The 56590-nt window shown below is 72.7% G+C and carries 47 protein-coding genes and 1 riboswitch; of the genes, 25 read left to right on the top strand and 22 right to left on the bottom strand.

Going from position 1 to position 56590, the window contains the following annotated elements; genetic code table 11:
- Positions 1 to 53: 53 nt before the first annotated feature.
- The 5 genes from ACIP4Y_RS22545 to ACIP4Y_RS22525 all read right to left on the bottom strand — a co-directional run bounded on the left by ACIP4Y_RS22545 (position 54) and on the right by ACIP4Y_RS22525 (position 2563).
- Complete coding sequence (locus ACIP4Y_RS22545) at positions 54 to 662, bottom strand: alkaline shock response membrane anchor protein AmaP (protein WP_401396298.1); 609 nt, start codon at positions 660 to 662, stop codon at positions 54 to 56.
- 31 nt (positions 663 to 693) lie between these two features.
- The gene (locus ACIP4Y_RS22540) at positions 694 to 1380 is read right to left on the bottom strand and encodes a DUF6286 domain-containing protein (RefSeq protein ID WP_401396295.1); all 687 of its coding nucleotides are present in this window, start codon (positions 1378 to 1380) and stop codon (positions 694 to 696) included.
- Positions 1381 to 1432: 52 nt separating this feature from the next.
- Complete coding sequence (locus ACIP4Y_RS22535; protein WP_401396292.1) at positions 1433 to 1840, bottom strand: Asp23/Gls24 family envelope stress response protein; 408 nt, start codon at positions 1838 to 1840, stop codon at positions 1433 to 1435.
- Complete coding sequence (locus ACIP4Y_RS22530; protein WP_401397070.1) at positions 1837 to 2007, bottom strand: hypothetical protein; 171 nt, start codon at positions 2005 to 2007, stop codon at positions 1837 to 1839. Before ACIP4Y_RS22530 ends, ACIP4Y_RS22535 begins: the two co-directional genes overlap by 4 nt.
- A 73-nt stretch (positions 2008 to 2080) precedes the next feature.
- Complete coding sequence (locus ACIP4Y_RS22525) at positions 2081 to 2563, bottom strand: Asp23/Gls24 family envelope stress response protein (protein WP_401397020.1); 483 nt, start codon at positions 2561 to 2563, stop codon at positions 2081 to 2083.
- Between the two features lie 155 nt (positions 2564 to 2718).
- Here ACIP4Y_RS22525 and ACIP4Y_RS22520 point away from each other — a divergent pair, with 155 nt between their 5' ends.
- From ACIP4Y_RS22520 to ACIP4Y_RS22510, 3 genes are read left to right on the top strand one after another with little or no spacing between them, the layout of a single operon-like run.
- A complete protein-coding gene (locus tag ACIP4Y_RS22520; protein ID WP_401396289.1) occupies positions 2719 to 3324 on the top strand; it encodes an RNA polymerase sigma factor in 606 nt (201 codons plus the stop codon).
- The gene (locus ACIP4Y_RS22515) at positions 3315 to 3956 is read left to right on the top strand and encodes a hypothetical protein (protein WP_401396286.1); all 642 of its coding nucleotides are present in this window, start codon (positions 3315 to 3317) and stop codon (positions 3954 to 3956) included. Before ACIP4Y_RS22520 ends, ACIP4Y_RS22515 begins: the two co-directional genes overlap by 10 nt.
- The gene (locus ACIP4Y_RS22510) at positions 3956 to 4333 is read left to right on the top strand and encodes a hypothetical protein (RefSeq protein ID WP_401396283.1); all 378 of its coding nucleotides are present in this window, start codon (positions 3956 to 3958) and stop codon (positions 4331 to 4333) included. Before ACIP4Y_RS22515 ends, ACIP4Y_RS22510 begins: the two co-directional genes overlap by 1 nt.
- A gap of 28 nt (positions 4334 to 4361) precedes the next feature.
- Here the strand turns inward: ACIP4Y_RS22510 and ACIP4Y_RS22505 are convergent, their stop codons facing one another.
- Positions 4362 to 4787: an SRPBCC family protein gene (locus tag ACIP4Y_RS22505; protein ID WP_358635954.1), complete on the bottom strand. Its 426-nt coding sequence runs from the start codon at positions 4785 to 4787 to the stop codon at positions 4362 to 4364.
- Positions 4788 to 4933: 146 nt separating this feature from the next.
- Between ACIP4Y_RS22505 and ACIP4Y_RS22500 the strand changes: the two genes are divergently transcribed.
- Entirely contained in the window at positions 4934 to 5998 is a 1065-nt protein-coding gene (locus ACIP4Y_RS22500; RefSeq protein ID WP_401396279.1) for an AI-2E family transporter, read from the top strand.
- Here ACIP4Y_RS22500 and ACIP4Y_RS22495 read toward each other — a convergent pair.
- Complete coding sequence (locus ACIP4Y_RS22495) at positions 5950 to 8100, bottom strand: SpoIIE family protein phosphatase (RefSeq protein WP_401396276.1); 2151 nt, start codon at positions 8098 to 8100, stop codon at positions 5950 to 5952. The genes ACIP4Y_RS22500 and ACIP4Y_RS22495 overlap by 49 nt on opposite strands.
- A 175-nt stretch (positions 8101 to 8275) precedes the next feature.
- Here ACIP4Y_RS22495 and aspS point away from each other — a divergent pair, with 175 nt between their 5' ends.
- Together aspS and ACIP4Y_RS22485 are read left to right on the top strand one after the other, a co-directional pair.
- Complete coding sequence (gene aspS, locus ACIP4Y_RS22490; RefSeq protein WP_401396273.1) at positions 8276 to 10039, top strand: aspartate--tRNA ligase; 1764 nt, start codon at positions 8276 to 8278, stop codon at positions 10037 to 10039.
- A 104-nt stretch (positions 10040 to 10143) separates the two neighbouring features.
- A complete protein-coding gene (locus ACIP4Y_RS22485; RefSeq protein WP_401396270.1) occupies positions 10144 to 11031 on the top strand; it encodes an intradiol ring-cleavage dioxygenase in 888 nt (295 codons plus the stop codon).
- A 6-nt stretch (positions 11032 to 11037) separates the two neighbouring features.
- On the opposite strand, the gene ACIP4Y_RS22480 is transcribed toward ACIP4Y_RS22485, so the two are convergent.
- Positions 11038 to 11730, bottom strand: a complete 693-nt coding sequence (locus ACIP4Y_RS22480) for a nucleotidyl transferase AbiEii/AbiGii toxin family protein (protein ID WP_401396267.1) — start codon at positions 11728 to 11730, stop codon at positions 11038 to 11040.
- Positions 11731 to 11878: 148 nt separating this feature from the next.
- On the opposite strand from ACIP4Y_RS22480, the gene ACIP4Y_RS22475 reads away from it, so the two are divergent.
- Positions 11879 to 13222 (top strand): polysaccharide lyase family 1 protein, encoded by a 1344-nt coding sequence (locus ACIP4Y_RS22475; protein WP_401396264.1) that lies wholly within the window; start codon positions 11879 to 11881, stop codon positions 13220 to 13222.
- A gap of 87 nt (positions 13223 to 13309) precedes the next feature.
- Here ACIP4Y_RS22475 and metG read toward each other — a convergent pair whose 3' ends face one another.
- The 5 genes from metG to ACIP4Y_RS22450 all read right to left on the bottom strand — a co-directional run bounded on the left by metG (position 13310) and on the right by ACIP4Y_RS22450 (position 20514).
- Entirely contained in the window at positions 13310 to 15025 is a 1716-nt protein-coding gene (metG, locus tag ACIP4Y_RS22470) for a methionine--tRNA ligase (protein ID WP_358635966.1), read from the bottom strand.
- Positions 15026 to 15131: 106 nt separating this feature from the next.
- Complete coding sequence (locus ACIP4Y_RS22465; protein ID WP_401396260.1) at positions 15132 to 16694, bottom strand: VWA domain-containing protein; 1563 nt, start codon at positions 16692 to 16694, stop codon at positions 15132 to 15134.
- An 88-nt stretch (positions 16695 to 16782) separates the two neighbouring features.
- Positions 16783 to 18726, bottom strand: coding sequence for an FUSC family protein (locus ACIP4Y_RS22460; RefSeq protein WP_401396257.1), 1944 nt, complete (start codon positions 18724 to 18726; stop codon positions 16783 to 16785).
- 32 nt (positions 18727 to 18758) lie between these two features.
- Positions 18759 to 19715, bottom strand: coding sequence for an endonuclease/exonuclease/phosphatase family protein (locus tag ACIP4Y_RS22455; RefSeq protein ID WP_401396254.1), 957 nt, complete (start codon positions 19713 to 19715; stop codon positions 18759 to 18761).
- Positions 19716 to 19731: 16 nt separating this feature from the next.
- The gene (locus tag ACIP4Y_RS22450) at positions 19732 to 20514 is read right to left on the bottom strand and encodes an alpha/beta fold hydrolase (protein ID WP_401396251.1); all 783 of its coding nucleotides are present in this window, start codon (positions 20512 to 20514) and stop codon (positions 19732 to 19734) included.
- 87 nt (positions 20515 to 20601) lie between these two features.
- Between ACIP4Y_RS22450 and ACIP4Y_RS22445 the strand changes: the two genes are divergently transcribed.
- The gene (locus ACIP4Y_RS22445; protein ID WP_401396248.1) at positions 20602 to 21948 is read left to right on the top strand and encodes a PLP-dependent aminotransferase family protein; all 1347 of its coding nucleotides are present in this window, start codon (positions 20602 to 20604) and stop codon (positions 21946 to 21948) included.
- A gap of 103 nt (positions 21949 to 22051) precedes the next feature.
- On the opposite strand, the gene ACIP4Y_RS22440 is transcribed toward ACIP4Y_RS22445, so the two are convergent.
- Positions 22052 to 22975, bottom strand: a complete 924-nt coding sequence (locus ACIP4Y_RS22440; RefSeq protein WP_401396245.1) for a hypothetical protein — start codon at positions 22973 to 22975, stop codon at positions 22052 to 22054.
- Positions 22976 to 23200: 225 nt separating this feature from the next.
- The gene (locus ACIP4Y_RS22435) at positions 23201 to 23722 is read right to left on the bottom strand and encodes a hypothetical protein (protein WP_401396242.1); all 522 of its coding nucleotides are present in this window, start codon (positions 23720 to 23722) and stop codon (positions 23201 to 23203) included.
- Between the two features lie 185 nt (positions 23723 to 23907).
- Here ACIP4Y_RS22435 and ACIP4Y_RS22430 point away from each other — a divergent pair, with 185 nt between their 5' ends.
- Both ACIP4Y_RS22430 and ACIP4Y_RS22425 read left to right on the top strand, forming a co-directional pair.
- A complete protein-coding gene (locus ACIP4Y_RS22430; RefSeq protein WP_401397017.1) occupies positions 23908 to 25089 on the top strand; it encodes a PP2C family protein-serine/threonine phosphatase in 1182 nt (393 codons plus the stop codon).
- Positions 25090 to 25428: 339 nt separating this feature from the next.
- Complete coding sequence (locus tag ACIP4Y_RS22425) at positions 25429 to 26691, top strand: hypothetical protein (protein WP_401396239.1); 1263 nt, start codon at positions 25429 to 25431, stop codon at positions 26689 to 26691.
- A 3-nt stretch (positions 26692 to 26694) separates the two neighbouring features.
- Here ACIP4Y_RS22425 and ACIP4Y_RS22420 read toward each other — a convergent pair whose 3' ends face one another.
- A complete protein-coding gene (locus tag ACIP4Y_RS22420) occupies positions 26695 to 28668 on the bottom strand; it encodes a YncE family protein (protein ID WP_401396236.1) in 1974 nt (657 codons plus the stop codon).
- Positions 28669 to 28893: 225 nt separating this feature from the next.
- Here ACIP4Y_RS22420 and ACIP4Y_RS22415 point away from each other — a divergent pair, with 225 nt between their 5' ends.
- A complete protein-coding gene (locus ACIP4Y_RS22415) occupies positions 28894 to 29742 on the top strand; it encodes a Scr1 family TA system antitoxin-like transcriptional regulator (RefSeq protein WP_401396233.1) in 849 nt (282 codons plus the stop codon).
- Positions 29702 to 29890 carry a DUF397 domain-containing protein gene (locus tag ACIP4Y_RS22410; protein ID WP_401396230.1) on the top strand — a complete coding sequence of 63 codons (189 nt, stop codon included), beginning with the start codon at positions 29702 to 29704 and terminating at the stop codon, positions 29888 to 29890. The genes ACIP4Y_RS22415 and ACIP4Y_RS22410 overlap by 41 nt, the downstream gene beginning before the upstream one ends.
- Here the strand turns inward: ACIP4Y_RS22410 and ACIP4Y_RS22405 are convergent.
- The gene (locus ACIP4Y_RS22405) at positions 29819 to 30049 is read right to left on the bottom strand and encodes a hypothetical protein (RefSeq protein ID WP_401396227.1); all 231 of its coding nucleotides are present in this window, start codon (positions 30047 to 30049) and stop codon (positions 29819 to 29821) included. The genes ACIP4Y_RS22410 and ACIP4Y_RS22405 overlap by 72 nt on opposite strands.
- A gap of 78 nt (positions 30050 to 30127) precedes the next feature.
- Here ACIP4Y_RS22405 and ACIP4Y_RS22400 point away from each other — a divergent pair, with 78 nt between their 5' ends.
- On the top strand, positions 30128 to 31471 hold the full coding sequence (locus tag ACIP4Y_RS22400) for a tetratricopeptide repeat protein (protein ID WP_401396224.1): 1344 nt from the start codon (positions 30128 to 30130) through the stop codon (positions 31469 to 31471).
- Between the two features lie 3 nt (positions 31472 to 31474).
- Here the strand turns inward: ACIP4Y_RS22400 and ACIP4Y_RS22395 are convergent, their stop codons facing one another.
- Complete coding sequence (locus ACIP4Y_RS22395; protein WP_401396222.1) at positions 31475 to 32275, bottom strand: hypothetical protein; 801 nt, start codon at positions 32273 to 32275, stop codon at positions 31475 to 31477.
- A 302-nt stretch (positions 32276 to 32577) separates the two neighbouring features.
- Between ACIP4Y_RS22395 and thrS the strand changes: the two genes are divergently transcribed.
- Together thrS and ACIP4Y_RS22385 are read left to right on the top strand one after the other, a co-directional pair.
- A complete protein-coding gene (gene thrS, locus ACIP4Y_RS22390; RefSeq protein WP_401396219.1) occupies positions 32578 to 33834 on the top strand; it encodes a threonine--tRNA ligase in 1257 nt (418 codons plus the stop codon).
- A gap of 556 nt (positions 33835 to 34390) precedes the next feature.
- The gene (locus ACIP4Y_RS22385) at positions 34391 to 35353 is read left to right on the top strand and encodes a nucleoside hydrolase (RefSeq protein ID WP_358636007.1); all 963 of its coding nucleotides are present in this window, start codon (positions 34391 to 34393) and stop codon (positions 35351 to 35353) included.
- Here the strand turns inward: ACIP4Y_RS22385 and ACIP4Y_RS22380 are convergent, their stop codons facing one another.
- Positions 35354 to 36433, bottom strand: a complete 1080-nt coding sequence (locus tag ACIP4Y_RS22380; protein ID WP_401396215.1) for a HoxN/HupN/NixA family nickel/cobalt transporter — start codon at positions 36431 to 36433, stop codon at positions 35354 to 35356.
- Positions 36434 to 36459: 26 nt separating this feature from the next.
- A riboswitch (cobalamin riboswitch) is annotated at positions 36460 to 36644 on the bottom strand.
- A gap of 169 nt (positions 36645 to 36813) precedes the next feature.
- Here ACIP4Y_RS22380 and ACIP4Y_RS22375 point away from each other — a divergent pair.
- Positions 36814 to 38472: a glycoside hydrolase family 13 protein gene (locus tag ACIP4Y_RS22375; RefSeq protein WP_401396212.1), complete on the top strand. Its 1659-nt coding sequence runs from the start codon at positions 36814 to 36816 to the stop codon at positions 38470 to 38472.
- A 20-nt stretch (positions 38473 to 38492) separates the two neighbouring features.
- On the opposite strand, the gene ACIP4Y_RS22370 is transcribed toward ACIP4Y_RS22375, so the two are convergent.
- Positions 38493 to 39245, bottom strand: coding sequence for a DUF4142 domain-containing protein (locus ACIP4Y_RS22370; RefSeq protein ID WP_358636065.1), 753 nt, complete (start codon positions 39243 to 39245; stop codon positions 38493 to 38495).
- A gap of 223 nt (positions 39246 to 39468) precedes the next feature.
- Between ACIP4Y_RS22370 and ACIP4Y_RS22365 the strand changes: the two genes are divergently transcribed.
- From ACIP4Y_RS22365 to ACIP4Y_RS22355, 3 genes are all read left to right on the top strand, one after another.
- On the top strand, positions 39469 to 40155 hold the full coding sequence (locus ACIP4Y_RS22365) for a DUF6445 family protein (RefSeq protein ID WP_401396209.1): 687 nt from the start codon (positions 39469 to 39471) through the stop codon (positions 40153 to 40155).
- A 63-nt stretch (positions 40156 to 40218) separates the two neighbouring features.
- Positions 40219 to 40884, top strand: coding sequence for an SDR family NAD(P)-dependent oxidoreductase (locus tag ACIP4Y_RS22360; protein ID WP_401396207.1), 666 nt, complete (start codon positions 40219 to 40221; stop codon positions 40882 to 40884).
- Positions 40885 to 40973: 89 nt separating this feature from the next.
- Complete coding sequence (locus ACIP4Y_RS22355; RefSeq protein WP_401396204.1) at positions 40974 to 41921, top strand: MIP/aquaporin family protein; 948 nt, start codon at positions 40974 to 40976, stop codon at positions 41919 to 41921.
- A gap of 2 nt (positions 41922 to 41923) precedes the next feature.
- Here ACIP4Y_RS22355 and ACIP4Y_RS22350 read toward each other — a convergent pair whose 3' ends face one another.
- Together ACIP4Y_RS22350 and ACIP4Y_RS22345 are read right to left on the bottom strand one after the other, a co-directional pair.
- The gene (locus ACIP4Y_RS22350) at positions 41924 to 43381 is read right to left on the bottom strand and encodes a VCBS repeat-containing protein (protein ID WP_401396201.1); all 1458 of its coding nucleotides are present in this window, start codon (positions 43379 to 43381) and stop codon (positions 41924 to 41926) included.
- A gap of 334 nt (positions 43382 to 43715) precedes the next feature.
- Positions 43716 to 43919, bottom strand: coding sequence for a hypothetical protein (locus ACIP4Y_RS22345; RefSeq protein ID WP_358636024.1), 204 nt, complete (start codon positions 43917 to 43919; stop codon positions 43716 to 43718).
- Between the two features lie 652 nt (positions 43920 to 44571).
- On the opposite strand from ACIP4Y_RS22345, the gene ACIP4Y_RS22340 reads away from it, so the two are divergent.
- The 6 genes from ACIP4Y_RS22340 to ACIP4Y_RS22315 all read left to right on the top strand — a co-directional run.
- Positions 44572 to 45150, top strand: coding sequence for a VTT domain-containing protein (locus ACIP4Y_RS22340; protein ID WP_358636028.1), 579 nt, complete (start codon positions 44572 to 44574; stop codon positions 45148 to 45150).
- Positions 45143 to 45601: an ArsR/SmtB family transcription factor gene (locus ACIP4Y_RS22335; RefSeq protein WP_401396197.1), complete on the top strand. Its 459-nt coding sequence runs from the start codon at positions 45143 to 45145 to the stop codon at positions 45599 to 45601. Before ACIP4Y_RS22340 ends, ACIP4Y_RS22335 begins: the two co-directional genes overlap by 8 nt.
- The gene (locus ACIP4Y_RS22330; RefSeq protein WP_030349011.1) at positions 45598 to 45867 is read left to right on the top strand and encodes a hypothetical protein; all 270 of its coding nucleotides are present in this window, start codon (positions 45598 to 45600) and stop codon (positions 45865 to 45867) included. Before ACIP4Y_RS22335 ends, ACIP4Y_RS22330 begins: the two co-directional genes overlap by 4 nt.
- 116 nt (positions 45868 to 45983) lie before the next feature.
- Entirely contained in the window at positions 45984 to 48257 is a 2274-nt protein-coding gene (locus ACIP4Y_RS22325) for an MMPL family transporter (RefSeq protein WP_401396193.1), read from the top strand.
- 207 nt (positions 48258 to 48464) lie between these two features.
- Positions 48465 to 48683, top strand: coding sequence for an MbtH family NRPS accessory protein (locus ACIP4Y_RS22320; RefSeq protein ID WP_030349009.1), 219 nt, complete (start codon positions 48465 to 48467; stop codon positions 48681 to 48683).
- Between the two features lie 94 nt (positions 48684 to 48777).
- On the top strand, positions 48778 to 56590 hold a 7813-nt coding region (locus ACIP4Y_RS22315; RefSeq protein ID WP_401396190.1), incomplete at its 3' end, for an amino acid adenylation domain-containing protein.

The following is a 56590-nucleotide window of genomic DNA, read 5'->3' as shown; positions in this document are numbered from 1 at the left end:
CGGAGCCTCGTGCACCACGAGGCTCCGGACCGGCCGTCTTCCTGGTCCGTTCCTCACTCCGCACGGTGGGGCTTGTGGCGGGTGACGTTCAGGCGGACCTCGGTGGGCGTTTCGGGGAGGCCGGTGGACCGACGGGCGGTGCGGAGCGGGCCTTCGCAGAGGGCACCGAGAGTGGCGCCGGGCGTGCCCTCGGGGGTGAGGGTGAGCCTGACGCGGGTGCGGTGGCGGGCCGGCCGGCCGGTGATGCGTACGGTCGCACGGTCGACCCCCGGCAGGGCACCGGCTTCGGTCGCGATCGCGTCGCTGAGTGCGCTGTCGCGCAGTTCGACGCCCTCCTGCGGGGGTGTGCCGCCGACGGGCAGTGAGCCGGGGCGGCGTCGGCCCAGCTGGGCGAGCAGCCACCACAGGGCGAGCGCGGCGGCGAGGACGAGGGCGGCGATGACCGCGGGCCACCACCACCAGCCCTGGCTGCTCCAGCGGGCCCGGTCGGCGGAGCCGAGCAGGACGTCGGCCGGGGTGATCAGGGGCCAGCCCGCGGGCGGCACCAGATCGTGGCGCCGGTAGAGGTCGAACCCGGCGAAGAGGATCAGCAGCCCGCCGCCGAGCAGGACCAGTCCGGCGAGGGCCAGCAGACTGCGGTTGGGTACGGATCGCGGCGTCATGGTGCGGGCTCCGGTGTTGCGTGTTCGCGGTTCAGCCGGCGCGTCGCCGTACGCGTACGGCGATGCGGGGAGGACGGGCGAGGGCCAGCCGGTCGCGTTCCTCGCCCAGGACGGCGGTGAGGTCGTCCTTCACCTGCCGGGGGTCACGGAAGCGGACTTCCGCGTGTGCCGTGATGCGGTGGCGGCGCACCCGGACGCGTGCCGCGCCGACTCCGGCGACCCGCATCGCGGCGTCGCGCAGCAGGCCGGCGGCCCCGTCGCGGTCCAGGGAGGCCCGCAGCCGGGGGCAGTCGGGGGGTGAGCGCAGGGGCAGCCAGCGGCGCAGACCCGGGGTGAGGGCAAGGACGATCAGCCAGAGGCCGACGGCGGCGGCCACGGCGGCCCCCGTGAGGATCCACACGTCGTCCACGGAGCGGGCGGCCAGTTCGTCGGCCAGGTGCCGTCGCCAGGCTGCGGCCGGGTGTCCCGCCCGCACGGCGATGACGTCGACCAGCGCTGCGAGCGCGGCCAGGAGGATCACCGAGGCGACCAGCACCGCCGGGAGGCGGCGCGTGGACCACGGCCGGTGGGTCCGGTGCCCGCTGCCGCGTTCCCTGGCCGTGGGGCCGGGGTCGGGCCCGTCGCGTTCGGGTGGATCGGGCTCCTTGGTCAGCGGCACCGGGGCCCGGTGCGTGGACGGCGCGGAGCCGCGGCCGGGAGGACCGGGGTCCGGTGTCATCGGGATCCCCCTTCCTGCGCGGCGTGCCCGGCGCACGGGACCGCGTGGCCGTTCACCGGACCCGCCCCCGCTTCGCTCCGGCGGCGGTCACCAGCCGCCGGACGGTGAGCGTGACCTCTCCCACCCGCAAGCCGGTCAGCTGTGCCACCCGTTCGGCGACGTCGTGCCGGATCCGCTCACAGACGTGGGGGATGTCGGTGGGGTAGGGCAGGTCCAGGGCCAGGTGCAGGCGCACCGATCCGGTACGGACGGCGGCGGACGCGCTCGGCGCCTCCGACGCGCTCCGGTCAGGAGGCACGGCGGCGCGCCGTGACTGGGCCGTGCGTGCGGCCTGCGTGGCGATACGGGCGACCACTCTGTCCGGGATGACGGTGGCGCCCCGTTCGGCCGGGGGCGGCAGGCCGGAGGCCGGGGCCGGTGGGCCCGACCCCTCCCCGGGGGAACCGGGCCGGGTCTTCATCGCTGCCTCCGTGCCCGGACGTCGAGGTCGCCCTGGACGACGAGGCCGACGATCAGCCCCGCCGCCCCCAGGAACAGAACCAGCAGAAACGCCCAGAAGCCGCCGAAATACCCGGCGAAGCCCAGGGCCATGCCCGCCGCGAGGCCCGTCGTTGCTGCGTTCATCATGCACTCACCCGTCTCGCGCCCGTACGTCACCGTGCGCGCGATTTCCCGCGCCCGTGCAGGGCCCGGTGGTGGATCACCTCACGCGGCTCTCGTCCGGTTCGGCCTCTTCCTCCTCGTCGGGCAGGTGGACGTCGTCGACGGCGATGTTCACCTCGACGACCTCCAGGCCCGTCATCCGCTCCACGGCGCTGATGACGTTTGTGCGGACGCCGCCGGCGACGTCGACGATGGAGACGCCGTACTCGACGACGACGTCCAGATCCACCGCGGCCTGACGCTCGCCGACCTCGACCTTCACTCCTCGCGTGACGGCTCCGCCTCCGCCGGGAACGCGTTCCCGCACGGCACCGAACGCGCGGGCCATCCCCGCTCCCAGGTTGTGGATGCCCGGGACCTCGCGGGCAGCCATGCCCGCGATCTTGGCCACCACGCCGTCGGCGATCGTGGTCTTCCCCCGCGTCTCGGCCGGAGCCCCGGCTCCGGTACGGCCCTTCAGTGCGCTCACGCCCGCAGTGGGCCCGCTGCCCCCGCCGACGCTGGTCATGTTGTCCGTCATGGCGGTCGCCTCGATCGGTCGGTCGGACACCGGTACGGCGCCCTTCGAAAGGTTGGACATATCGGGCGGTGCATTTCTCACGGCCATAACGTGTGACGTGAATCACATGTGGTCCCTTGGGTACACGGATGGTCCGAGCCTCGTGCGGGGGCGTCATGATCGAACGCACTGTTTCCCCATCGCCCGAACGCGACCTGCCCGAACGCAACCTGCCCGAACGCGACCTGCCGGACGGGCTGCTGGCCGTACGGGCAGCCGAGGGGGACGAGGACTCCTTCGCCGCTCTCGTCCAGCGGCACGGCTCGTCCCTCCTCGCCCTGGCGCGCTGCATGCTGGGCAATCCCCAGGACGCCGAAGAGGCCGTTCAGGACGCCTTCGTCAGCGCCTGGCGACGCCTGCCGGAATACCGCCACCGCGCGGAGTTCCGCACCTGGATGTACCGGATCACCGTCAACCGCTGCCTGACCATGCGCCGGCGCCGGCCGCCGCCCCTCTCCCTGGAGGTCGTCGTCGAGCCCGCGGCGGGAGACGCCCGGAGCCAGCCCGCCCTGTCCGCCGAGCAGGACGCGGCCACCGCCGCACTGTCCCGTGCGCTCGGCGACCTGGACGCCGGGCAGCGGCTCTGCTGGATCCTGCGGGAGGTGCAGGGCCTGTCCTACAAGGAGATCGCCCACGTGACGCGGACCAATGAGCCGACCGTGCGCGGCAGACTGTTCAGGGCACGCCGATCCCTTCAGGAGGCGATGGGCCCATGGCGCTAGACGACCCGCACGCGCGGCCTGCCGAACCGCCCGCCGCCGAGGGGCCCCCGTTCGAGGGCGATGAGGTACTCCCCTGCGGCCGCCTGCTCAGCCGGGTCTGGGAGCAGACGTGCGACGCGGCCCCGGCCGCGGACCCGCACACCGTCTCCTGTCCTCACTGCCGCGAGGCCGTCGAGGGACTCGCCACGGTGAACGCGGCCACCGGCGCGCTGCGTGCCGAGCACGCCCCCGGCCTGCACGCACTTGCCGACCGCGTCATGAACATCGTCAGGGCAGAGGTACGGCTCGGCCGGCTGCTGCCCCTGGCGGACCCGGACCGGGACCTGCGGATCGCCGAGAGTGCCGCGGCGAAGGTCCTCCGGCAGGCCGCGGACACGGTTCCCGGTGTCAGGGCGGCGGGCTGCCGGCTCATGCCCGCGGAGGGCACCGACGTACGGGTGACCATGACCCTGGCCGCAGCTCTCGACCGCCCGCTGACCGACCGGGTCCACCAGGTGCGCCGGTCGGTCCTCGACTCGGCCGGACAGATCCTGGGTCTCGCCGTGACGGCCGTCGACATCACCGTGGTCGACGTCCTGGAGCCGGAGCCGCCTCTCGGTCGTCCCGGCCTCCCGACCGGCGGCGGTGCGTGATGACCGTGATCCGACAGGCCACCCTCCTCGGCATCGCGGCCGAGGCGGCCCTCGCGGTTCCCGGCGTGGCGGGCCTGCATCCCCGCCTCTCCCATCGCCTCGCGGCAGTCGCCGCGCCCACCCGGACGGACGCCGCGCAGCTGCGCACGTCCCCCGAGGCGGGCATCCGGGCCGCCCGGGCGCCGGACGGGTCGGGCTGGCAGATCGAGGTGCGCTGCGTCCTGGCCGAGGGGCGGCGGGCGCTGGACGTCGCCCAGAACGTCCACGACCGGGTGGGGGCCGCCGTCGTCTCCCACCTCGCCGCCCTCGATGCAGTGCAGCCGGTCGCCGTCGAGGTCACCGTGACCCGTATCGCCAACCGGCACGACGTGGCGTAAGCAGCCGACGGCAACGCCACGGCCGTGGCTACCCCTCGGCCAGGCTCTTGAACTGCTGCAGGTCGCCGCGGACCGTGTTCTCGATGCGGTGGACCTGGGCCATGCCCTTCGGGCCGCCGAAGGCGTCGTGGACGGCGCCCGGTTCGTACTCCAGCCGGACCTGTACCTGACTGTGGTCCCGGTCCACCGACCGTACGGACAGGGTGCCCTTCAGTTCGGGGCTGCCCTCGGTCTGCCAGGTGATGACCTGGTCGCCCGCGCGGTCGTCGAGGACGGCCTCGAACTCCCGCTGGACACTGCCGGCCCGGACGTCGAGACGGGCGCGGTTGCCACCGCTCCCCTGGGCCCGCTGGACGCCGTCGATGAACGTCGGATAGGAGTCGACGTCGTGCAGCAGGTCCCAGACCTTCTGCGCGGGGGCGTCGATGTCTATGTGCTCTTCGAGCCTGCTCATCGCGAACCTCGCCTCCTGGCCCGGTGACGGACCCCTCGGGTCCTTCCAGCCTGCGCCGCGGCCCGGGGACCCCGCAAATCACGGCCCCTCACCCGGCCGGACCCGCGCGGCAGGACCGCCGTGGTGTGCCGTGGTCTGCTGGAGGCGTGCAGCTCCTGCCCGTTCCCGTCCGCCGGTTCGCCGCCTGGTGCGTCGTGGTGCTGCTCGGTGCCGGGGTGGGGTGGCTCGGGGTGCTGCTGTGCGGGGAGTTGCGTACGGCTGTCACGCCGGTGCTGCTCGCCCTGCTGGGCACCGCGCTGCTCGGGCCGTTGCACCGGCGGCTGGTGCGCGCCGGGGTGCAGGCGTCGGTGGCGGCGGGGCTCACCTGTGTCGCCGTCGTGGCCGTCGTCGGCGGTGCCGTGTACATCGTCGTCGCCGCGCTCATCGACACCGGCGACCAGATCGTCTCCTCGCTGCGGGCCGCCGCCAAGGGCCTCGCGCGGCACTTCGGGGCCGCCGGGACCGGTCTGGACGACCTCGCCGCCAACGCACGCGAACTGCTGCGCAAGTTCGGTGCGACGGCTGCTTCCAATGTCATCAGCGGTGTCAGCGTGGTCGCCGAGTCCCTCGCCATGGCCGTGCTCGCGCTGCTGCTCGTCTTCTTCTTCCTGCGCGACTCCCACCGGGCCGTGACCGCCCTGCGCTCGGTCGCGCCCGGCGACCGCGCCGGCACCCTGGAGGCCATCGCCCGGCGGGCGTTCGCCGCGGTGGAGGGGTTCATGCGCGGGACGACCTTCATCGCCCTCATCGACGCCCTGTGCATCACGGTGGGCCTGCTGGTGCTCCGGGTGCCCGGCGCGGTGGGGCTCGGCGCGCTCGTCTTCGTCGGCGCCTACATCCCCTATCTCGGCGCCTTCATCTCCGGCGCGGTGGCCGTGCTGGTCGCGCTCGCCGACCGGGGCTTCGTGATCGCGCTGTGGGTGTTCGGGGTGGTGCTCGCGGTGCAGGTGCTGGAGGGGCACGTCCTGCAACCGGTGATCCAGAGCCGGACCGTGCAGATGCACCCGGCCGTGGTGATGCTGGCGATCACGGCGGGCGCCTCCGTCGCGGGCATCCTCGGCATGCTCCTCGCGGTCCCGCTGACCGCGGCGGCCTTCGGGGTCGTCCAGGAGCTGAGGGAGCGTTACGCCACCCCCTCCGACGCCTCGGCCCCCGAGCAGCCCGGCTCGTAGAGCTCGAACCAGATGCTCTTGCCCTCGCCCCGCGGGTGCACCCCCCACGCGTCCGCGAGGAGTTCGATCAGCATCAGGCCGCGGCCGGAGGAGGCCAGTTCGCCGGGGCGGCGCTTGTGCGGCAGGTCGTCGCCGGTGTCGAAGACCTCCACCCGCAGTCGCCGCCCGGTCCCCTCGCCGGTGACCTCGGCGAGCAGCAGCGCGTCGGTGTCCGTGTGCACCAGCACGTTGGTGATCATCTCGGAGACCAGCAGCACCGCCGAGTCCAGCTGGTCGGCCGACGCCCAGTCGTGCAGCAGCTCGCGCAGCTGCTGGCGGGCCTCGGCGATCCGCTCCGGCTCGTCCTGCGCCACCGACAGCAGCGAGCGCCGCACCTGCGGCCGGAGCGTCACGGTGTCGCCGCAGCCGCAGCCCTCCCCCGGCCGGCACAGCAGCAGCAGCGCGATGTCGTCCTCGCGGCGGTCGGCCAGCGGGCCGGTGGTGTGGTGCGAGGACGGCCCGTGCACCCCCTGCACCAGGGCGTCGGCCATCGACTCCAGGTCGCCCGCGTGGTCCTCCAGGATCGCGCGCAGCCTGCGCCAGCCGCTCTCCAGGTCGTGCCCGCCGGTCTCGATCAGGCCGTCGGTGCACAGCATCAGCGTCTCGCCGGGTTCGAGGGTGAACCGGGTCGTCGGGTAGTCGGCGTCCGGGTCGACACCGAGCGGCGGTCCGCCCACCGTCGGCCGCATCATCACCGTGCCGTCCGCCATCCGGATCACCGGGTGCGGGTGCCCGGCGCGGGCGATCTCCAGCCGGCCGGTCGTCGGGTCGGCCTCCGCGTACAGGCAGGTCGCGAAGCGGAGGTCGGCCGCCGGGTCGTCGCCGGTGGCCTGGGTGATGCCGTGCAGGAAGCGCGAGGCGCGGGAGAGCACGGCGTCCGGGCGGTGCCCCTCGGCGGCGTAGGCGCGCAGCGCGATCCGCAGCTGGCCCATGAGGCCGGCCGCGCGCACGTCGTGACCCTGGACGTCCCCGATGACCAGCGCGACCCGTCCGGAGGGCAGCGGGATCATGTCGTACCAGTCGCCGCCGACCTGGAGGCCGCCGCCGGTCGGGATGTACCGGGCGGCCACCCGCAGCCCCGGGATCTCGGGGCCGAGCGAGGGCAGCATGCTGCGCTGCAGGCCCTCGGTCAGCTCGCGCTCGGACTCGGCGGCGCCGGCCCGGGACAGCGCCTGGGCGAGCATCCGGGCGACCGTGGTCAGGACCGCGCGCTCGTCCGGGGTGAACGCCACCGGATAGGTGAAGGCCGCCATCCAGGCGCCCATCGTGCGCCCGGCGACCGTCAGCGGCAGGAACGCCCACGAGCGGCGCCCGAAGACCTGGGCGAGCGGCCAGGTCACCGGGTACCGCTCCTTGTACTGCTCCGGGGAGGACAGGTAGACGGCCCGTCCGGTGCGGACGACCTCGGCGGCCGGGTAGTGGGTGTCCAGCGGCATGTCGGAGAAGGGGTTCATGGCGCCGGGCTGGTGCCCGTGCTGGCCGATGATCGTCAAACGGTCGCCCTCGACCCCGAACACCACCAGCCCGTCCGGGGAGAAGCCCGGCATCGACAGGCCGCCGGCCACCCGCAGCACCTCGGCCGTGGACCGGGCCTCCGCCAGCGCCCGGCCGGCGTCCAGCAGGAACGCCTCCCGGGAGCGCCGCCAGTCCCCGGTGACCGCGCTGCGGGCGGCGGCCGTGCCCGGGGTCGGCTCGGTCACCTCCTGGAGGGTGCCGATCAGCTCGTACGCCTGCCGCTCGGGGTCGAAGGACGGCTTGGAGCGGCTGCGGACGACCCGCAGGATCTCGCCGTCCCCGTCCATGATCCGGATGCGCACCTCGGCGAGGGTGCCCTCGGCGACGGCCAGCCGCACCACGCCGGTGATCTCGTTCCAGTCGACCGGGTGGAACCGGGCCCGGGTCTGGGCCTCGGTGAGGGTGGCCGGCTCCGGGGGCAGCCCGAGCAGCCGCGCCGCCTCCGCGTCCACGGTGACCAGGCCGGTGGCCGTGTCCCAGTGCCAGAGCCCGGTCGCGAGGGCGGCGAGAACGTCCTCGACGGACGGCAGGGGCTCGCCTGTACGCATTGCCCCACTTTAGGAAGAGGTGACCGAAGGCTGCCACCGTAGGCGGGTGAGCGGTAATGGTGGGGAGCCGAGCTGGGGGTGGCCGGTACCCTTGATGGGTCCGGGCCCCGTGCCCGTTCCCGCCGGTCCGCAGAGCCGGCAGGAGAAACCCCACCACGAAGGACGATGAACGACGATGCATCGGTACAGGTCCCACACCTGCGGCCAGCTCCGCGCCTCTGACGTCGGCACCGACGTCCGGCTGAGTGGCTGGCTGCACAATCGGCGCGACCTGGGCGGCATCCTCTTCATCGATCTGCGCGACCACTACGGCATCACGCAGCTGGTCGCCCGCCCCGGCACCCCCGCGTACGAGGCCCTGGACAAGATCTCCAAGGAGTCCACGGTCCGCGTCGACGGCCGCGTTGTTTCACGTGGAACCGAGAACGTGAACCCCGACCTGCCCACCGGTGAGATCGAGGTCGAGGTCGCCGAGGTCGAGCTGCTCGGTGCGGCCCAGCCCCTGCCCTTCACCATCAACACCGAGGACGGGGTCAACGAGGAGCGGCGCCTGGAGTACCGCTTCCTGGACCTGCGCCGCGAGCGCATGCACCGCAACATCATGCTGCGTACGGCGGTCATCTCGGCCATGCGCCAGAAGATGGCGGCGATGGGCTTCAACGAGATGGCCACGCCGATCCTGTCCGCCACCTCTCCCGAGGGCGCCCGCGACTACGTGGTCCCCTCCCGGGTGCACCCGGGCAAGTTCTACGCGCTGCCGCAGGCCCCGCAGCAGTTCAAGCAGCTGCTGATGATCTCCGGCTTCGACCGCTACTTCCAGATCGCGCCCTGCTTCCGCGACGAGGACGCCCGCGCCGACCGCTCGCCGGGCGAGTTCTACCAGCTCGACGTCGAGATGAGCTTCGTGGAGCAGGAGGACGTCTTCCAGCCGATCGAGAAGCTCATGACCGAGCTGTTCGAGGAGTTCGGCGGCGGCCGTCACGTCACCTCTCCCTTCCCGCGCATCCCGTTCCGCGAGGCGATGCTGAAGTACGGCTCGGACAAGCCGGACCTGCGCGCCAAGCTGGAGCTGGTGGACATCACCGACGTCTTCGAGGGCTCGGAGTTCAAGGCCTTCGCGGGCAAGCACGTGCGCGCGCTGCCGGTGCCGGACGTCTCCGGCCAGCCCCGCAAGTTCTTCGACCAGCTCGGTGAGTACGCCGTCGAGCAGGGCGCCAAGGGCCTGGCCTGGGTCCGCGTGGCCGAGGACGGCTCGCTGACCGGCCCGATCGCGAAGTTCCTCACCGAGGCGAACGTCGCGGAGCTGACCAAGCGCCTCTCCCTGGCCGCCGGCCACGCCGTGTTCTTCGGCGCGGGCGAGTACGACGAGGTCTCGAAGATCATGGGCGCGGTCCGCGTCGAGGCGGCCAAGCGCGCGGGCCACTTCGAGGAGGGCGTCTTCCGCTTCTGCTGGATCGTCGACTTCCCGATGTACGAGAAGGACGAGGAGACCGGCGCGATCGACTTCTCGCACAACCCCTTCTCGATGCCGCAGGGCGGCCTGGAGGCCCTGGAGACCCAGGACCCGCTGGACATCCTGGGCTGGCAGTACGACATCGTCTGCAACGGCGTGGAGCTGTCCTCCGGCGCGATCCGGAACCACGAGCCGGAGATCATGCTCAAGGCCTTCGAGATCGCGGGCTACGACCGCGAGACCGTCGAGGAGAAGTTCGCGGGCATGCTCCGCGCGTTCCGCTTCGGTGCCCCGCCGCACGGCGGCATCGCCCCGGGCGTGGACCGTATCGTCATGCTCCTCGCGGACGAGCCCAACATCCGCGAGACGATCGCCTTCCCGCTCAACGGCAACGCCCAGGACCTGATGATGGGCGCCCCGACCGAGCTGGACGAGTCCCGCCTGCGCGAGCTGCACCTGACCGTCAGGAAGCCGCAGCCGAAGTAGCGCAACCGCCGTGCGCGCCGATCCGTCCTGACTCGCTCTTGACGATCGGCGCGCACAGCCGTCTCCGGGCCCGGTGACAGGTTGCGTCCCTACGGTCCCGGCCCATGAACGAGAAACCTGAACCCGGTCGCAGAGACCGCGAGCTGTCCCGTCGTACGGTGATCATGGCGGGCGGTGCCACCGCCGTGGCCGTGGGCCTGGGCGGCGCCCTGGCCGTCGACGCGTCCGCCCACTACGACACCTCCGCGGACATCTGCTACACGCTGACCTCCGAGACCGTGGAGGGCCCCTACTACATCGACGCCGACAAGATCCGGCAGGACGTCACCGAGGACCAGGACGGCGTGCCGCTGACGCTCACCCTGAAGGTGATCGACGCGGAGACCTGCGAGCCGCTGAGGGACGCGGCCGTCGACATCTGGCACTGCAACGCGGTGGGCGTCTACTCCGGATACGAGGCGTCGGGCAGCGGCGGAGGCGGCGGCCCGGCCCCTACAGGTGCCCCTACCGGAACCCCGGCCGGTACGCCCACGGGCGCACCCCCCTCCGGCGGCCCAGGGGGCGGTGGCGGCGGCCACCAGGAGCCCACCGACGACAGCCGCTACCTGCGCGGCACCTGGCGCACCGACAAGCACGGGTACGTCACCTTCCGGACCGTCTTCCCCGGCTGGTACCAGGGCCGCTGCGTGCACATCCACGTCAAGGTGCACGTCGACGGCGCCTGGACGGACGCCGGGTACGAGGGCGGCCACACCTGCCACACCGGGCAGCTGTTCTTCGCCGAGAAGGCGGTGCTGTGCACGGCGGACGTCGAGCCGTACTCCGCCAACACCACCACCCGCACCACGCTCGACGAGGACACCATCTACCCGGGCAACGGGCACGCGGGCGGCCTGCTGTACCTGAAGTACGACCGCAAGCACATCGCGCGCGGGGTCCGGGCCCACCTCACCCTGGGCGTGGCCCCGGACGAGACGCACGACGGGGGCTGACCCGGCTCAGTCGCCCTGCTCGTCGGTCTCGGCGTCCGGGGACGCGCCCTCCTCCAGCAGCCGCTCGGCGATGTCGTCGGACCAGTGCTGAGCCCAGGCGCGCAGGGCGGCCACCCGGGCCTCGTCCAGTCCGTACCGGAAGAAGTCCCGGTCGGCGTAGAAGTCGGTGCCGGTCAGGCGGGACTGGAGGGTGGGCAGGTCGAACGGGTCGTGGGCGTGCCGGCGGCCGAGTTCCTCCAGGTCGGGCAGGGAGAACCGGGCCGCGCAGGCCTGCGCGTCGATCAGGTCGACGGCCGCGCCCCGGTCGTACAGGGCGCGGATCTTCGTGCCGACGGCGTCCGCCAGGGAGAGCGTCGGGCCGTACCCGGTGAGTTCCGGCGGCTGCCAGAACGCCTCCTTGTGCAGCGCGAGCGGGCACGTCTCGCCGGTCGGTGGGTCCGTGACCGTCAGCTGTGCGGTGAGCGCGGTGACGGCGCCGGTCCGCACCCGCCGCCCCCGCGCCTCCAGGGCCGCGCCGACGGCACCGGCGATGTGCCCGACGGCCTCGGCGCTCTCGGTGGCGAGGTCCAGGTCGGCGTGCGGGCGGCACAGCAGTCCGTGCGCCTGGAGGGCGTAGCCGCCGGCCAGGACCAGACCGTACGGGCCGCCCGCCGCGACGACGTCGGCGAGGAGCCGGCGATGGGGTTCGGGGAAGTCCACGGGAAGATTTTTCCGGCTTCCCGCCGCAACGCGCGCGACGCCTGACCGGGCCGAGCGGAGAATTTCCACGGCGGACGGCAACTTCCTTCCGCCGGGCGGCCACTGAGGGGGCGTAAGGCATGTTCGACAGACCCCTAAGGACTCCTCCGTGGCAGCTCCCTCCCACCGCCGGTCCCTCCGCAAGCGGCGCACCCTCGCCGTGTCCGCCGCCGTCGTGGCCGCGGGTGTCGGCGCCGGGGTGTTCGTGATGAACGCGAACGCCGACGCCGTCGACCTGTACCACCAGACCCTCGCCGCCAAGGACGGCTGGGCCGCCTCCGGCACGGGGACCACCGGCGGCGCGAAGGCCGACTCCGCGCACACCTTCACCGTCTCCACCCGTGCCCAGCTCGTGAAGGCGCTGGGCTCGGCCTCCGACACCACGCCCCGCATCGTCAGGATCAAGGGCACGATCGACGCCAACACCGACGACAGCGGCAAGAAGCTGACCTGCGCGGACTACGCCTCCGGCACCGGCTACTCGCTCTCCGCCTACCTCAAGGCCTACGACCCCGCCACCTACGGCCGCTCCAAGCTGCCCTCCGGCACCCAGGAGAAGGCCCGCGCCGCCGCCCAGGCCAAGCAGGCGAAGAACATCGTCTTCAAGGTGCCGGCCAACACCACGATCGTGGGCGTGCCGGGCAGCAACGCCGGGATCACCGGCGGCATGCTCCAGATCCAGAACGTGGACAACGTCATCGTCCGCAATCTGACCTTCTCCGCCACCGAGGACTGCTTCCCGCAGTGGGACCCGACCGACGGCGACGACGGCAACTGGAACTCGAACTACGACTCGGTCACCCTGCGCGGGGCGACCCACGTCTGGGCGGACCACAACACGTTCACCGACGCGCCCCACTTCGACAAGGCCAACCCGAAGTACTTCGGCCGCGAGTACCAGATCCACGACGGCGCCCTGGACATCACCAAGGGCTCCGACCTGGTGACCGTCGAGCGCAACCAGTTCACCGACCACGACAAGACGATGCTGATCGGCTCCAGCGACAAGGACAGCACCGGCAAGCTGCGGGTCTCCATCCACCACAACGTGTGGAAGGGCATCGTCCAGCGGGCCCCGCTGACCCGCATCGGCCAGGTCCACATCTACAACAACGTGTACGACACGACGACCGTCGACGGGTATGCGCCCCTGTACAGCATCAACTCCCGCGCCAAGGCCCAGGTCGTGGCGCAGGCCAACTACTGGACGGTGCCCTCCGGCGGCAAGGTCGCCAAGCTGCTGAGCGGTGACGGCACCGGCTCCGTCGCGGGCAGCGGCAACCTGGTCAACGGCACGGTCACCGACCTGGTCGCCGCGTACAACGCCGCGAACTCGAAGAAGATCAAGACCACGGTCAACTGGACGCCGGCCCTCACCGCGGGCCTGGAGACCTCGGCGAAGAACCTGCCGGCGGAACTGGCGAACACGACCGGTGCCGGCGTGCTGAAGTAACCGGTCCGGCCCCTCGGGCCCGTCGGGACAGCGAAAGGGCGCCGGGCCCCCGGCCCGGCGCCCTCCTCGGGCCTTGCTACGGCGCGGTCAGGCGTCCTCGCCGCCGAAGCGCTCCTTGTACGTCGCCAGGTCCTCGTCCGTCAGCTTGGCGAAGAGGACGGGCGGGACCGTGAACGGGGTGCCGGCCGGCACCGACGCCAGGGCCTTCGCCTCGTCCCGGCTCACCCAGGCGGCGGTGTCGTCCGTCAGGGAGAACGCCTCGCGCATCGTCTTCGCCGTCGTCGGGATGAACGGCTCGGAGACCACCGCGTACAGGTGGATCAGGTTCATCGCCGTGCGCAGGGTGAGGGCCGCGCCCTCCTTGTCGGTCTTGATCTCCAGCCAGGGGGCCTTCTCCTCCAGGTAGGAGTTGCCGGCCGACCACAGGGCGCGCAGGGCCGCGGCCGCCTTGCGGAACTGGAGGGCCTCCATCTGCGACTCGTACTCCGCGAGGAGTTCGGCGATCTGCTCGCCGAGCCGCGCCTCCGCCTCACCCGGCTCGCCGCCCGCGGGGACCTCCTCGCCGAAGCGCTTCTTGGAGAAGGACAGCACGCGGTTGACGAAGTTGCCGAGGGTGTCGGCCAGGTCCTTGTTCACCGTGGCGGTGAAGTGCTCCCAGGTGAAGGACGAGTCGTCCGACTCGGGGGCGTTGGCGATCAGGAAGTAGCGCCAGTAGTCGGCGGGCAGGATGTCCAGCGCCTGGTCGGTGAAGACGCCCCGCTTCTGCGAGGTGGAGAACTTGCCGCCGTAGTAGGTCAGCCAGTTGAACGCCTTGACGTAGTCGACCTTCTTCCACGGCTCGCGCACGCCCAGCTCGGTGGCCGGGAACATCACGGTGTGGAAGGGGACGTTGTCCTTGGCCATGAACTCGGTGTAGCGGACGGTGTCGTCCGCCTCGTACCACCAGGACTTCCAGTCGCGGTTCGCCGGGTCCTGGTCGGCCCATTCCTTCGTCGCGCCGATGTACTCGATCGGGGCGTCGAACCAGACGTAGAAGACCTTGCCCTCGGCCGCCAGCTCCGGCCAGGTGTCCGCCGGGACCGGGACGCCCCAGTCCAGGTCACGGGTGATCGCCCGGTCGTGCAGGCCCTCGTTCAGCCACTTGCGGGCGATGGAGGAGGCGAGCTGCGGCCAGTCCGCCTCGTGCCGGGCGACCCACTGCTCGACCTCGTGCTGCAGCTTGGACTGGAGCAGGAAGAGGTGCTTGGTCTCGCGGACCTCCAGGTCCGTGGAGCCGGAGATCGCCGAGCGCGGGTTGATCAGGTCGGTCGGGTCCAGCACGCGGGTGCAGTTCTCGCACTGGTCGCCGCGGGCCTTGTCGTAGCCGCAGTGCGGGCAGGTGCCCTCGACGTAGCGGTCCGGCAGGAAGCGGCCGTCGGCCGGGCTGTACACCTGGCGGATCGCCCGCTCCTCGATAAAGCCGTTCTCGTTCAGCTTGCGGGCGAAGTGCTGGGTGATCTCGCGGTTCTCCGGGCTGGAGCTGCGGCCGAAGTAGTCGAACGCGAGCGCGAAGCCGTCGTAGACCGCCTTCTGGGCGTCGTGCGCCTGCGCACAGAACTCGGCGACCGGGAGGCCCTGCTCCTTGGCGGCCAGCTCGGCGGGGGTGCCGTGCTCGTCCGTCGCGCAGATGTACAGGACGTCGTGGCCGCGCTGGCGGAGGTACCGGGAGTACACGTCCGCCGGGAGCATGGACCCCACCATGTTGCCCAGGTGCTTGATCCCGTTGATGTAGGGAAGGGCGCTGGTGATGAGGTGTCGAGCCATCGCGGGCTGCTCCCAGGTCGCTACGTGTACGAACCTTGAAATCGTAGCCGACGTGTGTATGCCGCCCGCTTCCCGTTTTACGGGGTGAGAAGCGGGCGGTTCAGTTCTACGGGCGCCAGTTCGCCAGTACGCCCTCGTACAGCTGGGTGTCCGTGAGCTCGCGGGGGGTGGGGCCCGCGTGGAAGAAGGACGTGTTCGCGGTCTTCAGCTTGCGGAGGTAGTCGAAGGCCTTGTTCCCGTGGTCACCGAAGGCGACGAAGGAGAAGAAGACGGAGGGATCGGACTCGGCGGCCTCCGTGAGGGCCTGGGTGGCCGGGGTCTTCGCGTCCGGGGCACCGTCGGTCTGGAAGACGACCAGGGCGGGGGTGGCGGGGGCGGTGTTCTTGCGGTGGTGGGTGAGTACGGCGTCCACGGCGGCGTGGTAGCTGGTGCGGCCCATGCGGCCGAGGCCGGCGTGTACGTCGTCGATCTTCGTCTCGTGGTCGGGGGTGAGGGTGAGGTCCGTGGTGCCGTCGACCTCCGTCGAGAAGAAGACGACGTGGACCGTGGCCTCGGGGTCCAGGTGGGCGGCGAGGGCGAGGGTCTGGTCGGCGAGGGCCTGGGCGGAGCCGTCCTTGTAGTACGGGCGCATGCTCGCGGAGCGGTCCAGCACGAGGTAGAGCTTCGCTCGGGTGCCGGTGAGGTTCGTCTTCTTCAGCGTGGCTGCGGCGGCCTTGTAGGCGGTGGCCAGGGCGGGGGTGCGGGCCTTGACCCTGGCGAGGGTGGTGGCGGGCTTGGCGGTGGTGGCCGCCTCCGGCTCCGCCTGCGGCGCCTGCGGCTCCGCCTCGGCTGCGCCTTCGGCCTCCTTGTTCCCACCCGCACCACCCGTGCGGGTTGCGTTGTCGGGTGCGGGTGGCCCCTGTGGGGTGTCCTCGCCGTCGGCGGCCTGCGGGACCGTCGTCGCCTCGGCAGGCTCAGCTTCCGCCTCCGCGTCAGCCTGCGGCTTGGCTTCCTCCGCGGTGACCGGCTCCGGCTCCGCCTGCGGCTCTGCTGCTTCCACAGTGACCGGCTCCGGCGCCACCGGTGCTTCCGCCTCCGTTGTCACCGGCTCGGGAGCCGTCTCGGTCGGCTCCTCGCCGGCCTGCTCCTCCGCCAGCCGGGGCTCGGGCTTCGCGTCGGCCTCCGCCGGCGGCCGGGCCTCCTCGGCCGCCACCCTGGCCTCCGCCTCGGCCGTGACCGGCTGCTCAGCCTTCTCCTCGACCTCGACCTCGGCCTCGACCGGAGTCGACTGCTCGGGCTCGACCTCGGCCTTGGCCGGAACGGGCTGCTCGGCCTTCCCCACGGCCTCGGCCTCGGCCTTCGCGGAAACGGCCCCCTCGGCCTTCTCCTCGGCCTTGGCCGGAACGGGCTCCTCGGGCTTCTCCTCGACCTCGGCCTCGGCCGGAGTCGGCTGCTCGGGCTTGTCCTCGGCCTTGGCCGGAACGGGCTCCTCGGTCTTGGCCGGCGGAGTCGGCTGGTGGGGGACCGCGACGTTGTCGAAGGCCGCTGCCACCAGGTCGTGTTCCTCGGAGGGGGGTTCCTCCGAAGGGGACTGGCGCGGGTCCGGGACGGGGGTCGCACCCTCCGGGGCGGTGGCTCGTGACTTGCGGGAGCGGCCGAATGCGTTCCGCAGGAGAGTGAGAATGCCCATGTGCGCAACCCTTCACGTGAGGTTGTAGCCGTCAATCCCTGGCCAGGACGGACACGTAAGGTTAGCGGCCTCGTGTGGCCGGACCGCGTCAGTGCGGAGATGTGAGGGCGCGGGCCGCGGCAACCTCCTGGCGGAGGGGTTCGAGGACGCTGCCCGCGGGGCCCGTGAGGTCGGTGCGGACCGCGGTCAGGGTCTCCGCGTTCCGTACGCCTTCGGACAGCTCCCGCAGTTGCAGGGTCACCTGGGCCAGCTCGCCGGAGGAGGGCGGCGCGGCCCCGTGCCGGACGCGGACGCGGGCCGCCGTCGTGGCGTCCACGATCCGTTCGACGGCGACGACCAGCGGCCACCAGGCGGCGGCGCGCCGGCCGGTCGGCGGGGGTTCGGTCAGGGCCCGCTGGAACTCGGTGCGGATGACGGACAGGTCGCGGTAGAGCCGCCGGCGCATGCGGGCCCGGGCGGCGGAGGCGGTGTCGGGGTGGAACGCGGCTTCCACGTAGGCCGCGGTGTCGGCCACCGCGTCGGCCAGGCGGTCGCCCACCCGGGTGTGCCAGCTCTCCGGCCAGAAGAGGTAGCCGGCGGTCAGGGCGATCGCGCAGCCGAGGAGGGAGTCGTTCAGCCGGGGCAGCAGCAGGGCGGTGCCCTGGTGGTTGAGGACGTCGGAGAGCAGCAGGATCACCGGGGTGATGGCGGCCGTCTGGTAGCCGTAGCCCCGCGGGGTGAGGGCCGGGATGAGGGGGGCCAGGAGGAAGAGGACCGGGACGTCCCACCAGCCCAGCGGGACCTCGGCCAGGACCACCGCCGCGAGCACCAGGCCGGCCACCGTGCCGAGCGCGCGCAGCAGGGCGCGGGAGAAGACCGAGCCGAAGTCGGGCTTGAGGACGAAGGTGATGGTCAGGGCGACCCAGTAGGAGCGCGGGACGGGGATCAGGGAGACCAGGGCCTGGGCGATGCCGATGCAGACCGCGAGGCGTACGCCGTAGCGCCAGGAGTTGGCGGAGAGCACGACGTTGCGGGCGGCGCGGGCGGCGCGGATGCCGAGGGCGGCGGGCCGGCCCAGGCGGTCGTCGATGCCGCGGGGGTCCACGTCGGGCGCGGTGACGACCTCGGCGGTGTGCCGCAGGGCGTGGTCCACCGCCCGGGCGGTCTCGGTGGTGGGGAGGGGGAGGTGCAGGGGCGGTACGGGGGTGCCGTCCGCGGCGACGGACCTCGCCAGGTGGTGGAGCGCCTGCGGGATCTGCGGGGGCAGCGGGCGGGCGGCCAGGTGGGCCGCGGGGGCCGCCTCGATCACCGGGGTGATGGCGTTCAACTGGGCGAGCAGCCGGGTGAGTTCGGGGCTGCGGCCGTGGTGGCGGGCGCGCCGGGCGAGGATCAGGTCGTATGCCTCGTTCAGGGACTGGGTGACGGCGCGGCGGGCCTCCTCGTACTCCTCGGTGCGGTCCGTGCCGGCGGTGGCGAGGAGGGTGGCGACCGCACGGTAGGTGGCGGCGACCGCCGCCCGTTCGGGGACGCCCGCGCGCAGCGGCCAGGCCAGCAGGGCCAGGAGGAGGACCAGGAGGCCGCCGCCGGTCATCAGGGCGGGGGCCTGCCACCAGGGGGAGGGCAGTGGCAGGCCCGCGCCGACCACGCAGTTCAGGAGCAGGAGCAGGCCGGAGACGGAGGCCACCGCGCCGATCGTCGAGATCATGCCGGAGACCAGCGCGACCCCGGTGACCGCGGCGACCGCGTACCAGCCGTGGCCGTACGCCAGTGTGCCCAGGGTGACGCCGACCGCGCCGAAGAGCTGGGGGACGGCGATGTTGAGGATGCGCATGCGGTAGGCGTCGGCGGTGTCGCCGATGACGCCGGACAGGGCGCCCATGGAGGCGAGGGCGCCGTAGGTGGGGCGGCCGGCGGCGAGGCCGAGGGCCAGGGGGAGGGCCATGGCGAGGGCGGCGCGGGCCATGGCGGCCCAGTTGACGGGTGCCTGCTGGGGTTTGAGGTTCCGGACCAGCCAGTCGGGTGGGGTGAGGCCGATGGGGAACTCTCTGGACATGCGCCCATTATCGCCGCTTTGATCCATCCGGTTCAGGTCCGCCGGTGCAGGGTGAGGTCCACGACGAGGGCGCGGTGGTCGGTGCCGGACAGGCGCAGGAAGCGGGCGCCGGTCGCGGTGAAGTCCGGGGAGACCAGCACGTGGTCGATCTGGGCGCCGATGACGGAGGCGGTGCGGGAGGGCCAGCTCGGGGTGCGGTCGTGGCCGGTCAGGCGGGCCGCGTCGGTCAGGCCGGCGTCGAGGATGTGCCGGAAGGCAGCGTGGTCCTGGGAGGCGTTGAAGTCGCCGGCGAGGATCGTGGGCGTGCGGGTGCCGGCGGCGGCGAAGGCGCGCAGCCGGCCGAGTTCGCGGCGCCACAGGCCGACCTGGTCCGGCAGCGGGGGCATGGGGTGGGCGAGCTGGAGGCGTACCGGGTGGCCGCGTACGTCGGCCACGGCGCCGGGCATGCCCATCGTGCCGGGGACGCCCGCGGCCGGGGTCAGCGGGAAGCGGCTGAGGACGAGCGAGCCCTTGGAGCCGTCCTCCTCGACGGCCCGGCGGTGCGGGTAGACGGCCGCGAAGTCGCGTTCGAGGGTGGCCCGGCAGCCGGACTCGCATTCCTGCACGAAGACCACGTCCGGGTGCCGGTCGCGCAGGACCGGGACCAGGGCGGGCGTGCCGCGGCCGAACTCGACGTTCGCGGTCAGTACGCGGAGCCGGGCGAGCGGCGGGCCGTCGGGTTCACCCGACTTGCCGTACGGCTCCAGGTACCAGGCGAGCAGACCGAGGACGGCGACCGCCCACACCAGGCCCGGCCACCAGCGGGCGAGCAGTGCGCAGAGCAGGGCGGCGGCGGCCGGTGCGAGCAGCCAGGGCAGGAAGGCGAGCAGCTGGGGTACGGGCGTGATGCCGTCGGTGTCGGCGACCCGGCAGCCGACGACCACGCTCACCCCGGTGAGCAGCAGCCCGGCACACCAGGCGGCGAGCCTGCGTCCGGGGTGCTGGGTCACGGGAGCGAGCCTACGGTCAGCCGTCCAGCCGCGCCAGGAAGGCCGCCAGGGCCCGGTTGAACTCCTCGGGGCGTTCCAGGTTGGGCAGGTGGGCGGCGCCCTCGATGACGTGCAGGGCGGAGTCGGGGAGGGCCGCGTGCATCGCCTCGGCGTCGGAGACGGGGGTGTAGGTGTCGTCGGCGCCGACCAGGACGAGGGCGGGCACGGTCACCCGGGTCAACAGGCCGCGGTAATCGGGGCGTTCGGCCCGGCCGCGCAGGGCGGCCGCGGCACCCTCGGGGGAGGTGGCCGTCATCATGCGGTGCACGTGGGCCTTGACCTCGGGGTCGGCGTAGGGGGCGACCATCTTCTCCAGCACCTCGTCGGCGTAGCCGCGCATGCCCTCGGCGAGCAGCCTCTCGGCCATGGCGGCGCGGCCCAGCCGGCCCTCGGGGGTCTCGGCGGTGGGGAAGGTGTCGGCGAGGACCAGGCCGCGGATCCGGTCGCCGAGGCGGTCGTAGCACTCCATGGCGATCTGGCCGCCCATGGACAGGCCGGCCAGGGCGAAGGTGTCCACGCCCAGGTGGTCCAGGAGGTCCGCGATGTCGTGGGCGTGGCGGGAGAGCGGGACCGTGCCGGGGGTGACCGGGGAGGCGCCGTAGCCGCGCAGGTCGGGGGCGATCACCCGGCGGCCGGCGGCGAACTCCGTCAGCTGCGGCTGCCACATCGTGCGGTCGAAGGGGTGTCCGTGGACGAGGACGAGGGGAACCCGGGAGGGGAGTCCGGGGTCTTTGTCCTCGAATGAGAGGAAGGGGGGCATGGCAACGACCCTAGGGCGCCCGGTGACTCGGTGCAATAGAATCTTTGCCCTCGGTGCAATTCAATGCACCGGAGAACAGGGGGACTTGTGGACGACTACCGGCGCATCGCCGACCGGATCGCGGCCGACATCACCGGCGGACGGCTGCGGCCCGGCCAACGGCTGCCGCCGCAGCGGGCGTTCGCACGCCGGCACGGCATCGCGCCCTCGACCGCCGGCCGGGTGTACGCCGAACTCGTGCGGAGGGGCCTGGTGGTGGGCGAGGTCGGGCGCGGCACGTTCGTGCGGGCCACCGCGCCGGACGGGCAGCCGGGGATCGCCCTCACCGAGGCGGCCGGCACCCCGCTCGTCAATCTGGAGCTGAACTATCCCGCCGTGCCCGGCCAGTCGGAGCTGCTGGCCCCGGCGCTGGCCCCGCTGCTGCGGCCGGACGCGCTCGGCCAGGCGCTGCGGCCGGCCGCCGCCGCGGGCACCCCCGCGGCCCGGGCGGCGGTCTCCGCCCTGCTCGCCCGGAGCGGGCTGCCGGCCGCCCCGGAGCGGATCCTGTTCACCGGCAATGCCCGGCAGGCGATCGCCGCCACCCTCGCCGCCCTGGTCCGGCCCGGCGGCCGGGTCGGGGTGGAACCGCTGACGTATCCGCTGGTCAAGGAGATCGCGGCGCGTCTCGGCCTGGTCCTGGTGCCGCTCGCCACGGACGCGGAGGGGCCTGTGCCGCAGGCGGTGGCCGACGCCCACCGGGGCGCGCCGCTGTCCGCGCTCTATCTCCAGCCGGCCCTGCACAACCCGACCTCGCTGACGACGAGCGCCGGGCGGCTGCGGCAGCTCGCCGACTGTGTCCACAGGCTGGGGATACCGGTGGTCGAGGACCGGATCTGGGCCTTCCTGGACTCCGGCGGCACACCCCCGCTCGCCGCGCTCGCGCCCGGCCTGGTGCACCTCGTCGACAGCCTCTCCAAGCGGGTCGCGCCCGGCCTCACCGTGGGCTTCACCGTGGTACCGCAGGACCGCGTCGAGGCGGTGGCGCGCGCCGTGCGGTCCGGCGGGTGGAGCGCGGGCGGCTTCGCGCTGGAGGCGGCTGTGCGGTGGCTCGGCGACGGCACCGTGGACCGGCTGGTGGCCGCCAAGCGGCAGGACGCGCGGCGGCGCCAGCGGCTGGTCGCCGGGACGCTCGCCGGGTTCGCCGTACGGTCCGACCCGGCCGCCTACTTCGCCTGGTGGGAGCTGCCCGCGCCGTGGCGGGCGGACACCTTCACGGCTGCCGCGCGGGCGCACGGCATCGCGGTCACTCCGGGTACGGCGTTTTGCGTCGTCCCCGGGCGTACGCCGGATGCGGTCAGGCTCGGGCTCGGGTCGGTTCCGGAGCCGCAGCCGGCCCGGGCGCTGGAGACCCTCGCCGGCGTCGCGCGGGACGGGGCGGCCGCGGGTGCCGGGTGAGCCAGGCGGAGCGGCCGGGTTGGGGTGCCCGCGCGGGTGGGCGGCATCGCGGTCACTCCGGGTACGGCGTTTTGCGTCGTCCCCGGGCGTACGCCGGATGCGGTCAGGCTCGGGCTCGGGTCGGTTCCGGAGCCGTAGCCGGCCCGGGCGCTGGAGACCCTCGCCGGCGTCGCACGGGACGGGGCAGGCGCAGGTACCGGGTGAGCCAGGCGGTGAGGGCCACCGCCAGGCCGAGGCCCAGCAGCACCCAGGCGGCCGAGCGCAGGGTGCCGGTCAGGGCGTCGTAGACGGCGCCTGCGGCCGGGTGGGAGACGCCGGCCGGCAGGTCGGCCAGGGTCAGGCCGCGGCCGACGTCGAGGGCGACGACGAGCAGGACGCCGCCCAGCGCCGTGCCCAGGGCGGTGGCGGCGACCGCCCGGCGCCGGCGCACGGCGAGCGCGATCCCGCCGGCGGCGAAGGCGACGGCCGCGACCGGCAGCCAGAAACCGGCGACTTCGAGCACGTGGAACCCCTTCCGGAGCGTGGCAAGCCGGTCCGCCGGGAGCACGGCGACCGCGGTGTGCTCCACCGGGATCCGCGCGGCGAGCGGCACGTGATCCCGGGTGAGCTGGCGTTTGACCTGGGCGGTGACGGGGGCGAGGTCGACGGTGACGGGTCGGTCGTCGTCCGTGCGCAGGGCGTGCAGGACGGCGTCGTGGGTGACCTGGTTGCCGGTGTCCCAGGCCAGCCGGAAGGCCCGGGTCTGCGTGAAGGAGCGGACCGCGTCGTGCACGAACGGGCGCACCGAGCCGTGGACCGGACGGACGTCCAGATGCTCGTCCACCGCGCGCAGGATGCCGTCACCGAGGGTGTCCACGACGGCCTCCCGCACGGCCGGGTCGGCGGCGAGCGGCGCCATCGTGGTGACGTACCGGCCCGTGTCGGCGAGCCCGTACGCCGCCCAGGCCGCCAGCGTGCCGAACGGCACGAGGAGGCAGGACAGGGCGATCAGTACGGCCGACAGGGCGCTCCTGAGGCGTGGGGACACGCTTCCAGGCAAGGGCCACCCGGACCGGTGCGCGAGCGGGGGGACTGCGTTCGGGGGCTCTCCGGTGGAGGGATCACCCGAACGGGTGTTTCCTGGTGCTGGGGAGGAAGAAGTGGCCGATGTGCACCACTCGTGGCGCAGGCCGAAGGGACAGGGGAAGAACAGGGGAGCGCGTGGGCCCCGGCTGAGCGGCCGGGGCCCACGCGCACACCCCGCCGGGCCTGCTCAGCGGACCCTGCGGCCGTAGGCGTCCTCGCGGGTGTAGTAGCGGTAGAAGACCACGATGAAGGTGATCGCCGACCACAGCAGGCCCATCAGCACCGACCGCACCACGTCGTCGTGGGGGCCCTGGCCGGAGCCCTGGGTGGGGAAGATGCTGCCGCTCTGGCTGTAGAGGAAGCCGTAGGCGCAGCCGGCGAACGCCGACCACGACAGCGCGTGCACCTCCCGCGGCATCCGCGGGCCCAGCCTCAGCAGGGCCGCGCACACCACCGCGAACACCAGCGCGCTGACGAAGCCGAGCAGCAGGTTCCAGCCGGTGACCGGACCGCCGGCACGGTTGCTGGCCGCGACCCAGTAGCCGTAGACCAGACCCAGGGCGACCGGGACGGCCACCCGGGCGAGCGAGTGGGTCCGGGCGTCGAAGACGTCGGGTGGGCGCGCGACCACGTCGGTCGACCGGCGCTCCATCTCGGGCGTGCGGCCGGGCCGGGACATTCCGCCGGGCGCGGGTGCCGCTTGAGCCATGAGAGCACTCCTTACTCCTCGCCCCCGAATCCGCCCCGCGTGCGGGGCACCTCTCCAGGGCACACCGGGGGACACGGCCTGGCAACTCGGCCAGGAGGGTGACGAGTGCCCGGATGCACGCGGTTCTCCCGCGTGCTTCGCTGAAGGACGGGGAAGGAGAGGGAGGGCTGCCCGCCGTGACGGAGATGGAGTACGGGCGGCGCCGGCCGCTGCTGCGGATCCGCGGGCGGAGCATCGCGTGGCTGCCGCCCCTGCTGCTGCTCGTCGGCGTCATCCTGCTGGACTTCAACACCGGCGAGCACTTCCGGATCATCACCTGGATCGTGCTGGTCCCGGGCATCGCCGCCGCGGTCTGCGGGGTGTGGACGACGGCCGCCTACAGCGTGGCGGCGCTGGTCACGTACGTCGTCGTGGACAACGCCTGGCCCGCCGAGTACCAGGCCGGGTTCGGGGACTTCCTCCTGGTCGCCCTCGGCGGCGCCCTGGCCACGCTGGCCGCCGCCGTGCGGATGCGGCACGAACGGCAGCTGGTGCACATCCAGGACATCGCCGAGACCACCCGGCGCACCGTGCTGCGCCCGCTGCCGTCCGGGTGGGCCGGCCTCGAGCACGCGGGGGTGTACCTGGCCGCCGACGTCGACGCCCGGGTCGGCGGCGACTTCTACGACATCCAGCCCGGCCCGCACGGCACCCGGGTGCTCGTCGGTGACGTGCAGGGCAAGGGGCTGGGCGCGGTGGAGGCCGCCGCCGCGCTGCTCGGCACCTTCCGGGAGGCCGGGTACCACGAGAAGGACCTCACGACCGTCGCCGAGCGCCTGGAGATCCGGATGCTGCGGCACCGCTCGCACACCGCCGCGCTCGGGCGGGCCGACGGCGACCGCTTCGCCACGGCCGTTCTCATCGCCTTCCCCGAGGATGCCCCCGGCGTGATCGACGTGGTCAACTTCGGCCACGAGCCGCCGCTTGCGGTCGGGCCGCACGGGGTCCGTGAGCTGCCCTGCGGCGACGGGCTGCCGCTCGGCCTCGCCGACCTCGCGGGCGGCCTGCCGCCGGTGCACCGGGTGCCGGTGGCCGCCGACGAGACGCTGCTCCTCGTCACCGACGGCGTGACCGAGGCCCGCGACCGCCCCGGCGCGTTCTTCCCCCTCGCCGACGAGGTCGCCGACGCCGTCCGAGCCGACCCCGCCGGCACGCAGCCGCGCCGCCTGGTCCGCCGGGTCCGCGACGGGGTGCTCCGGCACAGCGGGGGCCGCCTGGAGGACGACACGACGATCTTCGCGGTGCGGAGGGCCGCGGGGGGTTCGGCGGGGGCTGGGGGCGCGCTGGGCGCTGGGAGCGGGTCGGGTGCCGCGGGCGGGCTGAGGTGAAAAGGGGCGCTGGGCGCGAGGTGTGCGCCGGGCCGAGTCGGGGGTGCGGAAGGGATGGCCGGGTGTCGGGGGTGGGCCGCGTGGTGGCGGTGAGGCGGGCCGGGGTCGGGGGTGCCGGCGGTGTGCTGTGCGCCGGGTTCTGGTCGGGGGCGGCGTCAGGGGTGGGGCCGGCGTGCGGAGTTGTCGGGGCGGTGGGTGAAGTGGTCGTACCGGGGCGTTTGCGGTACTGAGGCGCCGGTTTGCAGCAGCAGCGGTTACGGTGCTGGCTGGAGAGCGGATCCACGGGGGCCTCGGGTCCGGAGGTTCACGGGGTCCACAGGGTGACATGGGGGAGGCACGATGCCCGGAACCGTGCTGCTGCTCGCGGCCTCGCCGCTGGGCCGGGGGCGCCTGGTGGACGCGGCCGGAGTCCTGCCGGTGCTGGCCGCCGTCGCGCCCTCCGTGCTGTCGGGCACCGACACCGCGAACGTCATCGAACTCGCCGACCCGCTGGAACCGCAGGCCGTCCTCACCCGGCTGCGGGCCGCCGCGGCCTCCCCCGGGCCGCTCACCGTGTACGTCACCGGCCAGCTGCACCTGGACCGGCGCCAGCACCAGCCCCATCTGGCGCTGGCCCGCACCACACCGGCCACCCTCCGCTACACCGCGCTGCCCTGGCACTGGATCCGCGAGGAGCTGCGGCTGCGCTCCGCGACGGACACCGCGCTCGTCGTCGATTTGCACGCCGACGCCGAGGCCTGGCGCCACATCACCGAGCGCGGCCTCGACTTGGGCCGCACCACGGCTGTCTACGGCCGCATCGCCCCGGCCACCGGGCGACGGGGCCTGGCCGAGCCGGCGTACATGAAGACGGTCGCCACCCTCCTGCGCAGCGGCCACCGTCCCCCGCTGGGCGTTCTGCACGAGCAGGCGGTGGCCCGTATCGCGGCGGAGGCGAGGGGAAACCTGCTGCTGGCGGACGCGGGGGGTTATGTGGCGGGCGGTCCGGCTGGTGGTTTCGTGCGGGGGGCCGCGGCGGCCGGCTTCACGCCGGGGGTCGTGGCCGGGGGCTTGGCGCAGCCGGCCGTCGCCGGAGGGGCCGCGCCGGGATCCTTGCACGGGGGGAGGGCGGGCGCAGCTACCTCCGCCCCCCGTACCGGCGAAGCTACCTCCGCCGCCCGTCCCCCCGAAGCCACCCCCGCCGACCCCCACGCCGGTATCAGTGCTGCTGTGCAGGAAGGGCGGCACGGGGATGCCGAGGGGATTGCCGCCTGGTTCGAGGCGGAGGCTGTGCGGGTGTACGGGGTCGCGTCCGAGCAGGCGTTGCACTGGAGTGAGGTGCGGGCCGATCTGGCGATGTTCGCGGGGGACGCGGTGCGCAGTTGCCGGGCCTGGCTGGATGTGGCGGAGGCGCGGCTGGCCGCCGGGCAGGCGGGGGACGCGCCCGCCGTGGAGGCGGCCGTGGACCGGGCGCACCACCAGTGGACCTGCATCAAGGACACGGCGCGGGCCCGGGAACTCGGACCCGCGCTCGCGGAGTTGCGGCTGAGGGTGCCGGGCCGCCGGCGCGGCGCGCTGGAGAACGTCCAGCGGCAGCTGCGCCAGCTCCAGGCCGCCCGCTAGCGCTTACTTGGTGAAGGTGAGGTACTTCCAGGCCCCGTGCGTCGTGGAGTTCACGGTGTCACCGGAGGCGCTGTTGATGTACGACGAGCGGACCCGGAACCGCCAGCCGACGTCCTCGCTGTGGTTGCCGGTGATGCTGACCCGGGAGACCCCGTCGGAGCCCAGCTTGAAGTACGCGGGGTCGCCCGGGTACCAGCGGCCCTGGTAGTACACCTCGAACTCGAACTTCTGCGCCCGGTCCGGGTACCACGGCATCTTGGTCGTGACCAGCGGGTTCTTGTTCTTGTGGAAGAAGTAGTACGTGTGGCCCCACGCCGACTTCGCCTTGTAGTGGTTGGACACGGACGTGGACACGCTGACCTTCGCGCCGACCGTGCTGGCCGCGGTCGCCGGCTTGTAGCGCGAGTCGCCCGCGAACTTCGCGGTGACCTTCGTGTCCCGCTTCAGGTCCAGGGTGACCGACAGGTAGCCGTCGGAGTTGACCTTGCCGGACTTCACCCGCTTGTTCGGCTTGTCGGAGCCGAACGGGTCGGCCCAGATCTCCACCGTACGGTTGCTGTACGTCCTGCCGAGGTGCGCGGTGAACTTGACGTCCTTGCCGTACGCGTACACCTTGCCGTTGTTGTTGACCGTCAGCGTCGCCTTGGCGCGGGACACCTCGACGGAGTCCGAGCCGGAGGCCGCCGCGTGGTCGGCGTCGCCGGCGTAGGCCACCGTGTACTTCACCTTGCCGCCGGCCGGCGGGGTGTCGGTGAAGGAGAACGTGCCGTCCGCCTTGGTGACCGCCGCGGCCAGCGGCTTGCCCTTCGGCGACTCCAGGTCGGTGCGGGTCACGCTCAGCCTGGTGCCGGCCGGTACGGCCACCTTGGAGGCGACCTTGCCCTTGACGGTGAGCTTCTTGGCACGGGTGGCGGTGGCCGGCGCGTCCACGGTGACGGTGCTGACCGCCTTGGTGGGCGCGTTGAGCACGCGCAGCGAGAACACGCCCTGGTTGTTGCTGGTCACCGCGAACAGCCGGGAGCCGTCGGCGGCCCAGGCCAGCCCGCCGCGGGCCAGCAGGTCGGAGCCCGAGGAGGTGCCGGTGTTCGGGAAGTCGTAGGTGCGGACCGGCTCGCCGGCGCCCGGCTTGAAGATGTAGACGTCCGGGTCGTAGGAGCCGTCGATGCCCGCCGCGATCGTGCCGTCGGGGGCGATCGCGACGGAGTTGGGGTACGCGTCCGTGACGTACTTGCCGTCCTCGTTGAGGTCGGAGGTCCGGAACACCTGCTGGTAGTACGGCGCGCCACTGGCCACCACGACGTCCTTGCCGTCGGGCGTGACCTGGAGGTCGCCGAGGTTGTCGCCCGCCTCACGCGTGCTCGCCACCTTCTTGGCGGTGCCCGACGAGACGTCGTACGAGGCCAGCTCGACCGGGCTCTGCCCGACCGCGCCCGCGACGAGCGTGGTCGAGCCCGGCGCGGCGTCCAGCAGCGGGGCCGAGTACCAGTCGGCGTCCTGGCCGAGCGTGACCGTGTGGTCCTCGGCGGTCAGGTCGACGGAGCCGATGTTGCCCGCGGCGGCGCCGCCGTAACCGAACCACAGCTTGCCGCCCGCGAGGGCCACGCTGAGCGGCTTGTCGCCGACCTCGTACCGGGTGGTCTCGGTGTCGGTGGCGGTGTCGATGACGGCGACGGCGTCGAGGTCCTGCACGGCCGCGTAGAGCGTGCCGGAGTCTGCGGACAGCTCCAGGCCCTGGACGCCGGACATGCGGGTGTCGAGCTGCTTGACGACCTTGCCGGCGTAGTCGGTGACGACGATCTTGCCGTTCAGCGGGTCGCTGACGAAGACCTGCCGGTGGACGGAGTCCACGACGATGTCACCGGTCTGCCGCACCGGCAGCGGCTGGGTGGAGTCGGCGAATGCCGGAGCGGCGGCGAGTGCCGCGGAGCTGAAGAGGACCGCCAGGGTGGTGGCGGCCGTGAGAGAGCGCTTACGCACGCTGATTCGAACCCCCCGGAACGAATGAAAAGACATGGGGAGCCGCATGGGCACGGCGAACGTGAGCCCCCTGTGCATGAGCCGTGTGTGCCTCTTGCGGCAAGTGTGCAAAGAGTAGGTCATGCCCCTGACAGCGGTGCCACCGGGTTTCGTGAACTTCAGGACAACCGCGCGATCCGGTCGTTACGCTCTGCAACAGATCGATCGCAGGGGGTGCCTCGCTTCATGGTCAACATCCGTCCGCTCGACCCCAGCGCCTCTCCGTTGGACTACTTCGGCTCGGAGCTGCGGAGGAAACGGGAGGAAGCGGGGCTCACGCAGAAGGAACTCGGGGCGATCGTCTTCTGTACGGGCTCCCTGATCGGCCAGATCGAGACCACGCTGAAGGTGCCGACGCGGGAGTTCGCCGAGCGGGTGGACGCGGCGCTGATGACGGACGGGTTCTTCTCGCGGCTGGTGGGGCTGGTCCTGCGGAGCCAGTTGCCTACGTGGTTTCAGCCTTACGCGGAGATGGAGGCGAAGGCCGCGTACATCTCCACGTATCAGGCGCAGATGGTCTACGGCCTCCTTCAGACCGAGGCCTATGCCCGTGCCGTCCTGGCGACTGGCATGCCCGACAGGCTGGATGAGTTGGTGGCGGCACGTATGGAGCGCCAGCGCATCCTGACTCGCGAGCACCCACCGCTGACGTGGGTCGTCCTGGACGAGGCGGCCCTGCACAGGCCGATCGGCAGCCGTCAGGTTATGCAGGATCAACTCGCCCACCTGTTGAGCTTCCGGGACGACAAGTGGGTGCGTATCCAGGTGCTGCCGTTCGACGCTGGTGAACACGCCAGCCTCATCGGATCGTTCAACGCGCTGCGCTTCGATGACGACCCGGACATCGTGTACACCGAGGACATGATCTCGGGGCACATGACGGCCAACCCGGACACCGTCAGGGAAGCTGCCTTTCGTTACGCTCACTTGCAGGCCTCCGCCCTCTCCGTAGAGGATTCGGCGGCACTGATCACCCGCGTGATGGAGGAACGCTATGCGCAGACACCAGACCCTGAACAACGCGCGGTGGCGTAAGTCCTCGTACAGCGGCAACACCGGAGGCGATTGCGTAGAGGTCGCCGATCTCCCCGCCCTCGTTGCCGTCCGTGACTCAAAGAAGCCCCACTCGGCACACCTCGCTGTGGATCCCCGGGCCTGGGCCGCCTTCGTGCGGGCTCTGTAGGTCCGCCGCCCTCGCCGGGCCGGCGTTCGCCGCCAGGAGGAGGGCCGCGGCGGCGATCACCGCGGCCGTTACGGCCCTCCGTGCGGTGGGGCGTCCGTAGGGTGCGGATGTACGTCCGGGCACGGCGACCTCGCAACACAACAGCGGCGTGTTAAGCATGCTTAATTCGCCGTTTAACCTAGGGCCGCCGGGCATCAACGGCAAGGGGTGGCTGGGTAGTTGGGGGGTACACGGGGCATGCGTGAGCGGGACGACCCGGAGGTCATCGGGCGGCGGGTGCAGCGGCTGCGGACGGAACGGGGGCTCACGCAAAGGCAGTTGGCCCAGCCGGCGTACACACCCGCCTATATCTCCACCCTGGAGGCCGGCCGGGTCCGGGCCTCCGACGAGGCGTTACGGCACATCGCGGACCGGCTCGGCGTCGCCTTCGAGGAGCTGGCCGTCGGCCGGCCCGCCCACCTCGCCACCGGCCTGCGGCTGCGGCTCACCGAGGCCCAGCGCGTCCTCGCCGACGGACGGGCCGAGGAGGCCGCCGCCCAGTACGCCGTGCTGCGCGCCGAGGCGGAGGCCCACGGACTCGGCTGCGAACAGGCCGCCGCACTGCTCGGACTCGGCGAGTGCGCCCTGGAGACCGGGGACCTGACCGAGGCGCGCGAGTACTTCGAGCAGGCCGAGGAGCGGCTGGCCGGCAAGACCCTGCCGGTCCGCGTCCCCGCCGTCCGCGGCCGGGCCGTCGCCCACTACCTCGCCGGGGAACTCCGGTACGCCGTCTACCTGCTGGAGTCCACCCTCGACGAGCTGAACCGCGGCGGACTGCACGACCCCGACGCGCTGCTGCTGCTCTACGCCAGCGTCATCGGCCCCTACATGGACATGGGCGCCCACGCCCGCGCCGCCCAGGCCGCCGAGTTCGCCCTCGCGCTCGCCCCGCGGGCCGGCGACCCCGCGCTGATCGCCCGGATGCACCGCTCGGTCGCCCGCACCCTGCTCGCCGAGGGCCGGGTCGCCGAGGCCGACGCCTCCCTGGCCAAGGCCGCCGAGCTGTACCGGCAGCTGAGCCTGCGCACCGAGCTGGCCAACTGCCACTGGATGCGCGGCTACGTCTACGCCCAGAACGGCGAACTCGACCGCGCCGAGGCAGAGTTGCGGCAGGCGTACGCCATGCTGTCGGAGACCCGGGCCGCCCTGTACCGCAGCCAGGCCGCCGTCGAACTCGCCGACGTGCTGCACCGCCGGGGCAGCTCCGCGGAGGCCGCCGTGCTCCTCCAGGGCGTCCTCGGCGACTTCTCCTCCGAACGCGGCGCCGTGCACGCCGCCGCCGCGCACCGCCTGCTCGGCATCATCGCCGAGGACGCCCGGGACACCGAGGCCGCGGAGGAGCACTACGTCCGCGCCCTCAGCCTGCTGGAACGCGCGGGCGCCGCCGGCGACCTCGCCGACCTGTGCCGCCTGCTGGGCGACCTGCTGCGCCGCACGGGCCGCGTCGAGGCCGCCCTGGACGCCTACCGCACCGGCCTGGGCCACCGCACCGCCCCGGGCACCACCACTCTTGGCCCGGCCCCGGCCCAGCCCCCGCTGTGACCCTCAGACCTGCGCCCGCCCCTGCTTGCGGATGTCCGCCAGGCGCAGGGCGCCGATCTGCACGGCGGCCTGCGTCGCGTCGTTCGGTACGTCGCCGAGCCCCGCGTTGGTGAGCGCGAAGGCGTCCTCGCCGACCCGGACGGCGGCCACGTCCATGGTGAGGAGGTACTCCTGGTCGTCCGGCGTGGTCGTGGCGAGAGTGACGCGCAGGCCCTGCCGGGCGTCCCCGACCTCCGGCAGCGGGGCGTCCACGACCTGGACGTCCTCCACCAGCCCCAGCTCCGTGGTGGCCGTGAACCGCGCGCACCGCACCGGCATCGTCCGCAGCCAGGCCAGCACGGCGTCGACGTCCGCCGGGCGGCGGGCGGCGATCTGGTAGCGGAGCTGGGCGTCGGTGTCGGCGTCGTCCAGGCCGACGGCGACCCGGGCCGGGACGCCGAGGAGTTCCTCGCTGTACAGCGCGTCCAGCAGCCGCTGGCACTCCCCGACCGAGGTGTGCGTCTTCAGCAGCCCGTCCCGCCAGGTGGCCGCGCCGCGCGTGGCCGTCCAGGGCGCGCCCAGATCGGTCTGGTTGATCAGCGCGGCCTGCGCCTGCTCGTCGCTGAGCGTGGAACCGTCGGCCCGCGCGGACGCCTTCCCCGTCTGGCTCGGCCGGTCCACCGTGGGCAGTGGGTACGGCGCGCTCTCCGGGTGCTTCAGGCTCAGCGCCGCGCAGCCGCCGGCGGTGAGCAGACCGGTGGCGAGCAGGGAGAGGGCGACGCCACGGGGGATGCGGTCGTACAGCGCGCGTATCGCGGGGGACATCGGTGCCTCCTGGGCTGCGTGCGGCCGGCGGGGTGCCTGATCTCACGGCACCACCGGCCCGGGCGGCCCACCAGCGCTCCGCGCCGTACGGGTGAGGGCCCGGCGGAAAGTCCGTGGCGCACCGCGTACGGCCCCGGTACCGTCCCGTCCATGCAGCGCGCCCACCAGTGCCCGTCGAGCACGACGACGCCGGAGACCGTCCCGGCGCGCTGACACCTGACCAGCCACCAAGCCCCGGGGCGAACGCCCCGGGGCTCCGTCGCGCGCCGGGGGTGTCCGCCTCGCTCACCGAGGAGACCCGGATGACCGACAAGGTGACCGACCAGCGGCCCGACCACCGCCGCCTGGGCCGCGAGCTGAACCTCTTCGACACCGACCCGCTGATGGGCGCCGGCCTGCCCTACTGGCTGCCCGACGGGGCCGTGGTCCGGCACACCCTGGAGGAGTACATCCGGGACGCCGAACGCCGGGCCGGCTACCGGCACGTCCACTCGCCCACCCTCGGCAAACGCGAGCTGTACGAGATCTCCGGGCACTGGGACCACTACCGCGACGACATGTACCCGCCGATGCGGCTCGGTACCGAGGAACTCGTCCTGCGCCCCAGCCTCTGCCCCCACCACGCCCTGATCTACCGCTCCCGCTCGCACAGCTACCGGGAACTGCCCCTGCGCCTGGCCGAACTGGGCGCCATGCACCGCGCCGAGCTGTCCGGCGTGCTGGGCGGCCTGACCCGGGTCCGCGCCATCCACCTCAACGACGGGCACATCTTCTGCACCCTGGACCAGGCGGTCGACGAGGCCCGCGCCGCCCTGGAGCTGATCGCCCGCGCCCACGCCGACCTCGGCATCGAGGCCGTACGCCACCGCCTCTCGCTGCCCGGCCCGGGCGGCAAGTACGTCGCCGACCCCGAGCTGTGGCGCCGGGCGACCGGCCTGCTCCGGGAGGTCCTCGCCGAGGCCGGGGTGGCGTACGAGGAGGCGGAGGGCGAGGCCGCGTTCTACGGCCCGAAGATCGACGTGCAGATCGCCGACCCTGCGGGCCGCGAGTCCACCCTGTCCACCGTGCAGATCGACTTCCACCAGCCCGCCCGCTTCGACCTGCACTACATCGGCGCCGACGGCGCGAAGCACCGGCCGGTGATGGTCCACCGCAGCATCATCGGCAGCGTCGAACGCGCCGTCGCCCACCTCCTCGAAACCCACGCCGGCGCGTTCCCCGCCTGGCTGGCACCCGTCCAGCTGGTGGTGCTGCCGGTCGCCGAGGACCAGGTGGAAGCGGCGGCGGCGCTGGTCCGGGAGGCGCTCGCGCTCGGCCTGCGCGCCGAACTCGCCGGGCCCGGGGAGGGCACCCTGGGCGCGAGGATCCGCGCGGCCCGCCTGGTGCCGTACCAGGCGGTGATCGGCGCCCGGGAGGCCGGCGCCGGGCTGGCCGCCGTACGCCTGCGGGACGGCCGCCGCCCCGGTGCGCTGCCGGTGCCCGACCTGCTGCGCCGGATCACCGAACGAGTGGCGGCACGCGGTACCGCCCTGTGGGACGGGGACCACCCGCAGCCCTGACCCGAGTTGCGCCTCACCCACCCGAGGGGCGCGGGCCCCCGCCCGACCGACCGACAAGAACCCGCGCCCGGGAAGCGGCCCGCGTCCGGGAGGTGGCCAGCGCTCGGGAAACGGCCCGCGCCCGGGAGGTGGTGCGCGCCCGGGAAGTGGCCCGCGTCCGGGAGGTGGCCAGCGCTCGGGAAGCGGCCCGCGCTCCGGAAGGGATCTGCGCCCGGGAAGCGGCCCCGCCCGGGAGGTGGCCCGCGTTCGGGAAGTGGTGGGCGCTCGGGAAGTGATCTGCGTCCGGGAGGTGGCCCCTGCTCGGGAAGCGGCCCCCGCCCGGGAGGTGGGGCGCGCTCGGGAAATGGCCCGCGTCGGGAAGTGGCCAGCGCTCGGGAAGTGGTGCGCGCTCGGGAAGGGATCTGCGCCCGGGAAGCGGCCCCGCCCGGGAGGTGGCGCGCGTTCGGGAAGTGGTGCGCGCTCGGGAAGATCTGCGCCCGGGCCTGGCAATCGATGGCCGGGAACGGTCGCGACGGCCCGGCCTGATCTATCGTCGGCACGACGGAAGGAGTCCGCCGTGACCGGTCAGCCCATTCCCGTGATCATCGACTGCGACACCGGGGTCGACGACGCCCTGGCCCTGCTGTTCGCCGTACGCCACCCGGGACTCGACCTCAGGGCGGTGACCTGCGTGGCCGGGAACACGGACGTGGACGGGGTGGTCCGCAACACCCTCACCGTGCTGGAGCAGGCGGGCGCCCCCGACATCCCGGTGGCGCGCGGCGCCGAGCGCCCCCTGCTGGAGCCCGCCCGCTCCGCCCCCGTGCACGGCGCCGACGGCATGGGCGACCTGGGCCTGCCCGCGCCCGCCCGGACCCCGGTGGCCGTCGACGCCGTCACCCTGCTGCACCGCGAGATCCTCGCCTCCCCGCGCCCGGTCACCCTCATCCCGACCGCGCCGCTGACGAACATCGCCCTGCTGCTGCGCACCCACCCGGAGGTGACCCGGAACATCGAGCGGATCGTGTTCATGGGCGGCGCGGTGGCCACCGGGAACGCCACCCCGGTCGCGGAGTTCAACGTCTGGCACGACCCGGAGGCCGCGGCGATCCTGCTCACCGCCGGGGTGCCGATCACCATGTACGGCCTGGACGTGTTCCAGCAGGTCGTCGTGGACAGCGCCGAGGTGCACCGGCTGCGCACCAGCGCCGAGCCCGGCACCCGCCTGGCCGGCGAGCTGCTCGCCCACCGGCCGGCCCACCAGGGCGAGCCGCCGGAGGCCGAGGAGGCGGGCGGCCTCGGCGACGCCGGCGCGGTGTGCGCGGTCGCCGACCCGGTGGGCATCACCACCCGCCTCCTCCCGGTCGAGGTCTCCCTCACCCCCGGCCCGACCCGCGGCCAGACCGTCGTCGACCGCCGCCCCCGCCTGGGCGAGTCCGAGATCCACGAGGGCGGCCGTGAACGGGCCCTGATCGACGTGGCCCTGGAGGTGGACGTGGAGCGTTACGTGAAGCTGTACCTGGAGACGGTCCGCCGCTAGCTACTCGGCGGCGGCGGAGGCCGTCCAGCGTTCCTCCACCCGGGCGACCTTCCAGTACGCCAGTGCCGCCGCCCACACCAGCACGAACAGGCCGACGATGAGGTAGCCGACGTTGTCCAGGTCGAGGCCGGCGATCCAGCCGGTGACGTCGTCGTGCAGGCCGAACTTCTCGTGCAGGACGCCGACCAGCTCGATGGTGCCGATGAAGAAGGCGACGGCGATGGACAGGCCGGTGATGGCGAGGTTGTAGAAGACCTTGCGGACCGGGTTGGAGAACGCCCACTGGTAGGCGAAGTTCATGAACGTGCCGTCGAGCGTGTCGAACAGGCTCATCCCGGCGGCGAAGAGCAGGGGCAGGCAGAGGATCGCGTACCAGGGCAGCCCGGCCGCCGCGCCGGAGCCCGCCATCACCATCAGCGTGACCTCGGTGGCGGTGTCGAAGCCGAGGCCGAAGAGGAAGCCCAGCGGGTACATCTGCCCGGGCCGCGAGACGGACTTCGTGAGCCGGCCGAGCATGCGGTTCATGAACCCCCGCGAGTCCAGGTGCTGCTCCAGCTCCTTCTCGTCGTACGCCCCCGCGCGCATCGCCCGGAACACCCTGAGGATGCCGACCAGCGCCACCAGGTTCAGGGCGGCGATGAGGTACAGGAACGTCCCGGAGACCGTCGTACCGAGGAAGCCCAGCACCTGGTGGGTGGTGGACCCCTCGTTCATCACCCGTCCGGCCAGCGAGGTGCCGCCCGCGATGAGCAGCGCCAGCAGCACGACGACACTGGAGTGCCCCAGCGCGAACCAGAACCCCACCGACACCGGCCGCTTGCCGTCGGCCATCAGCTTGCGGGTGGTGTTGTCGATCGCCGCGATGTGATCGGCGTCGAAGGCGTGCCGCATGCCGAGGGTGTAGGCGGTGACGCCGAGCCCGACACCGAAGACCTCGCTGCCCACCTTGTAGCGCTCGGGGGCGACGAGAAGAAAGAGGATCCCGAAGGCGACGACGTGCAGGGCGACGATCACCGCCAGCAGTCCCACCGTCTTGACGGTGTCCTCACGTCGCCAGCGGAAAGACGCAGCATCGGCCATCGGTTCACGCTCCAACACCTCGTGGATCACTTCGTGACTGCCGTGGCCGGTCTCCTGGCTGACGGGTCGAACGTCCGCCGTCCCTGCCTTCCCGGTCGTACGACCAGTGGCCCGGCGCGAGCCGGACGGAACGGGAACTCCCCGATCACAGTGGCGAGGGCCGCGTCGACCTTCCATCGACTTCCCGAACACCACGGCCCGCCCACCGTAGGGGGGCACGCGGTTTCCTGCATAGCCGCGTACCGGCGCAGGTAGGCAAGATCACAAACGAGGTGCGCCCTTCGCCGCCCGGCGCGTGGCGCCGTACCGTGCGTTCCCTTTCCGGGCAATGTGGACAGATACAGATTCCGTACCGTCGTCCGTCCCCCATGGGAGCCCGTATGGCAGACCTCTCGCCGGATCTCTCGTCCAGGAACCCCGACTGGTGGCGGCAGGCCGTCATCTACCAGGTCTATCCGCGCAGTTTCGCCGACGCCGACGGTGACGGCCTCGGTGACCTGCGGGGCATCGCCGAGCGGATGGACCACGTGGCCGCGCTCGGTGTGGACGCCCTGTGGCTGAGCCCCTTCTACCCCTCCGAACTCGCCGACGGCGGCTACGACGTCATCGACCCGCGCGGGGTCGACGAGCGCCTCGGCACGCTGGACGACTTCGACGCCCTGGTCGCCGAGGCGCACCGGCTCGGGCTCAAGGTCGTCGTGGACATCGTCCCCAACCACACCTCGCATCTGCACCCCTGGTTCCAGGAGGCGCTGCGTGCCGGGCCCGGCTCGGCCGCCCGGGAACGCTACGTCTTCCGGCCGGGGCGCGGGGCGCACGGGGAGCTGCCGCCCAGCGACTGGCAGTCGGTGTTCGGCGGCAGCGCCTGGCGGCGGGTGCCCGACGGGGAGTGGTACCTGCACCTCTTCGCCCCGGAGCAGCCCGACCTGAACTGGGACAACGAGGAGGTACGCGCCGACTTCCGCACCACCCTGCGGTTCTGGTCCGACCGGGGTGTGGACGGCTTCCGCGTCGACGTCGCCCACGGCCTGGCCAAGGACCTCACCGAGCCGCTCCGGGACGTCGGCGACATCGGCGCGACCGGCGAGGAGGCGCTGCCCCGGGTGGCGCCGGGCAGCCACCCGTACTGGGACCGCGACGAGGTCCATGAGATCTACCGCGACTGGCGCAAGGTCTTCGACGCCTACAGGCCGCCCCGCATGGCCGTCGCCGAGGCCTGGGTGCCGGGCGCCCGCCGTGCCCTGTACGCCCGCCCGGACGAGCTGGGCCAGGCGTTCAACTTCGAGTACCTGGAGGCCCGCTGGGACGCCGAGGAGCTGCGGGACGTCATCACCGCCTCGCTGGCCACGGCCCGGACCGCCGGTGCCTCCGCGACCTGGGTGCTGTCCAACCACGACGTCGTACGGCACGCCTCCCGGCTCATGCTGCCGCCCGGCACCGACCCGGCCGCCTGGCTGCTCTCCCACGGCACCGCGCCCGCGGTCGACCCGGCGGCCGGTCTGCGCCGGGCGCGGGCGGCGACCCTGCTGATGCTGGCGCTGCCCGGTTCGGCGTACCTCTACCAGGGGGAGGAACTGGGACTGCCCGAGGTCGCCGACCTGCCCACCGAGGTGCTCCAGGACCCGATCTGGGAACAGACCGGCCATGTCCGCAAGGGCCGCGACGGATGCCGGGTGCCGCTGCCGTGGACGACGACCGGACCGTCGTACGGCTTCGGGCCCGGAGCCGGCTGGCTGCCGCAGCCGGCGTCGTTCGCGGCGTACGCCGTCGAGGCGCAGGCCGGCGCCGAGGGCTCCACGCTGGAGCTGTACCGCACGGCGCTGCGGCTGCGCCGCAAGCTGCTGGAGGGGGAGACGCTGGCCTGGACGCCGGACGCGCCCGCCGCCGTGCTGGACTTCGCCCGCAGCGAGGGCTGGCGCAACGTCACCAACCTGGGCACGGACCCGGTCCCGCTGCCGCCGGGCGAGATCCTGCTGGCCAGCACGCCTCTGCCGACGGGCAGGACGCTCCCGCCGGACACCACCGTGTGGCTGGCCTAGGGCCTGAAGTCTGAAAGACCTCAGCCCCCCGTCGGACCCGGGTTCGGGCTCGCCCCCGCAGCCGGGGCGCCGCCGCCGCTGATGAGGCCGCTGATGTCCACCGGGCTGGCGGTGGCGGTCGCCGGCGGGGTGAGCACCACCTCCGGCTGGCCGGGGGGCGGGGCCGGCGGGGTCAGGTCCGAGTTGGGCAGCTTCGGCGGGGTGGTCTGCTGGAAGAGGGTCTGGTCGAAGTCGACCAGGCCCGTCTTCTCCATCACGGTCATGTGGTCCAGCACCGTGTCGTTGGCCTGGTCGGCGAGGGCCCGGATCAGCGAGTTCTTGGTGGTGGAACGGATCTTCGCGATCCCGTTGAAGATCGAGCCGTGCGTCATCCGCAGGATGTTGGCGAAGTCGGTGTCGAACTGCTTGCCGGTCTCCGACTTCAGCGTGTTCACGAAGCCCTCCTGCTGCGGGCTCGCCACGTTGGGCAGCGTGATGTTCAGCATCGGTGCGATCTTGCGGCAGGTGGTGTCCAGCGCCGCGTGCCCGTCGATCAGGTGCTGGCTGGCCGTGATCACCGCCTTGGAGCTGCCCTTCTGCAGCCCGATCTGGCCCACCGGGTACTCCCACAGGCCTGCCGCCCGCACCTTCACCACGAAGTCCCGGTCCTGCTCGGTGAGCGGTCCCCACTGGGTGTTGGCGATGACGCGGTCCTGCGCGCTGGAGACCTTGTCCAGACCGAGCATGCCCGGGTAGGCGAGGGCGGCGAGGGTCAGGGCCATCGCACCGCCCACGAAGAGCGTTCCCGTCGTGTTCCGCGAAAAGCGCACCGTTCCTCCTGCCTGGGGATCCCGCCATGACTCGGACGCACAGCAGTACGGACGCGGAGGTGATTTTTCTCAGCGGTGCCGGGTAAAGGATCGCCCCGGCCCGTTGGCCAAACGTTGGCCGCTCCTGGACGGAAGGTTGACCTCTCCTCGGGAGAAGGCAGACCGGGCGCGCCCCTAGATTCGCCGCATGCCCCCACAGCCACCGCCCCGCACTCCGGCCGCGCTGCCCGTCCTGCCCTACCGCAAGCCCACCAAGGGCCGCGACTACTGGGTGCTGGACGACGTCCTGCCCGGCATCGACGCGGTACGGCAGCGGTGCCTGGACAAGGACGACTGGGTGCAGGGGTATCCGTACACCTCCGAGACCTGGCCCGGGCTGCGGGCCATGCCCGGCCTCGAACCCGGTGAACTCGCCCGCATCGAGCGGCTGGTGAAGAAGGCGACCGGGGCGAAGGAGCTGTGGGTGCAGCAGGCGCCCGGCGGCGGCACCCTCAACCACAACTGCGTGCAGGTGGTCGGCGAGGGCGAGAGCGAGCCCCGCCCGCACACCGACTCCCGCGCCCTGTGCCGGTACGCGGCCGTGCTCTACCTCAACCCGGACGTGCCCAAGGACTGCGGCACCAGTTTCCACCGCCAGTCCCTGCCCGGCGGCCGGCTCGGCGGCAACGTCGTCCAGGCCCCGCACACCAACCTCGTCGAGGCCCTCGGCACCCGCTATGTCACCCCGGACGCCTTCGAGGAGGACGTCCGCGTCCCGCACAAGTACAACCGCCTGCTCCTCTACCACGCCAACCTGGTGCACAGCGCCACCGGTTACTTCGTCCGCACGCTGGAGGAGAAGCGCATGACGGCGGTGTTCTTCTGGATGGCCTGACCGGTACCGCCGCGCCGGCGCGGCCGGTGTGAGGCGGTGGCCCGTGCGGTACGGATGCCGGGTATGAGCAGTGTCGCCATCGTGGGAGCCGGGCCGGGGCTCGGGGCCGCCGTCGCGCGGCGCTTCGGGCGCGAGGGGTTCGGGGTCGGACTGGTCGCCCGGGACCGGGGCCGGCTGGACGTGATCGTCGAAGGGCTCGCGGCCGAGGGGATCACCGCGCGCGGCTTCCCCGCCGACGTGCGCCGGCCGGAGGAGCTGGCCGCGGCGCTGGACCGGCTCGCCGACGCCCTCGGGACCGTCGAGGTGCTCCAGTACAGCCCGGTGCCGCACCGCGACTTCATGCGGCCCGTGCTGGACACGGGGCACCGGGACCTGGTGGGGCCGATCGAGTTCTCCGTGTACGGGCCGGTGGCCGCCGTGCAGCAGGTGCTGCCGGGAATGCGGCGGCTCGGACGCGGCACGATCCTGTTCGTCAACGGCGGCAGCGCGGCCGTACCCCACCCCGAGCGGGCCGGCACCTCGATCGCCTTCGCCGCGGAAAGCGCCTACGGCCACCTGCTGCACGACCGGCTGGCCGGGGAGGGCATCCACGTCGCCCAGCTGGTGATCCCTGGGGCCATCTCCGCGGGGCACGCCCGCAAGGACCCGGACGTGCTCGCGCAGACCCTCTGGACGCTGCACCGGGAACGGCACGGGTTCCGCCACTACGCCGACGACCTCGACAGCTGACCTGCGCGGGGGCCGTCACCCTGCGGGGAGTGCCTTTGTGAGCCAATATGGTGATATTGGCCGCAACGCTCTCTTCAAAGGGGGCCTCCATGGCTGTGGAAATCCCTCCGCTCGTCAAGCCGTCCCGCCTCAGGAGCAGGGGCGGGCTGCTGGGCGAGTGTCTGGCGGAGTTCCTCGGAACCTTCGTCCTCATCTCCTTCGGCTGCGGTGTGGTCGCGATGGCGGTCGCCGCACTGCCCGGCTCCGGCCGGGCCGCCACCCCCACCACGATCTTCCTCGCCGCCGGCGACTGGCTGCTCATCACCTGGGGCTGGGCGCTGGCCGTCGTCTTCGGTGTCTACGTGGCCGGCGGGGTCAGTGGCGCCCACCTCAACCCGGCGGTCACCCTGGCGATGGCCATCCGCCGCGGATTCCCGTGGCCCAAGGTCCTGCCGTACTGGTTCGCGCAGGTCGTCGGCGCCCTGACCGGGGCGGCCCTGGTCTACCTCGTCTACCACAACGCGATCAACGCCTACGACGGCGCGGCGGCGGGGCCGAAAGTGAACGGGCACACGAATGCCACGTTCTCCATCTTCGCGACCTTCCCGGCCCCGTACTTCCACGGTGGCATCTGGGGCCCGCTGATCGACCAGATCGTCGGCACGGCCTTCCTGCTCATGCTGATCGCCGCCATCATCGACCTGCGCAACCAGGCCGTGAAGGCCAACCTGGGGCCGCTGGTCGTGGGCTTCGTCGTCGCCGCCATCGGCATGTCCTACGGCGCCAACGCGGGCTACGCCATCAACCCGGCCCGGGACTTCGGACCACGCCTGTTCACCTACGCGGCGGGCTGGGACGGCCTGGCCTTCCCGGGGAGCGTGGCCGGCTCGTACAGCGGCTACTGGTGGATCCCGATCGTCGGGCCGTTGATCGGCGGTGCCATCGGGATCCTGATCTACGACCTCTTCATCGGAGACGTCCTGCTGGTGCGGGCCGAGATGGACGAACTGCCCGAGCCCGGCCGCTCGACCCCGGTACGCACCAGCGACGAGGAGTAGGCCTAGCCCGCCAGGTCGTACCCGAAGGCCGTGTACGTCCTCGCGGGCAGGCCCGCCTTCGCGGGACCGAAGGTGGTGGACGCCGTGGTGGAGTAGAGCGTGCCGGTGGCGCCGGGCAGGTGCCAGACGGCGCCCTCGGGATCGTTCTCGCCGTCGGCGACGGCCGTCAGGTCGGCGCGGCCGTCGCGGCCCACGTCCGAGGCGAGCAGGGCGTACCCGAAGCCGTCGCCGGCCTCCGCGGCGCCCGGTACGCCGGGGCTGTCCTGGGTCAGGAACACCGCGCGCGTCGTGGTGAGGCCGGAGGACGAGCCGCGCAGCAGGGTGATCGCGCCGGCGGATCCCAGGAAGCGGGCGTCGTCACCGAAGCTCTCGCCGGGTGCGCCGACCGCGAGGTCCCCGTAGCCGTCCTTGTCGAAGTCGCCGATCGCCAGCGCCTCGCCGAAGTCGTCCCCTGCCTCGGCGGAGTCGGGCACCCCGGCCGTGTTCTGGGTGAGCAGGACGCGGCGGGTGGCGCTCGGGCCGGACGAGGTGCCGTAGACGATGTGGATCTTGCCGCCGGTGGAGCCGGACGGATCACGGTCGGCGTCCAGCGGGTTGCCGAGGACGATGTCGCCGTAGCCGTCCTTGTTCAGGTCGCCGATCGCGGCCGTCTGCGCGGTGCGCAGGCTCGCCGCCTTGCCGATGCCGTCGGGGGTGCCGTTGTAGTAGACGGCGGTGGCGAGCCGGTCGCCGTCCGGCTTCCGGCCGGTGACCACCAGATCGGCCCTGGCGTCGCCGCCGACCCGGCCCGCGGTGAGCTGCGGCTGGTCGACGCCCGGGGTGTAGGAGGAGACCTTGCCCGTGGTGCCGGACGTGCCGAACGGGCCGCGGATCAGCCGGATCCGCCAGCTGGAGGTGCCCGAGTCGCTCTGCGCGGAGATCGCCAGGTCGGGTTTGCCGTCGCCGGTGAAGTCCGCCGCCGCGATACTCAGGCCGAAGTAACTGCCGTAGAGCGTCTGCGGGTTCTTCACCGTCGTACCGCCCGACAGGCCGCTCTTCGAGCCCCAGACGATGACGACCGTCCCCGCGTCCTCGGCGCTGCCCGCCTTCTCGCGCGGGGCGCCGACGACCAGGTCGCTGTAGCCGTCGCGGTTCAGGTCGGCGGTGGCGAGCCGGTCGCCGAAGTGGTCGCCCTTCTCCGCGCTGCCGGGGACACCGGCGGTGTTCTGGCTGATCACCTGGCGCCTGGCGGGATTCGGTCCGCTCGCCGTGCCGTAGACCACGGAGACCTGGCCCGCCTCGGCCTTGCCGCCGGCCGCGGCGAACGGGGCCGCCACGGCCACGTCCCGGTAGCCGTCGCCGTCGAAGTCGCCGGACAGGCCGGAGGGGGCCGCGGCGGCGGGGCCGGACAGGACCGGCGCGGTCAGGCCCGCGAGGAACAGGGCGGCGAGCGCGGTACCGCCGCGCAGGGGGTGCTTCACGTCCGGGTCTCCCGTGGAACGGTCGGTGGGGTGGCGAAGAGGAGACCGGCGGCGGCCCGCAGAGGTTGTAGGTGAACGCGGTTGACTTCCGGGCACGGCGGAGCCGGAGGGCAAGGGCCGCCGCCCTGTATCAGCCCTTGTGCGCTCGTCCAACGCCCGTACCCGGTACAGGCGTTGTTGCCACTCCTAGGATCCCAGCTCCTCCACCAGCTCCCGCTCCCGGCGCCCGAACTCGTGGAACAGCTCCCCGTGCGCCGCCAGGACCCGTACGTCACCGTCGTCCGGGCCGCTCACGGCGGCCGGCACCCAGCCGCGTTCCTGTGGTCGTTGCCGTTCAGCGGCAGACCCAATAGCCCTGGTGCCAGTGGTGGTACCTGTCGTACCAGCCGCTGTGCCACCAGCAGCCCTCGGGAACCGAGACGGTCGTCGTGGTGGGGGATGCTGCGGCCGTGCCCGCCACTCCGATTGTGGTGCCGCCGACCAGCAGGAAGCCGGCCGCGGCGCAGACGAAGGCGCGCTTGGCGCGATGTGCTCGCATGGCTCTGCTCTTTCTTCCTCGTTTTCGCGCTGTCCCAGCACGAAAGGGATGGCCGCAGCCTCACGCCGAAGAGGTCCGGCGAAGGCTGGATTGGCGCCGCTCGAAGAGGGATGCGGCGCTGGCGTCGAGGTCGCTTCGTGACAGCGGGGGATGCACGTCGCCCGGCAGCAGGCCCACCGGTGTGGGAGCCCGTTGCGGGACGTGTCCTGAAGCGCAACCTCGTCCTGTTTAAAGGGTAGTTGCCTATCCGCTGACAGGCACCTCGAGCCCGCAGCGCGAGCGCGACGCGGCGTTGAAGAGGCGTGAAACTGATTTCTGCGTCTCGGGGAGACCGAGGAGAGCACCTGCGACGCTCCGTCGTCCGTGTCGAGATCCTCTGCGGCCCCGAGCGGGACCGTGCCCGGCGGGTGTACGACGTCGCCGACCGCCCCCGTCTCCCGGACTCCGCAGCACACCGCCGGGCCGGTCCGGGTGGTTCCGGGGGTGTGGCTGAGGGATGTCTGAGGGTCTCGGGGTCGAACCCCTAGGGGGCGGCCCGTAGATCCCCCTGGGGTGGGTCCTTCCGCGTTGTCCCGCGTCAGCGGACGTGCAAGTCTCCGTAAGCAGGTGATGACGCGGAGAGGCACGCGACAACCGAGGGGAGCTGATCGGTGTGGACGGTACGCACTGGATGTACGTGCTGCTCGTGCTCGTGACGATGCCGCCCATGATCCCGAACTCGGCTCTGGTGGCCGGCGCGGGCGCCCTCGCCGCGGCCGGCAGCCTGAACCTGCCGCTCCTGATCGTGATCTTATTGGCGAGCACCGTCCTGGGTGACATGAGCATGTTCTGGACGGGGTGTCTCGCCCGGGGCCGTGCGCTGCGCTGGATGTCCCGCCGGCAGAAGCGGCGTTCGATGCTGGACTGGGCCGCCGAGCGGTTCCGGCGCTACGGCGTGCCCTCGGTGATCGCGATGCGTTTCGTCCCCAGCGGCCGCGGCCTCGGCGGGGTCACGGCCGGGATCGTGAACTTCCCGCTGCGCAGCTACCTCCTCGGCGCCCTGCTCGCCGAGGCCGTCTTCGTGTTCTGCACCCTGGGCCTCGGGTACCTGGGCGGACGGCTCGTCGACAACAGCGTGATGGTGGTGTGCATGGGGCCCGCCGTCTCCGTCCTCACCGCGAGCACCGTCATGGGCGCCCGCTGGGCAGCGACGCGGTGGAGCCCCCGTCGTAGCGGTGACCGCGGTGACTGACCTGACGCGGCCGACAGCCGACATGAACGGTCCCGGCCCCACGGGTCCCCACTCCACCGGCCCCGACCCCGCCGGCCCCGGATCCACCGATCCCGGTACGACCGTGGACGCCATGCCCGCCGACCGACTCGCCCGCGTGCTCGGAACCCTGGCGAACCCGCACCGTCTGGGCGTCGTGGCCGCTCTCGCCCGGCGCCGCAACTACGTCAGCCGGCTGGCCCGCGAACTCGGCATCAGCAGAGCTTTGCTCCAGGCCCACCTCAGACGGCTGGAAGCGGCGGGGCTGGTCATGGGCCAACTGGAGATATCGAGCGACGGGAAAGCGATGAAGTTCTACGAGGTGACCCCCTTCGCGCTCCATCTGACACCGCAGAGCATCGCGGACGCGCTGTCACCCCTCACCACCCACGAACACGTCCCGGAGGACGGCGAGAAGGGAAGCCCGCGATGAGTTACCACGGCTGGCAGGAGGTCGTCGGCACCGTCGGCTTGGTCGGTGCGTTCGCTGCGGTCATCACCATCGTCATCTGGCACATGGCCACGACCTGGCGGGCCCGGGCCATCCTGGCCCGCGACCACCAGTACCGGACGCTCGCGGAGCAGGCCACCCGGTCGCACGACTCCGCGGTACAGCAACTCGCCGGCATCGACGAGCGCCTGGCCGATCTGCAGACCCGGATGCGGTCGGTCGAGCGGATCCTCAAGGAAGTCGAGTGACGGCGTAAAAGAACCCGGGCCGTCGAGCGGCAACTCGGCGGCCCGGTGGAAGAGGCACTGTCTCGCGTCGAACGCGAGTCTCTCACCAGCCCCCCTTCACGGAAGGACCCTAGTTCATGCCGCCCAAGGGCAAGCGGTTAAACCTGCAGAACGGCACGCTGATCGAACGCGTCGCCGGCTGGTCGATCCGGCACCGCGCACTGGCCATCGGGGGATGGCTCGCACTCGTGGTGCTGGCCGTCCTGTCCACCTCCCTGGTGTCCGGCGACAGCGCCGTCACCAAGGACCCCGGCGAATCCGGTGTGGCCCAGCAGGTCCTGAACGAACAGAAGGACTGGGAACCCGTCCTGGAGAACGTCCTCGTCCAGTCGCGCGACAAGGACGGGCCGAAATTCAAGGACGACCCGGAAATGCAGCAGGCGGTCAAGGACCTGGTCGCCGAATTCGAAAAGACGCCCGGCGCGGTCTCCCGGCTGCGCACCCCGTTGAATCCGCCGGGCGAACAGCAGGTTTCGGCCGACGGCCGGTCCGGTCTCGTCACCTTTTTCGTCGCCGGTCCCAACGCGAAAATGGACGCCCATTTCGACGCGGTGGTCGACGCCGTGCACAAGGTGGCCGACCGGCACAAGGACATCCGCGTCGTACAGGCCGGTGACCAGAGCCTTTCCCGAGCCGTCGACGACGCGGTGAAGAAGGACTTCGCCAGCGCCGAGAGCACCTCCCTGCCGATCACCCTCGTCATCCTGCTCATCGTGTTCGGCGCGCTGGTCGCGGCGGCCGTTCCGCTGCTGCTGGCCGCCACCGCCGTGGCCGCCGCCTTCGGACTGATCGGCGTGCTCGGCCAGTGGGTGGCCGTCAACAGCGCGGTCTCCTCGATGATCCTGCTGATCGGGGTCGCCGTCAGCATCGACTACTCGCTGTTCTACCTGCGCCGGGAACGGGAGGAGCGGGCCGCCGGCCGCACGGTCGCCGAGGCGCTGCGCATCACCGCCAAGACCTCCGGGCACGTGGTCGCGGTCTCCGGCATCACCGTCATGCTCTGCGTCAGCGGCCTGCTGCTGAGCGGCCTCGACGTCTTCCGCGGGCTCACCCTCGGCACGGTCCTCATCGTCGGCCTGGCGATGATCGGCTCCGTCACGGTCCTGCCCGCCCTGCTCGCCGCGCTCGGCCACCGGGTGGACAAGGGCCGTATCCCCTGGCTCGGCAAGCGGCGCACCACCGTGCTGGAGTCGCGGACCTGGCGCCGGCTGGCCCAGAAGGTCGTCAAGCGGCCCCTGGTGTGGGGCGGCGCCGCCGTCGTGGCCCTCGTCGTCATGGCGCTGCCGATGTTCTCCATGCACCTGCAGGACGCCGCCGTCGTCAACAGCCTGCCGCGCAGCGCGCCGACCGTGGACGCGGCGATCCGGATGCAGGACGCCTTCCCCGGGTCGCCCACCCCGGCCCGGATCACGGTGTGGAACACCGACGGCGGCTCGCCGGACACGCCTGCCGTGCGCGCCGCCGTCGGCAAGCTGCACGACGAGATCGCCGCGAGCGACGGCCGGCTCTTCGGCCCGGTCTCCACGGTCCGCGTCGACGACGTCCTGGTGGTCCGGGTGCCGCTGGCCGGCTCCGGCACCGACGGGGACTCCAACCGGGCGCTGGAGACCCTGCGTGACACCGCCCTGCCCCGCACGCTCGGCAAGGTGGACGGCGTCGAGTACGCCACCGCGGGACGGACGGCGTTCGCGCACGACTTCGCCGACCAGCTGAGCGGCCGCACCTTCGCCGTGATCGCCTTCGTGCTCGTGCTGGCGTTCGTCCTGCTGCTCCTGGTGTTCCGCTCCGTGACCATCCCGCTGGTCTCCATCGCCCTCAACCTGCTGTCGATGGGCGCCTCGTACGGCGTGCTGACCTGGGTCTTCCAGTACGGGAACCTCAGCTCGCCGCTCGGCTTCACCTCGTACGGCGGCGTCGCGGAATGGCTGCCGCTGTTCATGTTCGTGGTGCTGTTCGGGCTCAGCATGGACTACCACATCTTCATCCTGAGCCGGATCAGGGAACGCCGGCAGGCCGGCGCCGAGCCACGGGACGCGGTCGTCGGCGGTGTCGCCGCCAGCGCCGGCGTGGTGACCAGCGCGGCGGTCATCATGACCGCGGTGTTCACGATCTTCATCACCCTGTCCGCGATCGAGAACAAGATGATGGGCGTCGGCATGGCCGTGGCCATCCTCATCGACGCCACCCTCGTGCGCGGCATCCTGCTGCCGGCGGCCCTGGCCCTGCTGGGCAAGCGCGCCTGGGAACTGCCGCGCGGTCTGCGCCGCCTGCCGGGCGGCACGTCCCGGTCCGCGCCCGCCGGTCCCGCCGGCACCGCGAGCCGCCCCACCGAGGGCGTGCGGCGCACCTGAACCAGCCCCCGTCCCCCCGCTCCGGCCGGAGCCCGGTCCTCCCGGGCTCCGGCCGGAGCCATTTCCCGGCACCCCGCGGACGGCGCCGGCGCTTCCGGCAAGCACGCCGATAGCGCCGATATAGACGGAGTATCGGGCCCTGCAGAAGAGTGCTGTCGCGCATGACCCCGGAATTCTGAACGCACCACTTCCAGCGGAGGAATCGCGATGGCGGACGAGCGGGACGACGAACAGGTCTATTACGTCGTGGTCAACGACGAGGAGCAGTACTCGATCTGGTGGGCGGACCGCGAACTGCCCGCCGGATGGCGTGCCGAGGGAAAGCAGGGAAAGCGCTCGGAATGCCTGGAGTACATCGGCGAGGTGTGGACCGACATGCGGCCGCTCAGTCTGCGCCGCCGTATGGAGCAGGAAGCCGCGCACTGACGCACGCGGCAGCGTAATTCGGCACGACCACCGATTCCGGCCGGACCGGGATCGGTTCTTCGGTGAGCGGCAGCAGCAGGAGGACGGGATACGGATGAGCGGCGGACCCCACCAGCGGAACTCTGATGTCGACGCCCTTCAGGAGAGGCTTCTGCGAGCCCGGCTCGGCGGCCGTTCCCGGGCCCGCCGCTCCACCATCGCCCCCGCCGACCGCTCCGGCCCGCTGCCGCTGTCGTTCGGCCAGCAGCAGATGTGGTTCCTCAACCGGCTGGAACCGGGCAGCCCAGAGTACCTGGTGCCGCTCGCCTTCCGGCTGCGCGGCGGCCTCGACCCGGACGCGCTGGCGCGCGCGTGGAACGCGCTGCTCGCCCGGCACGAGGTGCTGCGCACCCGCTACACCCTGAGCGACGGCGACCCCGTCCAGGTCATCGACGAGCCGCGGGACGTCGCGCTGCCCCTCCAGGAGGCACCCGGCACCTCGCCCGCGGAACGCGAGCGCGCCGCCGCCGAGTCCGCGCGGGCCGCGGCCGTCACCCCGTTCGACCTGGAGCAGGACTGGCCGGTGCGGGCGGGACTGATCCGGCTCGCCGCCGACGACCACATCCTGTACGTCGTCTTCCACCACATCGCCTTCGACGCCTGGTCCACCAGCGTCCTCGGCTCCGAACTCGCCGTCCTCTACGGCGCGTTCACCGAAGGGCGCGACCCCGAGCTGCCGGAACTGCCCGTGCAGTACGCCGACTTCGCCGCCTGGCAGCGCGCCGGTGAGGCCGCCGGCGAGCTGGACGCCCACCTGGACCACTGGCGCACGGCGCTAGCCGACCTGGCCCCCACCGATCTGCCGGCCGACCACCCGAGGCCGCCGTACCGCAGCCATGACGGCGCCGACGTGGCCTTCACCCTGCCCGAGGGGCTGTCCGCCGAGGTCCGCGAGCTGGCCCTGCGGCACGACGCGACCCCGTTCGCCGTCCTCCTGGCCGCCTTCCAGGCCTTCGTCGCCCGCTACACCGGGCTGCGCGACATCCCCGTCGGCACCGTGGTCTCCGGCCGCACCCGCCCCGAACTGCAGCAGCTGATCGGCTACGGCATCAACAACCTGGTGATGCGCGGCCGCTGGGACGGCGATCCCAGCTTCTCGCAGCTCGTCGACGCCGCCCGGGAGAGCCTCGTCGACGCCTACGAGCACCAGGCCGTGCCCTTCGCCCGGCTCGTCGCCGAACTCCAGCCCGAGCGGGACATGTCCCGCACCCCCCTCTACCAGGTGGCCCTCACCTTCCACGAGCGCGGCGGCGGGACGATGGGCCTGCCCGGCCTGGCCGTCGAGCCGTACCCGCTGACCGGCGGCATCGCCAAGTGCGACCTCGAACTCCAGGTGAACCAGGGCCCCGACGGCACTCTGAGCGGCCAGTTCGTCTACGCCACCGCCCTGTTCGCGCCCGACACCGTCGAGCGCATGACCCGCCACTTCGTCCGCCTGCTCCAGCAGGCCGTCGAGGACGAGTCGACACCGTTGTCCCGCATCGACCTCCTCGGCGAGGACGAGCGGGCCTTCCTCGTTTCCGGCCCGCACAACGCCGCCGCCTCTGCCCGCCCGGTGACCCACACCCTGCACGCCCTGTTCGAGGAGCAGGTGGCGCGGACGCCGGATGCGGTGGCGGTGGTCGCGGGCGGGGTGTCGCTGTCGTACCGGGAGGTGGACGAGCGGGCGAACCGGCTGGCGTGGCATCTGCGGTCGTTGGGTGTGGGGGCGGAGTCGCTGGTCGGGGTGTGCCTGGAGCGGGGCCCCGACCTCGTGCCGGCGCTCGTCGGCGTGCTCAAGGCGGGCGCCGCCTACGTTCCGCTCGACAGTGCCCACCCGGTCGAGCGGCTGCGCTACGCGCTGTCCGACGCGGGCGTACGCATCGTCGTCACCGCCGGCGCCGAGGCGGACCTCCTCGACGGGTTCGAGGGCGAGCTGGTGGTCCTGGACGAGCTGGAGTCCGAGCGGGTCGAGGCGCCGCCTGCGGTGTCGGGGCCGGACAACGCCGTGTACGTCATCTACACCTCGGGGTCGACGGGCCGGCCCAAGGGTGTCGTGCTCAGCCACGCCAACGTGGTGCGGCTGCTGGAGACGGCTCAGGAGCACTACGCCTTCGACGCCTCTGATGTGTGGTCGATGTTCCACTCCTACGCCTTCGACGTGTCGGTGTTCGAGATGTGGGGTGCTCTCGCGCACGGCGGGACGCTGGTCGTCGTGCCGCGTGAGGTGACGCGGTCGCCGGAGGAGTTCCTGGACCTGCTGGTGGAGCAGCGGGTGACGGTGCTCAGCCAGACGCCGTCGGCGTTCCGCTCTCTGGTCTCGGCCGCCGCCGCCGGTGACGAGCGGGTCGGCCGGCTGTCCCTGCGTTCGGTGATCTTCGCCGGTGAGAAGCTGGAGGTCGGCGAGCTGCGGCCCTGGGTACAGCGGCTCGGCCTTGACCGGCCGGCGCTGGTGAACATGTACGGCATCACCGAGACGACCGTCCACACCACCTACTACCGGGTGGTCGAGGCCGATCTGGAGAGCGGCGCGGGCAACCCGGTCGGGCGTCCGCTGAGCGATCTCACCGTTCATCTGCTGGACCGGCAGGGCCGGTTGGTGCCGATCGGTGTGCCCGGTGAGATCCACGTCGGGGGTCCCGGTGTGGCCCGCGGTTATCTGAACCGGCCGGAGCTGACCGCCGAGCGGTTCGTGCCCGACCCGTTCGGTCCGCCCGGCGCGCGGCTCTACCGCTCCGGGGACCTCGCCCGGCGGCGGCCCGACGGCAGCCTGGAGTTCCTGGGCCGGGCCGACGACCAGGTCAAGATCCGCGGCTACCGGATCGAACTCGGCGAGATCGAATCCGTACTGGCCGAGCACCCCGGTATCCGTGAGGCCGTCGCCGTCGTCCGGGACGAGCAGCTCGTCGCCTACCTCGTCCCGGCGGAGGACGGCGCGCCCGACGCCGCCGAACTGCGGACCTTCCTCTCCCGGGACCTGCCCGACTACATGGTGCCGGCGGCGTTCGTCACGCTGGAGCGGCTGCCGCTGACCGCCAACGGCAAGCTCGACCGGCGTGCCCTGCCCGCCCCGGACCGCACCGCCTACGCGGCCTCCCGCTACGTCGCCCCGCGCACGCCCGTCGAGGAACGCGTCGCCGCCGTCTGGGCCGAGGCCCTGGAGGTCGAGCGGGTCGGTGTGCACGACGGGTTCTTCGACCTGGGCGGCGACTCGATCCGCGCGGTCTCCCTCGTCGGCGCCCTGCGCGAACAGGGCTTCGACCTCACCGTGCGGGACGTCTTCGACCGTCGTACCGTCGCCGAACTGGGCGAACTCCTCACCGGCCGGGCCACGCTGGAGGCCGACGACCTGGCACTCGTCGCGCCGTTCGCGCTGATCTCCGACGAGGACCGGGCGCGGCTGCCCGAGGGGATCGTCGACGCCTATCCGCTGTCGCAGATCCAGACCGGCATGGTCATCGAGATGCTCGCGGACGAGGAGAAGAACCACTACCACAACTGCAGCTGCTTCCGGATCCTGGACGAGCGGCCCTTCGACCCGGCCGCCTTCCACCGGGCCGCCGGCGAGGTCGCCGCCCGCCACGACATGCTGCGCACCTCGCTGCACCTGACGGGCTACTCCGTACCGCTGCAGATGGTGCACGAACGGGCCGAGGTGACCGTCGGCGTGCGCGACCTGCGCGAGCTGGCCCCCGACGCGCTGCAGGAGTCGCTGGCGGAGTTCGTCCGGCAGCAGCGGTCGCACGCCTTCGACCTCGAAGTGCCGGGGTTGATGCGGTTCCACGCCCATGTCGCCGACGGCCACTGGTGGATCTCCGTCACCGAATGCCACCCGATCATGGAGGGCTGGAGCTACCACTCGCTCCTGATGGAGCTGCTCACCTGCTACCACCGGTTCCGCGACGGCGTGGAGCCCGAGCCGTACGACCGGCCGGCCGTGCGCTTCGCCGACTCCATCGCCGGTGAGCTGGCCTCCCTCGCCGGCACCGAGGACCGGACGTACTGGAGCGGGGTGGTCGCCGACTACGAGAAGTTCACCCTGCCCACCGCCTGGGCCGGCGCCCCGGACGCACCGCGCGGCAAGTACCACGTCCGCGTGCTGTGGGACGACCTGGAGCCGCGGCTGCGCGCCCTGGCCGCCGAGGCGCAGGCCTCGCTGAAGAGCGTGATGATCGCCGCGTACGGCAAGGTGCTCAGCCAGCTCACCGACGCCCCCCGGTTCCACGCCGGTCTGGTCTACGACGTACGGCCCGAGGTGACCGGAGCCGACCGCGTCTACGGCATGTACCTCAACACCCTCCCCCTGGCCTTCGACCGGATACCCGGCACCTGGCTGGACCTCGTCCGCGGGGTCTTCGCGCGCGAGGTGGAGAGCTGGGCACACCGCCGCTACCCGCTGCCCGCCGTGCAGCGCGACACCGGGGCCGGCGGCCGGCTCATCGACGTCTTCTTCAACTACCAGGACTTCCGGCAGGTCGACGCGGGCCTGGTGGACGACGCCGTCGGCATCGACGACAGCCCCACCGAGTTCCCGCTGACCATCTCGTCACGGGTGAAGAGCATCTTCCTGACCGCCGACACCCGGTCCCTGGCCCCGGAGCACGCCGACCGGATCGGCGCCATGTTCCGTACGGTCCTGGAAGCGATGGCCGCCGACTTCACCGGCGACGCCCGGCGCCCGCTGCTGCCCGCCGCCGAGCGGGACCGGCTGACCGGTGCCTGGGCCGTCCACCCCGCCGAGCCCGTCACGCACACCGTGCTGGAGCTGTTCGAGGAGCAGGCCCGGCGCACCCCCGACGCCGTCGCGGTCGTCGACGGCGGCACCCGGCTGAGCTACGCGGAGCTGGACACCCGCGCCAACCGGCTCGCCCACCACCTGGCCGCGCTCGGGGTGACGGCGGAGTCCGTGGTCGGGGTGCTCCTCGACCGCGGCGCCGACCTCGTCACCGCCCTGCTCGCCGTCTGGAAGGCGGGCGGCGCCTACGTGCCGATGGACCCGTCGTTCCCGGCCGACCGGGTGGGCGGCATCCTCGCCGACGCGGGCGCCGGCGTGCTGCTCACGCAGTCCGCCTACGCGGACCGGACAGCCGCCGGGGCCCCGGTCACGGCCGTCCTGCTGGACCGGGAGCGGGCCGCGGTGGCCGCCCGGCCCGGCCGCGCCCCCGAGCGGACCGACGACCCGGCCCGGCTCGCCTACGTCATCTACACCTCCGGCTCCACCGGCCGGCCCAAGGGCGTGCTCGTCCCGCACGGCGGTCTCGCGGGCCACGTCCGCTGGGCCCGTGACGAACTCACCGGCGCCGGCGGCGGCGCCCCGCTGTTCTCCTCCGTCGCCTTCGACCTGGTCGTGCCCAACCTGTGGGCGCCGCTCGTCGCCGGCCAGGCGGTGCACACGTTCCCGCAGGACCTCGACCTCGGGCAGCTCGGTGAGGCCCTGGCCGCACAGGCCCCGTACGCCTTCGTGAAGCTCACCCCCGCCCACCTGGAGGTGCTCACCCACCAGCTGGACGCGGAGCAGGCGGCACGGCTGGCGCCGCTGCTCGTCGTGGCCGGCGAGGCCCTGCGCCGCCCCGTCGTGGCGGCCTGGCACGCCCTCGCCCCCGCCACCCGGCTGGTCAACGAATACGGCCCCACGGAGACGTCCGTCGGCACCTGCACCTGGGACGTGCCCGGGCCGCAGGGCGCCGGCACCCTGCCGGAGATCATGCCGATCGGCGGCCCGCTGCCCGGCGTCACCATGTACGTCCTCGACGACCGCCTCCAGCCGGTCCCGACCGGTGTCCCCGGCGAGCTGTACATCGGCGGGGCGGGCGTGGCCCGCGGCTACCTCGGCCGGCCGGAGCTGACCGCCGAGAAGTTCGTACCCGACCCGTTCGGCCCGCCCGGCGCCCGCCTGTACCGCAGCGGTGACCGGGTGCGGATGCTCGCCGACGGCAGCGTCGACTTCCTCGGCCGCGGCGACGGCCAGGTCAAGATCCGCGGCTACCGCATCGAACTCGGCGAGATCGAGACCGCGCTCGCCGAGCAGCCCGGCATCGCCGACGCCCGCGTGGTGCTGCGCGAGGACCACCCCGGCGAACAGCGGCTCGTGGCCTACCTGGTCGCCGCCGACGCCAGCGCCGACACCGCCGTGGCCCCGGCGCGGCTGCACGAGCGGCTCGCCCGCACCCTGCCCGAGTACATGCTGCCGACGGCGTTCGTGGCCCTGCCGGCCATCCCGCTGACCGCCAACGGCAAGCTCGACCGCGCGGCCCTGCCCACACCCGGCAGCGAGGCGTACACCACCGACGAGCACACCGCGCCGCGCACCCCGCTGGAGGAGCGGCTCGCCGCGGTGTGGAGCGAGGTGCTGGGCGCCGAACGGGTGGGCGTGCACGACAGCTTCTTCGAGCTGGGCGGTGACTCGATCCGGGCCGTCGCCCTGATCGGCGCCCTGCGCGCCACCGGCCTCGCCGTGTCCGTCCGGGACGTCTTCGCCCACCGCACGGTGGCCGGCCTGGCCGGCGCGCTGTCCGGACGCACCGAGCAGGCCGCCGACACCCCCGCCGGCGTCGCGCCGTTCGCGCTGATCGGCGACGAGGACCGGCGGAAGCTGCCCGCGGACGTGGCCGACGCCTACCCGCTGTCGCTGGTGCAGACCGGCATGCTCGTGGAGACCCTCGCCGACAGCGAGCAGCGCAACTACCACAACGTGAACGTCTACCGCGTCCACGACGACCGCCCCTTCGACGAGGCCGCCTTCCGCACGGCCGTCGCGATCCTGGTCGCCCGCCACGACGCCCTGCGCACGACGGTCGCGCTGACCGGCTACTCGCGCCCCCTGCAACTGGTGCACGCCGACGCCGACGTGCCCGTCGCGCTGCGCGACCTGAGCGCGCTCCCGGCCGACGAACAACGGCAGAGCATGCTGGCGTTCGTCGCCGAGGAACGCGGCCGGCTGTTCGACTTCGCCGGCGACGAGCCGCTGCTGCGGGTGTACGCGCACCTGCTCGGCGAGGACGGCTGGCTGTGCACCTTCACGCAGAGCCACGCCGTGATGGACGGCTGGAGCAATCAGCTCTTCCTGGTCGACCTGGTCCGCCTGTACCAGAGCCTGCGCGACGGCGTGGAGCCGGAGCCGTACCGGGCGCCGGAGGTGCGCTTCGCCGACGCCATCGCCGCCGAACTGGCCGCGCTGGACTCGCCGGAGGACCGCGCCTACTGGCAGGACCTGGTCACCCGGCACGCCAAGGCCACCCTTCCCGAGGCCTGGCGCGGCGACCCGTCCCGGCCCGCCGAGGTGGTGCGCGCCGGCACCCGGTTCGCCGACCTCGACGCGCCGCTGCGGGAGCTGGCCCGCACCGCGAAGACGTCCGTGAAGAGCGTGCTGGTCGCCGCGTTCATGAAGGTGATGGGCCAGCTCACCGACGAACCCGCCTACCACGCCGGCCTGGTCACCCACTCCCGGCCGGAGGCCGCGGGTGCCGACCGGCTGTACGGCACCTACCTCAACACCCTGCCCTTCCCCGCCGACCGCAGCGCCCGCACCTGGCGGGAACTGGTCGAGCAGGTCTCGGCACGGGAGATCGAGGCCTGGCCGCACCGGCACTTCCCGATGCCGGCCATCCAGCAGGACCGGGGTGCCGGGCGCCTGGTCGACGTCTTCTTCGGCTACCTCGACTTCCACCGGATGGACGACGAGCAGGCCGAGGACGGCTGGGGCTTCAACGACGCCCCCAACGAGTTCGCGCTCACCGTCACCGCCCTCGACGGCGTCCTGAGCCTGCGCTCCACCTCCCACGTCCTCGCCCAGGAGCACGCCGAGCGGCTGGCGGGGATGTTCCGTGCGGTGCTGGAGGCGATGGCGGCGGATCCGGAGGGGGATGCGCGGGCGGTGTACCTGCCCGCGG

The organism is Streptomyces sp. NPDC088810 (assembly GCF_044750305.1).
Lineage (GTDB): Bacteria > Actinomycetota > Actinomycetes > Streptomycetales > Streptomycetaceae > Streptomyces.
This window is presented reverse-complemented; position numbering and strand designations above follow the sequence as displayed.

Bases quoted from the DNA above. Each gene is read 5' to 3' on its own strand.
- ACIP4Y_RS22545 (WP_401396298.1), bottom strand. From the start codon at position 662: ATGACGCCGCGATCCGTACCCAACCGCAGTCTGCTGGCCCTCGCCGGA.
- ACIP4Y_RS22540 (WP_401396295.1), bottom strand. From the start codon at position 1,380: ATGACACCGGACCCCGGTCCTCCCGGCCGCGGCTCCGCGCCGTCCACG.
- ACIP4Y_RS22535 (WP_401396292.1), bottom strand. From the start codon at position 1,840: ATGAAGACCCGGCCCGGTTCCCCCGGGGAGGGGTCGGGCCCACCGGCC.
- ACIP4Y_RS22530 (WP_401397070.1), bottom strand. From the start codon at position 2,007: ATGATGAACGCAGCAACGACGGGCCTCGCGGCGGGCATGGCCCTGGGC.
- ACIP4Y_RS22525 (WP_401397020.1), bottom strand. From the start codon at position 2,563: ATGACGGACAACATGACCAGCGTCGGCGGGGGCAGCGGGCCCACTGCG.
- ACIP4Y_RS22520 (WP_401396289.1), top strand. From the start codon at position 2,719: ATGATCGAACGCACTGTTTCCCCATCGCCCGAACGCGACCTGCCCGAA.
- ACIP4Y_RS22515 (WP_401396286.1), top strand. From the start codon at position 3,315: ATGGCGCTAGACGACCCGCACGCGCGGCCTGCCGAACCGCCCGCCGCC.
- ACIP4Y_RS22510 (WP_401396283.1), top strand. From the start codon at position 3,956: ATGACCGTGATCCGACAGGCCACCCTCCTCGGCATCGCGGCCGAGGCG.
- ACIP4Y_RS22505 (WP_358635954.1), bottom strand. From the start codon at position 4,787: ATGAGCAGGCTCGAAGAGCACATAGACATCGACGCCCCCGCGCAGAAG.
- ACIP4Y_RS22495 (WP_401396276.1), bottom strand. From the start codon at position 8,100: ATGCGTACAGGCGAGCCCCTGCCGTCCGTCGAGGACGTTCTCGCCGCC.
- aspS (WP_401396273.1), top strand. From the start codon at position 8,276: ATGCATCGGTACAGGTCCCACACCTGCGGCCAGCTCCGCGCCTCTGAC.
- ACIP4Y_RS22485 (WP_401396270.1), top strand. From the start codon at position 10,144: ATGAACGAGAAACCTGAACCCGGTCGCAGAGACCGCGAGCTGTCCCGT.
- metG (WP_358635966.1), bottom strand. From the start codon at position 15,025: ATGGCTCGACACCTCATCACCAGCGCCCTTCCCTACATCAACGGGATC.
- ACIP4Y_RS22465 (WP_401396260.1), bottom strand. From the start codon at position 16,694: ATGGGCATTCTCACTCTCCTGCGGAACGCATTCGGCCGCTCCCGCAAG.
- ACIP4Y_RS22460 (WP_401396257.1), bottom strand. From the start codon at position 18,726: ATGTCCAGAGAGTTCCCCATCGGCCTCACCCCACCCGACTGGCTGGTC.
- ACIP4Y_RS22450 (WP_401396251.1), bottom strand. From the start codon at position 20,514: ATGCCCCCCTTCCTCTCATTCGAGGACAAAGACCCCGGACTCCCCTCC.
- ACIP4Y_RS22435 (WP_401396242.1), bottom strand. From the start codon at position 23,722: ATGGCTCAAGCGGCACCCGCGCCCGGCGGAATGTCCCGGCCCGGCCGC.
- ACIP4Y_RS22430 (WP_401397017.1), top strand. From the start codon at position 23,908: ATGGAGTACGGGCGGCGCCGGCCGCTGCTGCGGATCCGCGGGCGGAGC.
- ACIP4Y_RS22425 (WP_401396239.1), top strand. From the start codon at position 25,429: ATGCCCGGAACCGTGCTGCTGCTCGCGGCCTCGCCGCTGGGCCGGGGG.
- ACIP4Y_RS22415 (WP_401396233.1), top strand. From the start codon at position 28,894: ATGGTCAACATCCGTCCGCTCGACCCCAGCGCCTCTCCGTTGGACTAC.
- ACIP4Y_RS22410 (WP_401396230.1), top strand. From the start codon at position 29,702: ATGCGCAGACACCAGACCCTGAACAACGCGCGGTGGCGTAAGTCCTCG.
- ACIP4Y_RS22405 (WP_401396227.1), bottom strand. From the start codon at position 30,049: ATGCTTAACACGCCGCTGTTGTGTTGCGAGGTCGCCGTGCCCGGACGT.
- ACIP4Y_RS22400 (WP_401396224.1), top strand. From the start codon at position 30,128: ATGCGTGAGCGGGACGACCCGGAGGTCATCGGGCGGCGGGTGCAGCGG.
- ACIP4Y_RS22395 (WP_401396222.1), bottom strand. From the start codon at position 32,275: ATGTCCCCCGCGATACGCGCGCTGTACGACCGCATCCCCCGTGGCGTC.
- thrS (WP_401396219.1), top strand. From the start codon at position 32,578: ATGACCGACAAGGTGACCGACCAGCGGCCCGACCACCGCCGCCTGGGC.
- ACIP4Y_RS22380 (WP_401396215.1), bottom strand. From the start codon at position 36,433: ATGGCCGATGCTGCGTCTTTCCGCTGGCGACGTGAGGACACCGTCAAG.
- ACIP4Y_RS22375 (WP_401396212.1), top strand. From the start codon at position 36,814: ATGGCAGACCTCTCGCCGGATCTCTCGTCCAGGAACCCCGACTGGTGG.
- ACIP4Y_RS22365 (WP_401396209.1), top strand. From the start codon at position 39,469: ATGCCCCCACAGCCACCGCCCCGCACTCCGGCCGCGCTGCCCGTCCTG.
- ACIP4Y_RS22360 (WP_401396207.1), top strand. From the start codon at position 40,219: ATGAGCAGTGTCGCCATCGTGGGAGCCGGGCCGGGGCTCGGGGCCGCC.
- ACIP4Y_RS22355 (WP_401396204.1), top strand. From the start codon at position 40,974: ATGGCTGTGGAAATCCCTCCGCTCGTCAAGCCGTCCCGCCTCAGGAGC.
- ACIP4Y_RS22345 (WP_358636024.1), bottom strand. From the start codon at position 43,919: ATGCGAGCACATCGCGCCAAGCGCGCCTTCGTCTGCGCCGCGGCCGGC.
- ACIP4Y_RS22330 (WP_030349011.1), top strand. From the start codon at position 45,598: ATGAGTTACCACGGCTGGCAGGAGGTCGTCGGCACCGTCGGCTTGGTC.
- ACIP4Y_RS22325 (WP_401396193.1), top strand. From the start codon at position 45,984: ATGCCGCCCAAGGGCAAGCGGTTAAACCTGCAGAACGGCACGCTGATC.
- ACIP4Y_RS22320 (WP_030349009.1), top strand. From the start codon at position 48,465: ATGGCGGACGAGCGGGACGACGAACAGGTCTATTACGTCGTGGTCAAC.